Here is a 57671-nt window from a genome sequence, read left to right as displayed (position 1 = left end):
TTCTTATGTTTCGAATTATCTTATCCCCGAACTGTTTCGTTTTTCAATACTGTATTTTAGTTTTCTCTTATTGAATTTCTGCATTATACCTGCTCTTTTTAAACCAAATAGCAGAGCCTTGTCGTTGGTCATTTTAATCGGCCTGTTTCTGGGAATCGGATTAATTACCAGTATTACCTATACATACAGTAAGGTTTATATGTTCCCCGATTTTAATAGCACTCAAGATGCCTACAATCACTTCTTTTTTAAAGGGTTTACATATTCTGCATGGCTGATATTAGTCATCACCATCTATGTGGCCCTTAAAAAACTGATTATTAACATCAAGGAAAATGAGCATGCAGGGAATGACCCATATAACCGCACTAAGTTAGAAGCTGTTTTTGGAGCCGCATTCTGGTTTGTGGGTCTGCTTTTACTAATAGCCACATCATCACCATTCGAGGTTATAGTATGCTGGACACTTGTAATTTGTTCAACAATAGCTTTGGTCATCTTTTCTTTATACTATCTTATCCCTCAGGTCAGAGAATCTGGAAAGCGCTTTTGGAATTATTTCTGGAAAATATTTTTCATTACCATTGCATCTTGCCTTCCACTTGCGCTTATAGCATTAATGTTTAGCAACCATGGCGAAATGGCAGGAGTTGTAATAGCCTTCCATATACCTACCCAACTCATTATAAGTGCACCATTATCCTGGTATATTTATAAAAAAAGGAACGATTCCAATATAGAGCTTAACAGTTTGAAAACTGAACTTGGAAAATCCGATGCAAGTTTAAGTTTTCTGCGGTCTCAAATTAATCCGCACTTTTTGTTTAATGCACTTAACACATTATATGGAACTGCTTTGCAAGAAAAAGCAGAACGTACTGGCGAGGGCATTCAGAAATTGGGTGATATGATGCGGTTTATGCTTCAGGAGAACCTTCAGGATAAAATTTCCCTGACCAGAGATGTGGATTACCTTAATAATTATATTGCTTTACAAAAGTTAAGAACTTCACGTTCAGCTTCAATTTCAATTGAAACACAAATTGAAGAGCAGCTAAACAATCAACAAATCGCCCCAATGCTACTCATACCCTTTGTAGAAAACGCCTTTAAGCATGGAGTTAGTTTACAGCATCCATCGCATATAAAAATCACATTGCAAACCAAAGAGAATACGCTGTATTTTGATGTAAATAACAGCATTCATATTAAACCTGATAATGACCCCGAGAAACTTAAAAGTGGCATTGGCTTACAAAATGTAAAACAAAGGCTCGCATTGCTATATCCTCGCAAGCATGAATTAATTATCAGGGAAAGTGCCAATGAGTTCTTTATTCATTTAACACTACAATTATAATAATTACTAGAGGTAAACTTATTCAAGATATCTTATATTGTGCCAACAAAAGCTTCTACTACTAGATAACAAACGATATTAAAAGATGCTGGCAATAGCAATTGATGACGAACCGATAGCACTTGATATAATAGAGTCACACGCTTCTAAAGTTCCGTTTATTGAACTCAAAGCTACATTTGTAAATGCTTTTGAGGCTATTTCTTATCTGCAAAACAATAAAATCGATCTAATTTTTCTAGACATAAAAATGCCCGACATTAGTGGCATTGATTTTTTAAATAGCCTAACGAATCCTCCAATGGTTATTTTTACAACCGCATATTCTGAGCATGCAGTTAAGGGTTTTGAACTAGATGCTGTTGATTATTTATTAAAACCATTTTCACTTGCCCGCTTTTTAAAAGGTTGTAACAAAGCGCAGGAGTTCTATAACCTTAGAAATAAGACAGAAAATGAGGAACAACCTGCTGCCATTTTTATTAAAGATGGTTACGAACAAATAAAAGTACAAATTGAAGATATACTATATATAGAGGCTTCGGGTAACTACACCCTTATACACCTTGTAAACAGTCCACTTCTTAGTACCAGAATCCCAATAAGTGAAATGCTCTTATTGCTTCCGACAAAATCATTCATTAGAACACACCGCGCTTTTATAGTTTCAAAAGACAAAATCACTAAGTTTGATCGCACTCAAATCTGGATTGGTGAGCAAATTATCCCAATCGGGGTAACTTATAATCAATGTTTAAGGGAATTACATTAAATTTATCTTACAATAGTTAGTCAACTTGTCCTAACAACTACTATCATTGTATTTATTTTTTAAGAGCCTCAATATTTATTAACTTAATATATGTTTAAATTATCTTTTAAACAACAAGTGTTAACAGGATTTGCTGTATCCTTGTTATTTGTTTTGGTATCAGCAATTACATCCTATCTTAGTATTGATAAGCTAAATCAAGATACAAAATGGCAAAGCCACACTTATGATGCCATCAATCTGGTAAAAGACATCGAATTCCAGGTCTTAAACTCAGAAACCAGCATTAGGGGATTTGTTTTGTCTGGCGACAAACAATATCTTAAGCCTTACAATGCCAATGCATCAAAGATCCTTCCTACAATAGCAGAATTAAAGAGATTAACAAATGACAACGCTGAGCAACAGATCAGGATTGATTCTCTAAACCAGTACGCACACGCTAAAACCGAAGAAATGAAAGGGGTTCTTAGCGCGTATGAGTCAAATGGAAAAGAAGCTGCTGCATCGCGTGCAATGGCAGGACTAGGCCAGCTTTATAAAACTCAAATCTTAAAAACAGGCAACAAAATAATTGAAACTGAGCTTAAACTCCTTGCCAAAAGAAAAGCCACCATTGTAAATAGCAGCAAGCAAAGCGAAGGGGTGGTTATGATAAGTGCGATAATCATTTTTGGTTTAATCTTGTTTCTATTCTCATATATCAGAAGAACTTTTGACCAGCAAAAACTAACAGAAAATCAAATCAGAGATTCCAATGTAGAACTGGAACGAATTTCGGCTGAAAACGAACAAAAAAACTGGTTGCTATCTGGCGCAACAGCTGTAAACCAGGCTATGCGTGGAGAACAGGGGGCTGATGAGCTATGCACAAAAATAATAACTTCAATATGTAATTACATAAATGCACCGGTGGGTTCAATATTTCTGGTTAATCGTTCTAAAAAAACCATCAAATTTATTGGTGGCTATGCATTTGAAACCGCAAAAGGAAGTTTAAAAGAATATCAGTTTGGTGAAGGACTGGTCGGGCAGACAGCTCTTGAGCAGCAATCCAAACTGCTTAACAACATTCCTTCAGACTATATAAAGATTCGATCAGGATTAGGCAGCACTCTTCCAAGCCATATATTTCTGCTTCCAATATTATTTGAAAATGAAACACTGGCTGTAATAGAGTTAGGTTTAAATAAAGAGCCAGAGCCATCTACATTATTATTTTTAAATACAATTGCAGAAAGCATCGGTGTAGGAATAAACAGTGCAGTAGCACGCGTAAAGTTAAGAGCCCTGTTTGAACAAACTCAGCAACAGGCCGAAGAATTGGAAAGTCAGCAAGAAGAACTTCGCACAACAAACGAAGAACTGGTATTTAAATCAGAACAGTTACAGGCATCAGAAGAAGAACTTAGGGTGCAGCAAGAGGAACTTCGCCAAACAAATGCCGAACTGGAAGAAAAAGCCCAGCTACTTGAGGAACGTAATATCCTGGTAAATCAGGCGCGTGAGGCAATGAGTTTAAAAGCAGAAGAGTTGGAAGTCTCAAGTAAGTACAAATCTGAGTTTTTAGCCAACATGAGTCATGAGTTAAGAACTCCTTTGAATAGCATATTGATTCTGGCAAGAATATTAAAAGAGAACAGACCCGAGAATTTAAACGAAGATCAAATTAAATATGCTGGTGTTATACACAACGCAGGCTCCGATCTGTTAACGCTTATTAACGACATTCTTGATCTTTCAAAAATTGAGTCAGGAAAAATAGATCTGACAATAGAACACATCCAGCCTAGAGCCATTCAACAAGACATGGACGCATTGTTTAATGAACTTGCCAGAAGCAAGAAAATTAATTTCAAAACTACTCTTGGACAAAACTTACCCGAGTCTATACTCACAGACCAGGCAAGGCTTGAACAAATTGTAAAGAACCTTCTTTCAAATGCCTTTAAATTCACTCCGGAGCACGGAGAGATATCCTTAAATATAAGCAATGCGGCAAAAGAAACCGGGTTTTATTCTGAACAGTTAAGAAACGTCAATAAAAAGGTAATAGCCATAGTAGTACAGGATTCTGGAATTGGGATACCGGAAGATAAGCAGAAGCTAATCTTTGAAGCATTCCAGCAAGCAGATGGATCTACTAGTAGAAAATATGGTGGTACAGGTCTGGGCTTATCTATTAGCAAGGAACTTGCCTACATACTTGGTGGCGAAATTCAGGTAATAAGTGAGCCTGGCTTAGGAAGTACCTTTACTCTTTTTATACCTGAGGAAAATACTACAAATAGCCCAAAAGAGGTAATTGACAAGATAACTGAAGAGGCTAAAATTGTTCCTTTAATTCCTGAACCTGTACTACTCCCGGTTAAGAACGGTACAGTCCAAACATTACTAATAGTAGAAGATGACGTCGTCTTTGCAGACGTACTGAATGACTATGCTATAGAAAAGGGATTTAAACCCCTTCTTGCACATAGTGGAGATGTTGGATTGGAAATGGCCATATCTGAGCTTCCGGATGCAATTGTTCTGGATATTATGCTGCCTGTTATGGACGGATGGACGATACTTAAAAAGCTAAAAGAAAATCCAAAAACAAAACATATCCCTGTACACATGATGTCGGCAGGTAATGAAAAGGAAAGCAAAGCAAAAAAAGAAGGCGCAATAGGCTTCCTTAAAAAACCTATTGAAAAGGATAGGCTTGATGAGGCGTTTGAACTATTGAGTTCTGCTTATATAAAATATAATTTTAATACCGTTTTAGTAATTGAGGACCAAGAACTACATAGTAAAGTTTTAACCCAACAACTTACCGATAAGGGTGTTGATGTAAAACAAGCCTTTACTGGTAAAGAGGCATTAGAGTTTCTGGAAAAACACACATTTGATTGTATTATCCTTGACCTAAAACTCCCTGATATCTCAGGATTTGATCTATTAGATATGATTAAATCCAAGCCGGGCCTTGTTCATGTACCTGTAATTATTAATACAGCGATGGAATTAAGCGATGAAAAAATGGCTCATATCATGAGATATACAGAAGCCATGGTTCTGAAATCAAACAAATCAAATGACAGATTAATTGATGAAGTAAGTCTTTTCATGAACAAGCTTAAACAAAGCGAAAGGTCCACTATTCAAACACAAAATAAGAGTAAGGGCGTATCCACTATTGAAAAAGCGCTAAAAGACAAAACCATTCTAATTACCGACGATGACATGCGTAATATTTTTGCTCTCTCTAGCGCCTTGCAACTCTACGATATGAATATTGTAATTGCAAACAACGGAAGAGAGGCGCTTGAACGATTGGCTGAAAACGAGAATATTGATCTGGTTCTAATGGATATTATGATGCCTGAAATGGACGGATATGAAGCAATGAAAGCGATTAGAAGTGAGAAACGCTTTTCAAAACTTCCTATTATCGCTTTAACTGCAAAAGCCATGAAAAACGACAGGGAGAAATGTATTGAGGCAGGTGCTAATGATTACATATCTAAACCGGTAGATATGGATAAACTGTTATCAATGCTGAGAGTTTGGTTAAGTTAATATGGATCAATCATCAGACACAATAACATACGAACAACTAACGGATCTGGTAGATTTTATCAGAAATGTGCATGGTTTTGACTTTGGGGATTATTCTGCTGCTTCTCTAAAAAGAAGGGTTACCAGAATTTTGCAACTTCAAAGGCTTTCGCTGTTTGACTTGCGCATATTATTAACAAACGACCCGGATTACTTTGAAAACTTTTTGGTTGAGGTTACAGTAAACGTAACTGAAATGTTTAGGGATCCCCTATTTTACAAATCTGTAGTTACGAATGTAATCCCTTATTTAAGATCATATCAAAGGATCAAAATTTGGAACGCCGGATGCTCTACTGGGGAAGAACTTTATTCTTACGCCATACTCTTTTCAGAAGAAAACTTGTACGAGCGATGTTTTTTCTACGGAACGGATATCAATGTAGATGTTTTGGAATATGCCCGGAATGGAATCTATGACTTACAAAAAATGAAGCAATATTCTGAAAACTTCCATAAAACCGGCACAATACATACACTCTCGGATTACTATACGGCAAAATATGATGCGGCAAAGATTAATCATTCTTTAAAGAAAAATGTATTGTTCTCAGTTCATAATTTAGCCTCAGATGGGGTATTCAATGAGTTTCAAATCATATCCTGCAGGAATGTACTTATCTACTTCAATACTGAATTGCAAAAAAGAGTAATTGAATTATTTTACAATAGTTTAGCTAATTTTGGTTTTTTATGTTTAGGATCCAAGGAAACACTAAGAAGTACCGAAATTGGCAGATTTAAAATCATAGACAAGAAAAACAACATTTACCAGAAAATAGGTTAACATTAACACTCAGATAAGATAAAACATGGAGAAGATTAATATATTGATTGTTGATGACAGACCTGAAAACATAATAGCGCTTGAGGCACTATTACAGAGAAATGATATTAATTTAATCAGTACCACAAATCCAAATGAAGCACTTAGAATTTCCTGGGAAATGGATATCGCAATTGCTTTAGTTGATGTTCAAATGCCGGAAATGGATGGGTTTGAACTTGTTGAAATACTAAAAAGTAATCCTCGAACTAAAGACATATTAATCATATTTGTAACAGCAATTTCTAAAGAAACAAAATATGCAGTAAAGGGATTAAACTCCGGTGCTGTCGACTATCTATATAAACCATTAGATCCATTTATTACTTCTGCAAAGGTTGATTCGTTCATACAGCTCATAAGAAATCAACGGGAAATAAAAACAAAAAACAAAGAGTTGGAAGCTTATCAAAAGGAACTGATAAAAGCTAAAGAAGAAGCTGAGCAGGGCAAAAGAATAAAAGAAAACTTTCTTGCCAATATGAGCCACGAAATCCGTACTCCCATAAATGGAATTATCGGCCTTGCCCATCTGTTGGAACGAACCAATTTAACCGAAGAGCAAAGAGAGATGATTTCTCTGCTTGAAATATCATCTAGTTCGCTATTGGGGGTTATTAATGACATATTAGATTTATCAAAAATTGAAGCTGGTAAATTTAAAATTAATAGGACTCCAACTGATATCACAAACGTATGTAATTCAGTTATTAATCTTTTGAGCATAAGAGCAAAAGAGAAAAAACTGAATCTAGAAATGGAATTAGATCCAGAACTACCCACTCATGTACTTGCAGACTCATTGCGCCTAAACCAGATTTTAATGAATCTGATCGGGAATGCGATTAAATTTACATCTCAGGGTAGTGTTACTTTAAGGGTTGAAATCCTGAACAGCAAAGGCAATAATATTCAGATTAAATTTTCTGTAATTGATACGGGCATTGGAATAGCTTCGGAAAATATTGAGAAAATATTCGAGACCTTTGAACAGGCCGATGAGCAAACTACTGTAAAGTTTGGTGGCACAGGACTGGGTTTATCTATAGTAAAAAACCTTGCTAAACTTAAGGGTGGTCATCTTGAAGTATTTAGTGAAGAGAACAGGGGAAGTATGTTCTGTTTTACGAACTGGTATGAAGTTGTAAAAGAAGCACTACCTATTCAGAAAATAGCTAAAGAGAATTTCACTCCTTTTAATAACGTCAAAATTCTAGTAGCTGAAGATAATCCGATCAACAAGTTTCTTATTGTAAAAATATTAAAGGATTGGATGATTGATGCCGATGTTGTAGAAAATGGGAAAGATGCAATAAATAAGCTAAGAGAAAATCACTATGATCTTATCCTTATGGACACCTTTATGCCAGTTTTAAATGGCTTAGACGCAATCAGAATGATTAGGGAAGGATATGCTAAAGGGAAAGAAAATATTCCTATAATTACATTTTCGGCTGCAGTTATGGAAACGGATACTAAAACAGCTATGGATGCCGGGGCAAATGATGTAATAAGTAAGCCCTTTGAACTTGCCACCCTACATGAGAAAATAACCAAATATACTACAGTTACTTATTAAAAGCAGTCATAGTTTTTGCAGGCCCAATAGTTACAAAGCTTTTAATTAACTCTACGCTTGTATCTATCAGTGCTGGTAATTCCGGTTGTTCTTCTTTATAGAAGTTTGAAAGGACGTAGTCGGCTTGCCTACCTTTAGGAAAATCATCGCCAATCCCAAAGCGTAAGCGAGGATATCCTTGTCCGCCGCACAAACCTTCAATACTTCTTAGGCCATTGTGTCCAGCACTACTACCTTGCATCTTTAAACGTAATTTACCAAGTGGTAATGCAAGGTCATCAACAATAACCAGAACATTTTCTAAAGGAATACGCAACTCCTGCATCCAATAATTCACAGCCTTACCACTTAAATTCATAAAAGTGGTTGGCTTTATTACGTGTAGCTTTTTACCTTTAAATGAAACTTCAGAATAATAAGCCAGCCGCAAATTAGAAAAAGTACCGTCAAGCTGTTTAACCAATTCATCAGCTATGTTAAAGCCAATATTATGCCTGGTATAAGCATATTCAGGCCCTATATTCCCTAAACCAACTATTAAGTATTTCATTGCTGCAAAGATAGTAGTTTACATGACATGCATTTTCAGTAATCCTATTTTCACAAAAAAAGCAGCACGAAGGTAATTAGTGCTGCTTTTTTATGTTTAGCTAATTCGAATTATTTCTTGTTAGCTTCTTGCTCTGCTTGTTTTAATGCTCTTGACATACCTACAGAAACGATAGTATCTTCAGGAGTGTTAGTAATAATGTATTCACCTTTTTCAAGATCACGAACACGGAATAAGTTGCCAACTTCTAATTTCGCAATACTAACTTCAACTGTTTGCGGCATATCTTTAGGCAATGCTTTAACACGAAGTTTACGTAATTTTTGAACTAGTTTACCTCCCATTTTAACACCTGGAGAAGTTCCGGTTAATTTAACAGGGATTTCCATTAGAATTTCTTTGTCATCAAATAACTGAAGAAAATCTACGTGTAATAATAAGTCAGTTAACGGGTGAAACTGTAATTCTTTGATAATAGCTTTGATTTTCTTACCACCTAAAGTAATCTCAACAAAGTTAGCTTCTGGTGTGTAAATAGCATCTTTTAATTCAGTTGTTACTACAGCAAAATGTGCTTGTTCTTTACCACCATACAATACTGCAGGAACTTTGCCTTCATAGCGAAGCTCTTTAGCATCGCGTTTCCCTACGTTCTCTCTTGGAGAACCGCTAATTGCGATTGTTTTCATTTTTTTGTTGTTTAAATGTTTCGAAACCCTGATGGTCTCGTTATATAATAGTTATTAAATATTAAACGTTAAAAAGATCACTAATTGATCCATGCTCATTTACATTAGCAATTGCTTTTGCAAATAATGGAGCTGTTGAAAGCACTCTTATTTTCGGGCTATCTTGTTTTAAAGGGATCGTATCCGTTACAATCAATTCAGTTAACATCGAATTTTCAACAGTTTCATACGCTTTACCCGATAATACCGGATGCGTACAAACCGCCCTAACACTTTTTGCACCTTTTTCCATAATTAAAGCTGCCGCTTTAGCTAATGTACCTGCAGTATCGCAAATATCATCAATAAGCACAACATCTAATCCCACTACATCTCCAATTATAGACATAGATTCTATTTCATTAGCACGTTTACGGCGCTTATCGCAAATCACTACCTCAGCATTAAAAAACTTAGCGAAGGTACGTGCGCGATAAGATCCACCCATATCTGGTGAAGCTATGGTTAAATTTTCAAGTCCTAAACTCTTTATGTAAGGAACAAAAATTACTGAACCATCAAGATGATCAACCGGAATATCAAAAAATCCCTGAATCTGAGCTGCATGTAAGTCCATGGTCATGATTCTGTGGATACCCGCAGATTTTAAAAGATTTGCTACTAATTTAGCTCCGATCGCTACCCTTGGCTTATCTTTTCTATCTTGTCTGGCTAATCCGTAATAAGGAACAACCGCAGTTATGTAATGCGCAGATGCTCTTTTTGCAGCATCAATCATTAATAACAGTTCCATTAAATTATCAGAAGGCTGATAGGTAGATTGGATAAGAAATACATCACACCCTCTTACAGTTTCATCATAAGAAGGCTGAAACTCGCCATCGCTAAACTTGCTTAAGGTTACATTACCAAGAGGCTTGCCGTAACTTTCGGCAATTTTATGTGCTAAATCTTTAGTGCCGGTTCCGGCAAAAAGTTTAACTGGGTTAAATTGCAATGGCATTATTGAAAAGTTTCAATACTGGTTAAAAAAAATCGGATTGCGGTTTAATCACAATCCGAATATTGTTTAGTTGTCCGACCTGGATTCGAACCAAGACAAACGGTACCAAAAACCGTTGTACTACCCTTATACTATCGGACAATCTTCCATTAAAAAGGTTGCTTTGAAATGGAATGCAAATCTACGTACATTTTTCAATTTTGCAAGGGGCAAATAAAAAAAATATAAAATAATTTATGTCAAATAGATCCCCCTGCTTATTACTCCCAATAAATCAATCAGTTAATCCAATCACATTTTATTATTTTTTTTCCACTACCTTGAACATTATTTTAAATAATGCCGCCAGAATACAGCATAGACTAAGGAATAAAGCCATGTTTTAATCTAATCGTACATTTTTATAATAACTAATACATACAATATAGTGTATACTATATGAAGTAATTGTCGTAAGCAAGAACGTTAAATTTGTTAAACACAGCTTTAGATTATACGATTATCAATCTTATTCTTTATTTTCGGACGCAATTAATTGCCTTTACATTAGTAACTACTTGATAACGAAATGAATTATTCAAAAATCAATAACATTACCGGCTGGTTCTGTTTTGCCATTGCTACCTTAACCTATATTTTAACACTAGAGCCCTCTGTTAGTTTTTGGGACTGCGGCGAATTCATAGCTTCTGCTCTAAAAATGCAGGTGGTGCATCAACCAGGAGCCCCTTTATTTTTAATGATCCAGAGATTCTTCTCTTTACTTGCTCTTGGCGATGTTACTAAAGTAGCATATTTCATGAACGTGGGTTCTGCAGTTGCAAGTGGTGCTACTATATTGTTTTTGTTCTGGACAATTACTGCCCTAGCCAAAAAAATCTTAATAAAAGACAAAGAAGAGATTTCTAAAGCCAGCTTAATCTCAATTATGGGAGCTGGTGTTGTTGGTGCTCTAGCTTATACCTTTTCTGATAGCTTCTGGTTTTCGGCAGTTGAATCTGAAGTATATGCTTTATCTTCATTATTTACAGCTATAGTTTTCTGGGCTATATTGAAATGGGAAGCACATGCCGACGAACCTCGTGCTGACAGGTGGCTGTTACTTATAGCCTACATTATGGGGCTTTCAATAGGTATACACTTACTAAACCTGCTAACCATACCCGCTATTGCTTTCGTTTATTACTTTAAGAAAACTAAAAAAGCAACCACTTCAGGTATTGTAAAAACAGGTTTAATTGGTATTCTAATTTTAGCATTTATCCAATACGGTATCATTCAGTACCTGGTTTCTTTTGGAGCTTACTTTGACTTGTTTTTTGTAAACACCTTAGGTTTTGGCTTTGGGTCTGGTGTTATTTTCTTTGCAATATTATTGATAGGCGGTATTGTATGGGGTATTAGATATTCTATAAAACATCAAAAGAAAATCCTGAACCTTGCATTATTATCCACAGTATTAATCATATTCGGATATGGATCTTTTGCAATGATCATTATTCGCGCGAAGGCAGATCCTAATCTAAATAATAGTGATCCTGATAATGCTTTCTCTTTTCTAGGATACCTAAACAGGGAACAATATGGTGACAGGCCATTACTATTTGGGCCTAACTATAACTCACAAAAGGTAGATATTAAACAAGGTAAAACCCTTTACAGAAAAGGTGCTGAAAAGTATGAAGTTGCAGGAAGAAAAACTGATTACGAGTATGACAGAACAACACCTTTTCCGAGGATGTATAGTGATGACGCACGACATATAGGCTATTACAAAGACATGATGGGCTTTGATGATGCCCATTTCCCTAACCTTATAGATAATATTGGATTCTTTTTTGGCTATCAGACTGGCCAGATGTACATGAGATACTTTATGTGGAACTTTGTCGGTCGCCAAAATGATGATCAGGGTCAGGGAAGCTTGTACGAAGGCCAATGGTTAAGTGGGATTAAACCCATAGATGCTGCTCGCCTCGGCGACCAAAGTCACCTCCCTCCAACTATAACCGACAATAATGCATACAATAGGTTCTTCTTTTTGCCGCTCATATTGGGGCTGCTTGGAGCAATATGGCATTTCCAACGTAATCAAAAAGATGCGGGTATAATAGCGTTGCTATTCTTCTTTACAGGTATGGCTATTGTATTATATCTTAATCAAAAACCTATGGAGCCAAGGGAGCGGGATTATGCCTATGCCGGATCCTTTTATGCCTTTGCTATATGGATAGGTTTGGGAGCGCTGGCTTTAAAAGAGTGGCTATTTAAGAAGGTCACCCCTGCTACAGGCGCTGTTCTGGCAACAGTTGTTGGATTGTTTGCAGCACCCGTAATTATGGCGGCACAAGGATGGGATGATCATGATCGTTCTACTAAGCTTGTTGCCCATGATATAGCGGTTGATTATTTAGAGTCTTGCGCGCCAAATGCAATTCTATTTACCTATGGTGATAATGATACCTATCCGCTTTGGTACATACAGGAAGTTGAAAATGTTAGACCAGATATCCGTCTAGTAAACCTAAGCTTATTTGATACTGACTGGTATATAAATGGAATGAAGCGCAAGCAAAATGAATCTGAGCCATTGCCGATAAGCATGAAAGAATCTCAATATGTACAAGGCAATAGAGATGTAATGTATTATCAGGATTATAAAATTGCAGGTTCAATTGAACTGAGTAAGATTTTTGAAGTATTAACTTCTGACAATGATGAAGATAAACTCCCCCTAAATGATGGTACTAAAGAAAACTTTATCCCAACCAAAAACTTTAAACTTACTGTAAACCGTGCTGATGTTATTAAAAATGGAGTAGTTAGTGCTGCAGATTCAGCTAAAATTGTTCCAGCTCTTGAATGGAAATTTAATAAGAACTACGTTACTAAAGGCACTTTAGCAATGTTTGACATCCTTGTTCACAATAACTGGAAAAGACCTGTTTATTTTGCTAGCACAGTGCCTTCGGAGCAATATAATGGCCTGGACAACTATTTATATAACGAAGGGCTTGCAATTCGTCTGATGCCTTTAAAAATAGATAGTGCTGCCGGAAAAAGTGACTTGGTAAATACTCCAGTTCTATACAATAACTTGATGAATAAATTCAAATGGGGCAATGTAAAGAATGCTCGTTATCTTGACACACAATCATCAGATGATATCTCTATTTTCACAAGCATGTTTAATAATGCTATTAGCGGCCTTGTTAAAGAAGGAAAAATTGAAGATGCTAAAAAAGTTGCGAACCGTTATTTCGAAGTAATGCCTGATAAGTTCTATGGCATGCGTTCTATGATGGGAGCCTATTTTATGGCTGAAAACCTGTATACTTTGAATGACAACAAAAGAGCTAATGCGCTTATCGAAAGATCTGCAGATTATATACAAAAGGAACTTACTTATCTTGCCGATGTATCTAAGAGCAAAAACAAATTTATTGGCGGGCAGAATGTACAACTAGGTATGTCGTTTCTAAATCAAATGGCAAAAATCACTGAGGCAAACAAGGAAACTAAATTAAGTCAGAGTTTGACAAAACAATTCAGTGAATTAGAAGGAAGGTTTTCACAGTATTTTGCACAACAATAATAGGTAAGCTCGTATTCTGCTCTCCGGCTGCACTAAAAGAATCATATAGTTAAATTCGTAATAACAGAAAACGACCCAAAAATTTGCGAGGGTACTGAAAAAGCCCTTTACAAAAATGGGGCAGTTCACGATTTGTGAACTGCCCCATTTTCTTTAAGTTGTAAGCAGCTTTCCTGACTAAAATTTTCTATAGCCAAATCTAAGGGTGTCAAATTTAATTATTCCATACCTTTATTTATCTCACTTATTTTCGAGCCACTTTTTCAGTAGCCTGAAATTTTATCGAGGCCTTTTTCTGTTATGTTTATCAATAATCTTTTAAATTTTGGAAAGGAGTTTGGCGCTCATTCCTGATTTGTTTTTGTTCGGTAGGCAGTGCGTTTTCTGCGAACCAGCCTAGCGTTCATTTGGCTCTTTTTCTAAGCCAATTTAATGCAGCCGGAGAGCGGAATGCGAGTTTACGCTTCTACAACAACTCCCATTGCGCAGAATTTATCAATCCTGGTGGCAATCATTTTCTCAGTTTTTTCCTTAGTAAGTATTTTCAAATCATCAAGAATCTGTTTTTTTATAGTTCCCGCCATTTGCTCCGGATTTTGATGTGCACCACCAAGAGGTTCTTTTATAATTCCATCAATAAGTTTGTTTTTGAACATATCATCAGAAGTCAGCTTCAAACATTCCGCTGCTCTTTCTTTATAGTCCCAGCTTCTCCATAAAATTGAAGAACAAGATTCCGGAGAAATCACAGAATACCAGGTATGCTCTAACATATATACTTTATCTCCAATACCAATACCCAAAGCACCTCCGGATGCGCCTTCACCAACAACAAAACAAAGAATAGGCACTTTTAGTACTGACATTTCTAATAAGTTTCTAGCAATTGCCTCTCCCTGACCACGTTCTTCGGCTTCAAGCCCAGGATACGCACCCATAGTATCAATGAAGGATATAACGGGCTTATTAAACTTCTCGGCCAGTCTCATTAAGCGAAGTGCTTTTCTGTAGCCCTCAGGATTAGCCATTCCGAAATTACGGTACTGACGTTCTTTTGTGTTTTTACCTTTCTGATGACCAATAATCATTACTGTTTGACCATCGATGGTAGCAAAACCACCAATAATTGCTTTGTCGTCTCCTACAGTCCTGTCGCCATGCATTTCAATAAAATCATCGCAGATCATGCTGATGTAATCTAAAGTCTGAGGCCTTTCCGGATGACGGGACATTTGAACTTTTTGCCAGCCCGTTAAATGGCTGTAGAGCGTCTTCTGCGTTTGTTCCAATTTTTCTTCAAGCTCTGCTAAGGTAGCAGACATGTCTACTTTTGTCTTATCAGCAACCTGTTTAACCTTTTCAATTTGCTGAACAAGCTCAGCTAAAGGTTTTTCAAAATCAAATGATGTTTTTATCTGTTCCATAAGCGGGCTGTAAAAATAGGTATTTTATTTTACCTGTTCAACTCCTTTTTATTGTAGATACAAGTTTACGGTAAGTTTATAATCAGGTCAACCTTTATATTATAAATCTGCACCTACATGTTTAATAACCTTTGGATCAGTAATTAGAAAATTAGCCAGCCCTCCGATGATCAAAGAAGTACCGGCAAGAAGCATCGCATTAATCGCTTCCTTACCAAAAATCAAATGATAAAGAAAATTTAACCCCCCAGTAGCCGCTATAATCTGTGGGATAACAATAAACATATTAAAGATCCCCATATACATACCCATTTTTTTTTCATGTATCGCACTTGAAAGCATCGCATAAGGCATAGAAAGTATACTACCCCACGAAATTCCAATTAATATAAAGGAATAAATCAGGCGCTCTGGATCGCCAATAAAGTACATCGAGATAAACCCAATCCCCCCTGCCAACAAACTAATCATATGGATGTATTTTCTATTGATATCTCGCTTTGCAGCATATAGCGTTAAGATTAGGGCGAAAGCCATTGAAGATAAACCATACATCCCCATATAAGAGCCAACAAGATCAGCCGCATTGTTATATGCCTTACTGGCATCGGTAAACAGTGCTTTTGATGCTGCATCATTCATATTATAGGCTTGTTCCAAAGGCAATGGTGCTTTAAAGACATGATCTGTTAATGCCGGTGTAGCCAAACTCCACATGGCAAAAAAAGCGAACCAGCTAAAGAACTGTATTACCCCAAGAAGTGCCATAGTTCTTGGCATGTTGGATATACTTTGAAAAATCTCCTTAACTCCGTTTAAAAGTCCCTTACTCTCATGGTTTGATTTCTTTAGTTCTTCAAGATCTTCCGGAGGATATTCTGAGGTCGTAAAAATGGTATATAATATAGATAAGAGAAATACGGCGCCGCCTATGGCAAATGCTATTTTAATTGAAAGAGGAACTATGCCAGGATCAGCAATGTTTGATACACCTAATTTATTTACCAACCATGGCAAATTACTGGCTATCCATGTGCCCACACCGATAATTAAAGTTTGCATTACGAACCCGTAAGACCGTTGAGATTCAGGCAACTTATCGGCTACAAGCGCTCTAAAAGGCTCCATACTTATATTTATGGATGCATCCAGGACCCACAAACAGCCTGCAGCAACCCAAAGTACAGGTGAGTGCGGCAAAAAGAATAATGTTAAGGTACTTAAAATGGCTCCTATTAGAAAGAAGGGTTTCCTGCGACCCCAGGTTGGATGCCATGTCCTGTCACTTAAATAACCAATTATTGGCTGGACAAGTAAACCTGTTAGTGGCGCAGCTACCCAAAGCATTGGAATTTCGCCTTCGCTTGCCCCCAGTGTTTGGAAAATTCTCGACATGAACCCACCTTGTAATGCAAATCCAAATTGTATTCCCAAAAATCCAAAGCTCATATTGAAGATATTCCAAAAGGATAATCTTGGTTTAGCTAGTTTAACGCTACTCTTTTCCATATTAAAATTCAATCATTTGTGCAGATGAAGACATGACTTTAACCCTTTCATACCAATGTTCCATTATAAGAAATCACCTTTTCACCTTTGGGAATATTATATGATTCATTGAATATAAGTACTTCAAGGCTTTGTTCTGAATTATTGGTGATGATAACTTGACCTGTAGTTATCTTTATTTTTAATTGTACTCCTCTAAAACCAATAGTAAAGGAAAAAGAGTCCCACAGTTTGGGTAAAAACGGGCTAAACTTTAGCTGATTGTTTCTTACACGCATTCCGGCGAATCCTTCAACAATGCTCATCCATGTACCGGCCATAGAAGTAATATGAAGACCGTCTTCAGTATCATTATTATAATCATCCAGATCCAGGCGCGCAGTGCGCAGGTAAAATTCATAAGCTCGTTGCTCATCGTTAAGTTTTGCAGCTAATATGCTATGCACGCAGGGCGAAAGGGAGCTTTCATGAACGGTTCGGCTTTCATAAAAATCGAAGTTTTTTCTTAAAGTTTCCAATTCATAATCCTCTTCAAAGAAATACATTCCCTGCAGCACATCCGCCTGCTTAATGAAGCCTGATCGCAATATTCTGTCCCAGCTCCATTTTTGATTTAGAGGTCGTTCCTCAGCAGGCAAGTCTTTAACCAGAATCTGTTCCTTATCCATAAAACCATCCTGTTGTAAAAATATTCCTGTATTTTCATCATAAGGATAATACATATTGGCAACTATTTTTGTCCAGTCAGCAAACTCCCGATTCGCATTCAGATTTGTTTTTAATATTACACTCTGGTACTGCTCAGGATATTTTTCCTTCACTATCTCAGCAGCGTCGACAGTATATTTTAGGCACCAAGCTGCTAACGTATTGGTATACCAATTGTTATTAACATTATTCTCGTATTCGTTTGGCCCGGTTACCCCCAGCATTACATACTTATTCTTTTCTGTACTCCAATTAACCCTTTGTTTCCAAAAACGAGCAATGCCAATCAAAACTTCTAATCCATATTCACTTAAGTAACTTTCATCACCGGTATAACGGACATAGTTAAATATGGCAAAAGCTATGGCTCCATTTCTATGAATTTCTTCGAAAGTTATCTCCCATTCATTGTGGCACTCTTCTCCGTTCATAGTTACCATCGGATATAGGGCGGCCCCATCTTTAAAACCAAGCTTTGATGCATTTTCAATTGCCTTTTGAAGATGTTTATAGCGATATACCAATAAGTTTTTAGCTACTTCCTGAGGAGCTGTTGATAAATAGAAAGGAATACAATAGGCTTCAGTATCCCAATAAGTTGAGCCACCATACTTTTCCCCGGTAAACCCTTTAGGTCCGATATTTAACCTTGCATCTTTACCCGTATAAGTTTGATTTAATTGAAATATGTTAAATCTAATTGCTTGCTGTGCAGCAGCATCGCCAGCAATGACAATATCGCTTTCCTGCCATTTAACTGCCCACGCATCTGAATGTTCTTTCAACAACTGTTCAAAACCCTTGGCAGAAGTTTGATCGATTACTTGTTTTGATCTTTCAATTAGCACCTGCTTCTGGTGATTCTCGGAAGTTAGATTGGATACAATTTTATAAACATCAATCACATCACCTTGCTTAACATTTATCTTAACTGTTTGGCCAACGTATTTTTCACTCACAACTGGACTTAAGCTTACACTTTCATTATTTATCAGTATGGTTGATCTTGCACCCGTACAAACATCAAAATCAGTCTTTTTTGTTTTTAGCAATAAATAATCGGTATTCTTATCCTGCTCTTTACTTACCTCATTCCAGAACTTTTCATCATAATTGGAGTCTTCATTCTTTACATCTCCATCAATAAAAGAAGTAACAGATAATACAACGTTTTCAAAGTTTAGTGGCACCAATTGATAATGTAATGCCCCCACTTCATCATCTACAATACTGCAAAATCGTTTGGCAACAACTTTAACAGCCTGCCCATTTTTATTTTCAGCAATAAATGAGCGTGTAAGATACCCCTCCTTCATATTTAATACACGTTTGAAGTCTGTAACCTTACAGTTATTGAGGTCAAGGGTCTCATCCCCAATCCTAATATCAACACCTACCCAGTTTGTGGCATTAAGAACTTTAGCAAAATATTCAGGATAGCCATTTTTCCACCACCCTACACGGGTTTTATCTGGATAATAGATTCCAGCTACATAATTTCCCTGAAGGCTTTCTCCTGAATAAGCTTCCTCAAAATTAGCACGCTGTCCCATCCGACCATTGCCGATGCTAAAAATGCTTTCTGATATTTTATTTAAATGTGGATCAAAGCCCTCCTCTATAATGTTCCATTCATCTGGTTTTATATAATTCTTCATCGTCTATTCTTCTCTGGTAGTTAATGTTAATTGGCCTTATGCATTTTCAAATTAATTATTCCTTAAGGCAAGGATTTTTCCGAGTGTAATCTCTGACAAGTCTTTTGCTATTAAATGCGTTTCTTTTAGATGTTCTTCATCACCTATTCCAATAACTTTCATATTTGCAGCAAGTGCAGCCATTACTCCGGCCTGCGCATCTTCAAACACAACACAGTTTTCAGGTTCCGTATTTAACATTTCTGCCGCTTTCAAAAAAACTTCTGGATCCGGTTTGGAGCTTGTTACTGAATTACCATCTACAATTGCATCAAAGAAATGTGCGAGATTGGTGCGCTGCAAAATAATAGAAGAGTTTTTGCTTGCCGATCCTAAAGCGATTTTTATACCAGATGATTTTAATTCGGTCAATAATGCTAAAGAACCAGGCAGCACCTCATCTGTTGTCATTTTATTGATCATAGCTACATACCACGAATTTTTGAGACTTGCTAATTTTTCTTTTTCTTCAGCAGATTTCTGCATACCACCCCAATTCAAAATCATTTCTAATGAACGCATTCTGTTTACTCCTTTTAATTGCTCATTTTGCAATTGAGTAAAATCAAAGTCCAATGAATTGGCCAGCTGTTTCCACGCTTTATAATGATAAACTGCTGTATCTACCAATACTCCATCAAGATCAAATATGCAGGCTATTTGTTGTGTATTTTGCATCTAATTTAATTCTAAAACAAGGGTTGTTTTTGCAGGTACTGAAATGGTTTTAATACTATTTAGTTTTTCTTTTGTAAGGATGTTAGTGGCAGAAGTTACTTTTGAAAGGCGCTGCACAAAACGAGAGGTGTTTAACTCTTTTACTTTATCTTCTGTGTTAACTACAATCATTACATCCTTTTTGCCGTCTACAGTATATCTGAAATAAGTATATAATCCATCTTCAGGTACAAATTGCATTAACTTTCCTGTTTGCAATGCCATACTCTCCTTTCTATAGTTGGCAAGAATACTGATATGATTCCATGCTTCATTTTCCCGAACCGTACGACCATTCTTTGTAAATTTATCAGTTTTGTCTCCCTCCCATCCACCTGGAAAATCAGAGCGCACCAATCCATCAGGGTTAGAAAAGTTTTTCATTAGGATTTCTGTGCCATAATAGATTTGAGGTATTCCGCGCATGGTTAATAAAATGGACATGCCTGTTTTGAATTTGTTTAGGTCTTCTCCAACCATAGAATAAAACCTGCTCATATCATGATTGTCAAGGAAGACTACATTCTGGTCTGCATCCTTATAAAGGAAGTCTTGAGCAATGGTGGTGTAAAGCCTAAAGATCCCATCAGTCCATCCCGACTTTCCATTCAAGGCTTCATAAATTGCATTTTTGATAACAGCGTCGGTTATTCCCGGCAGTTCGGTATCAAAACCTGGCCTCACGGTGCTTCCACCAGTAAAAAAAGCTTGAGATGCAACAGAATTCACAAGCGTTTCACCAAAAATAGATAAGGTCGGGAATTCGGCCTTTAGTTTTATAGCCCAATCTCTCATATATTCAGGTTCATTATACGGATAAGTATCTAATCTTAGTCCATCAATACCTGCATATTCAATCCACCAGATGTGATTTTGAGTAATGTAATTTTGAACATATGGGTTTTTCTGATTGAAATCTGGCATTGAAGGCACGAACCACCCGTCCAGCATTTTTTTCTTATCTGTTTCTGAAGCATGCGGATCCATTACAGGCTCATCACGATAGCTGGTTTGTGTATAAGCCGGCCATTGATTAACCCAATCTTTCATTGGCATATCATTATAGAACCAATGACCGGTTCCCATATGGTTATGAACAACATCCTTAATTACCTTTAGTCCTTTTTCATGCGCTTTATTAACATATGTTTTGTAAAGTTCTAAGGTGCCATAGCGTGGATCAATTTTGTAATGATCTGTAGCAGCATAGCCATGGTACGAAGCCAGTGGCATATCATTTTCGATTTCCGGTGTCATCCAGATGGTGGTAATACCGAGGTCTTTTAAATAATCGAATTTACCAATTAATCCTTGCAGGTCACCACCATGACGGTAATACATCGAATCGCGATTCAACTTAGTTTCGCGCATGCCCTTTATTACATCATTAGATTTATCACCATTTGCAAAACGGTCCGGCATTAACAGATAAATAAGATCTTTACTTGTTACTCCCTGAATTCGGGACGAAGATTGTTCTTTGTTTTTAAGTTCGTAAACATATTGCAGCTTCTTTTTGCCATTTTTATTAAATACAATCGGGAATTTACCTGCCTTAGCTTCCGCAGATATTTCAAGATCAAGGAAAAGATAATTTGGGTTTTCAACTTTATGAATTTCTGCAAGTTTCACTCCCGGATAGTTTATCTCTGCCTCTAAAGCAGCTATCTCATTGCCATGTATAAGAAGCTGCAATTTAGGATTGTGCATTCCAACCCACCAAAACATAGGTTCAACACGTTCTAGCTTTTGTGCATTAACTCTTGTTGCCAATAGAGCAAGAAACAATAGAATAAATGATTTTCTCATTTTTTAAGATTAATCGGTTATAAACAAATACGAGATTAGGTAATATATACCCCGCAAAAGATTGAGCAATGCGGGGTAATATTTATATATGAAAGTTAGTTTTTAACCAGAGTATACTTCAAATTGCTCACATCGAATGTGACGGTATAACTACCTGCTGAAGTAACTTTAATATTGCCACCATTAAAAATTGCAGTTCCACCACTACCGCCATAGTTCACATCCCATTTATGATCCTGTCTGAATTTCATTTCTCCGATTTTTAAATCAGCGGTAACTGTCCATACGCCATGGGCATAGGCCATATCTGTATCTCCATCCCATCCTTTTGGTGTGGCATCTCCAATAAGTGCAAACACTATTGGAGTAATTTCTATTTGATTTTTGTTTAAATCAACAAAAAGCTGAAATGCACCTGCACCAGGAGCTTTAAAATTATCACCTGCAGTCGGACTTATTTTACCCCCACCCGCATCTCCATAAGCAATATCCCATTTTTTAGCTGGCGTAATTTTAAATTCAAGATTACCCGGAGTAAATCCAATTACTCCTTTAAATTCACCATTTCCGGTAGGCGAAATTAGGCTGTCTGCTGTTTGTGGATTCCAACCCTGATATGCTCCTGGAACATAAATCCATGTAGTTAATGGGAACGGTCTGGCACTAAGTGTTAATGCATTACTGTAAACCGGCGCTACAGCACTGGAAATTGACGACTTAATCCTCATTTCTAGCTCTGAATTTTCAGTAAATGGTAAGTTCAGTGCCAGTAACAAATTATTAAAATCCACACCCTTAAATACTTTAGAGAGTGCATTTGCTTCTAATGCAATTTCTTTAGGCGTTTTAAAGTCTGTTCCTTTAACTGCCATTTGAAGTACATTTGTAATGCCCGCCTGATATCCGAACGAAGCATTAGTTAAGTCAAGTGTAATTACATCTGTATTTAGCATAGCCTTATCCAGTACTAATGTAGATACAGATGACTTTAAAGTTCCAGGGGTACCCGAGGATGCAACTATCTTCGTTTCCTCTTTTTTACAAGACCAAAGCCCTATGGTGATTAAACCTAAAGCAATGGATTTTATGATTAATGATTTCATATCAATAATTTCTTCTTTATGTGTTAAATTAATAACCTGCGTTTTGGACTAAATTTGTATTAGCAATAAGATCTGCAGATGGTATCGGAAACAAATTCCTTGTATCAGATACCCCAGTACCAGCTTTAGCACCGCCTTTAAATGGCCATACATACGAGCCATTTGTATATTTACCATAACGGATTAGATCTGTTCGACGAAATCCTTCCCAATACAACTCTCTGGCTCTTTCATCCAGGAAAAAAGGAATTGATAAAGAGGCCACATTTCCGGAAGTGTTGCCATAAGCACGTTCACGTAAGTTATTCACATAAGTAAGTGCCTGAGCTGCATTACCGCCAGAGCCTCCTCTGGTAACAGCTTCGCTATAAATTAAGTATTGTTCAGCCAGGCGGAATAATGGAAAATCAAGAGAAGAAAATTTGCCTTCAATAGAAGGAGCGGGAACCCCTGCTGAGTTTACATTTCTAAATTTGGTAACTCTTAAACCATCAGAGAAAACACCCATTTCATCGTTAGCAAGCTTTGTTCCAAAGAACATCGCTCTTTTATCGGTGTTACCGCTGTAATCTCCAAAAATCAGAGGAAGGGGATTCTTAGTACGATTGCCTGCCCACCCACCGGTCGGCACACCAAAATCGGCTGGTTTCATATCTCCATTGATAGCTGCGTTGATAAGATATGTTGTACCTCCATCATTCTGAGTATGAATGCCATCATAGTTAATGGTTAGAATTAATTCATTTTTACTTGTAATGTTATTATCTGTTAGAAATAGGTTTTTATAAGTACTGGCAAGAGAATAACCACCATTAATGACTTTACTCGAATAGGTAATAGCTTCTGTGTATTTTGCCGTGCTTGTGTATACTTCTGCATTTAGATATAGCCTTGCCAATAGAGCCCAATCAGCACCTTTATCAGCTCTGCCGTATTCATTCGTCTGGGCATCAGCAAGATCGGATTCAATTGCTTTTAGTTCTGATTCAACATAATTAAACAAGTCTGTACGCTTGATTTGTTTAGGTGGAACTTTACCAATAACATCGTTTTCAGTTATAAACGGAGGATTCCCAAAACCATCTAATAATACCCAATACTGAAATGCTCTTAAGAATCGGGCTTCGGCGCGGTATCTCTGAATAGCCGTAGCATCAGCCCCTGAAATACCTCTTGATGAAAGTTTCTCTGGTGTACTTTCACGAAGGAATTCATTACAAACAGTAATCTGATAAATACTGCGTGAATATAACCCTCTTAAAAATGTAGTTTCTGAAGTCCAGGTCATCTGATTCAAATCAGGTATTCCAGTATCATTCCAAGAACAAATTGCCTCATCTGAAGTTAGCTCCTGCGACATCCAGAACAGTCTTAAGAAATCGGTAAAACCAGGATTTAGTCCACCTATATCACTTTCGGCAGTCGCACCACTTGAATGGGTTAAGGCATAACTTGCATACAATTTCACCAATTCTTGCTTATAACCTGCCGGCGTTGAATAAACGCTGGACGCTATTTGATCATTGGTAGGTGTTAAGTTCAAATCACTCTTCTTACATGAAGAAACAGACAGCCATAAAATGCTGGAAACTGTTAATACTTTATATAAATTTTTCATTCTATTTCTTTAATTAAAAACCAACATTAAAACCTAAAGTATATGTTCTTGGTCGTGGATACAGGTTATAATCAATCCCTAAAATTGATTCCGGATCTAAACCTTTATACTTTGTAACTACGAATACGTTCTGACAATTTGCTGATATACGTAAAGTGATGTTATTACTTTTAGATATTCTTCCTGCATCAAAAGCAATCCCGGCATTATCCATCTTTAAAAAGGATGCGTTTTTTATATAATAATCACTTAGATACTGGTTATTAGTAAAATTTGTATTATAGATATCCGAAGTGGCATTGTTTATTAAACCTGTAGGGCTTAGGATATTTCTTTTAACACCGAAGTTTGAAGAAACATTATCATAAATGTAATTGCCCAGATTAGCTCTTAAAACTGTGCTCAAAGTCCATTTTTTGTAATTGAAAGAAGTATTAAAACCAAATGTAAATTTAGGATCAGGTGCTTTGTAGAAATACTGGTCACCTGTATTAATAATTCCATCTCCATTTAAATCTGCATAAACACCTTCAAGTGGTTTATCATTTGAATCATAAACTTGCTTATACACATAAAAGGAACCCGGGATCTGGTTGATCGCATTATATTTTAGGTTTATTCCTGTACCACCAGTGATACCTCCCGCATCAATTATAAACTTAGGATCGGGGTTTAGGGAAAGATTGGTTACCTTTCTTTTATTGTAGGCAGCATTTACTCCAAAATCCCAGTTGGTATTTTCACCCTTGATTACCGAAAAGTTCAAATTAACCTCTGCTCCTCTTACATCCATATTACCAACATTGGTTAACAACCTGTTGTTAAAATTGGTTCCAGAAGGAATATCAACAGTCGATAATAGATCTTTTGTTTTTTTATAATAAACATCAATCCCACCATAAATGCGGCCATCAAAGAAACCGTAATCTAAACCAGCGTTATAGGTTGTAGTGGTTTCCCATCTTAAATCAGGATCGTAAGCTGCTGGTGTATAATAGTCGTAAAGCGTATCTCCAATCTGGTATTGCCCTTGCCCGGTATTTGAATAGTACTTTGACAAATAATTGTAGTTACCAATTCCATCCTTATTTCCAGTTTCACCATAACTTAATCTCAATTTCAAGTCAGACAAGACTTTACTGTCTTTAAGAAAATCCTCGCCAATTATTCTCCAGGTAAAACCTACTGAAGGAAAATAACCCCAGCGATTTTCCTCTGCAAACCTAGAGGAACCATCTGCACGCATAGTTGCTGATAGAATATATTTATCTGCAAGGGTATATACAAACCTGCCGTAGTATGAAAGTAATTTTTCACGCTCTATTGCAAACGGGAAAGTTGGGGTTGATATAACTTCTCCGGTTCCTTTGTAGCTGGCAAAGTTATAAGTAGTAGAAGAGTTGTCATAGTATCCATAACCTGCAGTTACATCGAATTTGCTTTTAATACTTTCAACGTATTTGGCATAATTTAAATAGAACTCAGAAACTTTATTTCTTTGGGTACCTACTGATCGGGTAAATGAGCCTTGTGTGGCTGCACTTTGAGCTGCATATATTGGCACACGAACGGTTCCATAACCTTTTGAAACATCATAACCTAAATTAAGATTAGCATGTAGCGCAGGTAAAAAATGAAAAGAGTAATCGAATTGCGCGTTACCAAAGCTTCTCTCAGTTTTTCCATTATTATCTCTTAATCTGATCAGTCCAACTGGATTTCTTGGCGCATTAGGATTAGGAACATCACCCTGAATCCATTCAAAATAGTTACCGTATTTGTTCTCTGCATAAACTGATTGGGTAGGATCAAATTGGATAGCATTTTGTATCGCATCCTGATTTGCAAAATGAGCTTCTGTTAATGATCCCTTTAAATTCAGATCAATTTTCAAGTGGTCGCCAAATAGTTTTGGTGAAATTCCGAACCCACCGGTAGCGCGTTTTAATCTGTCAGTGATTAACAATCCTTTTTGATCTAAATAACCTCCAGAAACCCTATATGGCACTCCATGGAAAGCTCCCGAAAGACTTAAATTATTATCTGTTGTGAATGAATTATTATAGATTTCATCTTGCCAATCTGTATTGGAATTACCTAGTAAAGCTTTGAATGTATGATCAGGATTGTCATCATATTTAACATCTGGATTATCATTAACAACGGTCCTTATCTGGTCAGCAGAGAGTACGCCCACTTTTTTGGCAATAGTTGCATACGAATTATTTGTGCTGAAATTAATTACCGGCGTACCAGCAGAACCCTTTTTAGTAGTGATCAAAACTACGCCATTAGATGCCCTTGATCCATAAATTGCGGTTGCATTGGCATCTTTCAATACAGTAAAGCTTTCAATCTCATTTGGATTTATTAACGCGAGTGGACTTGGAGCATTGCCAATGGTATTGCCACTTAATGGCACCCCATCAATTACAATAAGAGGATCGTTGCTTGCATTAAGAGATGCTCCCCCTCTAATCCTGATAACACTTCCAGCACCGGGTGCTCCACCATTTGAGGTAATGTTTACACCCGAAACCTTGCCTTGAATTAATTGCTCGGGGGTAGTAATTGCTCCTTTCTGGAAATCTTTGGCACTAACAGTGCTAATTGATCCTGTTAAATTTTTCTTCTCCGAAGTACCATAACCAATTACAACCACCTCACTAAGATTCTGTGCGTCTGGTTTTAAATTAAAATCTACGCTGGTGTTTCCGCTGATGGTAACCTGTTGGTTAAGGGTCTCGTATCCTATATAGGTAACCGTAACAGTTACAACACCATTTTTTAATCCACCTAATTGAAAAATTCCGGTTGCCGGAGTGGTAGTACTTTTATTTAAACTTTTGATTTGTATTGATGCTCCTGGCAAAGGTAATCCAGTCTCATCGAGTACTTTTCCAGTTAGTGAACTGGTTTGTGCATTTGCTGTAAAAACAGCAAGCGTTAAAAGCACCAGAAGACAGTGCTTCGTAAGGTAAAATACTTTCATATTTGGGCTCGTTTTTTAGTGTAATATTTGGTTAATGTTAACAGTATGTAACAGTTATGGTAAATTTACAAGCGGACTTGATAAATCAAAATTTTATATCATATTTTTTTTTAACACAATATTTTATACTTCAAAACAAGAAAAATAGCTTTATAAATTTGTAAGTCAATTTTACATAAATCAACCTAAATAAACAATAACAGTTTGATTATAAATATCTTATAAAGTTAAATAAAGCTATTTAGTGTACATTTTACACTTATGTATTTTTGATCATTTATTCGGGAACGTTACCGGGAACGTTCCCGAAGTTTTCAACATATTTTATGTCGGCTCCTTAAGATTTGGATTGAAATTCTGCGTGAAATCGGAAAATCGCCAGTTTTTTTTGAAAAAAAACAGCAAAATAGACCCTAAAAAACGGCCCAGTTTTTTCATTAAAAAATATTGCTTTTTGTAAGTGGGATCTCCCCTCTTTTGATTCAGGTTCGGCCTCAGATTTCGGTCGATCTTCTCTTGATTAGTTTTGAATTAAGGACGATCTTCTCGTTTGGATTTACCGACGATGGATCTTCGAGCATTTTAAATAGAAGCAAAGCCGCCTCAATACCAATTTTTGTGGCCGGCTGTGTAACTGTTGTTAATGAAGGATTCAATAAAGGTGCAATCTCCAAACTGGAAAAGCCTATTACTTTAAGCTGCTCAGGGACAGAAATTTTTAAATCATAACAAGCATAATAGGTTGCAAACGCAAGGCGCTCAACGGAAGTAAAAATGCCATCGGGTTTTAACTCAGTAAGTACCTTCTTCAAAATCACATTATTTTTTGGGTAGCTATTTGTACAATCGATTACAAGGCTTTCATCGTAAGGTATCTTATATTTTACTAATGCATCTATATATCCCTGCATCCGAAATTTACCGATAGAAAGGTTCTTATTAATAACCAGATAAGCTATACGGGTACATCCTTGCTTAATCAAATGCTGGGTAGCAGAAAAACTGCTGTCATAGTCATTAGTGATTACTCTGGGCGTAATAATATCTTCGTAAACACGGTCAAAGAAAACAAGAGGTAAACGTTTTTGCGTAAGTTCATTCAAATAATTATGGTCATTGGCCTCACCCGACACAGACATTATAATTCCGTCTGCTCTCCCGTTATGTAAATGCCTGATAAAAGATACTTCTTTTTGATAATCATCATCTGTAGCATAGATCAGAATGTGGTAACCTTTTTCCCGTGCTATGCGTTCTATTCCATGTATAGCTTGAGAGAAAAAATTATTTGCCATCTCGGGAACAATTACTGCAATGGTTCTGCTTCGCTGCTCTCTTAGATTGCTGGCATGATGATTAGGCTGATAATTCAGCTCTTTTGCCATTGTTAATATACGCTCTTTAGTCTCTTTACTAATATCGCTATTATCTCTAAAAGCTCTTGAAACTGTTGAAGTTGATAAATTTAGTGCCTTAGCTAATTGCTTTATATTAACGTTATCCATCCAATTTTAATGATTTATATAGAATCACTAATTCACAGTAAATATAGATGAAAATCTAAACTCATAGTACTAACGTAATTAAATAATATAACGTTTATACCATGTCTATATATTTATGGTACATTAGCTGAATATCATAGGGGTATAGAGAATACTTAAGAAGAGGGAGAACAATTCATGACGAAAAAGGTCAAGTTTACCAATGCCAATAGATCTGCATTTTATGCTACTGTACGTTCAAGAGTTGATGCTTATTTTAACGAAAACAATGTTTCTACCTATGCAAATGGACAAATGTGGTTTAAGGCGTGTTTTTTTCTTACAGGTCTTGTAGCCAGTTATTTATTAATCCTTACCGCAAGTTTAAGCCTCCCTATTATGCTTTTGCTAGCAATTATACTCGGTATGTTTGGTGCATTTGTAGGATTTAATGTTTGTCATGATGCTATTCACAAAGCACTTTCACCTCATTTGGCAGTTAATAAAATTTTCAGTTTCGTATTTAATCTTATTGGTGCAAGCCCATATGTCTGGAATATTTGCCACAATATTGTACATCATACCTACACCAATATTGCAGGACATGATGAAGACATCGATGTGGCGCCTGGCTTAATTCGTTTTTCGGATGGTGAAACGGTTAATAGAGTTCAGCGCTATCAACATTTTTATGCCTTTGTACTCTACAGCTTTGCTATGCTGTCTTGGGTATTTAGAAAGGACTATAAAAAATTCTTTCAAAAAAAGATCGGTGAGCACGTTTTAACGCACCCAAAAATTGAATATTTTAAACTCTTTTTTTATAAAGGAATCTATTATTTCCTATTTATAGGCTTACCTTTAATAATACTTGACATCACTTGGTGGCAATTTCTTATTGGATTTTTAGCAATGCAATTTTCACAGGGACTTGTATTAGGCCTTGTTTTTCAATTAGCGCATGTGGTTGAAGGCACAAGCTTTCCAAATCCCGATACCCATGGCAATATAGAAGAAGCCTGGGCTGAACATCAAATGAGAACAACAGCTAATTTTGCCATCGACAGTAAGTTGACTGGATTTTTATGCGGAGGATTAAACAGACAAATAGAACATCATCTTTTTCCTAAAATATGTCACATACATTATCCAGCCATTGGTGGGATTGTTAAGGAAACTGCAGCAGAATTCGGGCTACCATATATTGAAAGCTCCACCTTTACCGCAGCATTGGTATCCCATTATAAAACCCTACGCAAGCTGGGAAAAGAAACTTATGCAGAAAATAAGTACATTAATAAATCTTCCTGTTTATTTACCAGAAAAGTATCTGCAGCATACTTATAGTATCTATTCTTATTTTAGTTTGAGGTGGAAAAAATCGTCATTCTGAGCTCTTAAAAAGCTGCGAAACAAAATAAGTTCAAAATGACGATGAGTGTGTACTAAAATAGTAACTACACCTTATATAGTTATTTCTTTATTATACTCTGTTCCAAAGCGATCTTTAACTACTACTTTGACTCTTTTTACCGAAGGTTTAAAATGAGCGATAAATAAGTGACCTGTTTGGTTTGGCTCAACAAATTTTCTCGGATTAGGCAATTCAGGACCTTTGTAAAGTTGGATAGCCATTGGATCAAGTCCCAATTGCTGTTCCATTATGCCCACAGGTTCATCATCAAGAAAATAATTTACGGTCCATTGAGAATCCCAGTTCCAAACATTCGCAATCAATCGCACCTGATCTGTAAGTTTGTCTACATACAGTCGCATTTGCTCACTTCTATCTTGTCCTGTGGATTTATAATACCATTTTAACTGATTACCATCAACATTGTATACACCATATCCCCGGGGTGTTCCATCCCCACAAATTGGACCAGTCCACCATGCTCCGCACACCGCCCCATGATTATGTTCAAAAATTCCATCGGAAATGTTATTAGCATTGACATGGGTGTGGCCAGACATAATGTGTACATTATTATATCCTTTCAGGAGCGCATAAAAATCAGCATTGTTTTTTACCTGATTATAAACCGGTATGTGAAGATTGATAATTAACAAACTGTCTTTAGACACTAGTTTAAGATCCTTTTCTAACCAGGCCAGCTGATCCTCTGTAATGAAGCCATCATATTGTCTCTCAATACCCAAATACCGCACATCGTCCAACACAACGTAATGTGCCCTTCCCCGGTTGAATGAGTAATATGTTGGACCATACATTTCTTTGAAGGTCTTATCTGAAGTTTCATCTCCTCCCATACGGTAATCCATATCATGATTTCCTAAGGCCTGAAAAAAGGGGATGTTCATCTGGTTCACCGCTTCATTGTAATCTTTGAACAGTGTAAGGTCATCCCATACCAGGTCGCCCACACCTATACCATGAACTAAGGTATCCTTTGGAAGTGATGCAATCAGCTGCTGAACATCAGGCACAGTAGTATTCATCATCTGCGCCACATCCTTCTTATTCTTAACCTGTGGATCTGCCCAAATGATAAAAGTATGTTTATCATCTTTTACCTTTAGCGGTTGCAACACAAAATCATATTCATTTTTGCTGCCCAACTGCTCATATTGTCTGGCAACATTATAATCAGTTTTAAATTCATATCCTGAAGGGGTACTCATAAAGATACTGCCAGCTCTTTCATGAGGTGTAATTAAATAATTTCCACTTGAATCTGTAAGCACCACCGAAAATCCATCGGAGACAGCAACATTAGCAATTCCCTTCTTTCCCGAGGTCACTTTACCACTTATAGTTTTGTTCCGCTTTAAATTATCAAAAGCGCTTGATTTTAGTGTAATAAAGGCACAGCCTGTAATTAAGCCAAAGCTTTGTATAAAGGATCTTCTATTCATCTTCTATTTCAATTATTATAATTCAATTGGCTATTTATTTGATTACTGTGGATGGAAAACCCTCAGGATTTTCTTCCGAGGGACCTGGAAACACTCCTTCAATTTCGCTAAGTACTGAAGTCTTGGTTAACTCTATTGCTACCTGACGTCTTGCTTTCATCCATTTTCCTAATGCAACATCATAAATACCACCTAACTTATTAAAGTAGCCTTTATCGGCCTCAGTATAAATAAAGTTCATAGTATTAGTGCCGCTGAGATAAAAAGGAGTAGATTTCAGATTGTCTGATAAAACGTCTACCTTATCATAAAGATCAGTATTTGCTATACGATAGCCCAATCCTGTTTCTGCATTGTATAAACTTCCCCCGGAACCGATAAATACAACATCTACAGGGTCAGTACTCACGTCGACGACCGTACCTTCAAAAATGGCAAAGCCCGAAGCATTGCCGCTATTTGCAAATAAGCCAGTGGTTTTTAGTCCAAAACCATCACCATCACTTTTGGTATAATCAAATGCTCTGATCCATTTACTACTACTCATAGAGGTAGACCCAGATCCATTGATCATTTTACCGGCTCCGCCTACATAAAAGAACTCCCCCTTGTTTACAGTTCCTGAGGTAAGATTGAATTTAAATGTTCTTGCGTTTCCGGTTGTAGCACGACTGCCCGTAGCCCAGCCCAAAGTTGGAAAGCCCGTTGGATTGGTTGCGCCTGCATTATTCGTAACCACTACGCAATAAGGTGTTAATGAAAAGTCAATGAATTTGGTAGCCTTAAACTGCATATACTCATAATTCCCATCCCCCCCTTTAACATCAGCCATATAACCTGTGATAATTACTGGTGCAACTTCTGGTACAGGACTTAATGCCTTAACATCTTTTAAGGTGCGTATCCGATGTTCTGGTGTAAGTTTTCCGTCTACATCCTGCTTGTTAAAAACAATGCCATAATAAACAGCATTAAAATTAAGATTCCCCGCATTGGCAAATGTTGCTGTAGCCTCTGTATGTAAAGTAATATTATCAAAACCATCATTAATAGGTCTATCTCCGGCATATGTTGCAGTACTTTCTACTGCCGGATCAAAACTCGCCTTAACAATAGCCACAAATGTACTTTCGTAGTCATTCGGATTTTCTTTGATTTTGCTACTCGCTACCCTGTTTTTAGGAATCGGCCTTCCTGAAGCAATTTTTGTGATTGCACCAGGATCTACTCCTGTAACTTGCAATATCCCGTCCGAGCGCTTAAGTACACCGCCTTCTATATTTATCTGAACCGAATCCCCCGGAGTATAATCCGTGGCCGCTGATCCTATGGGTATAGAAATACCCCTTACTAAGCCTAAGCGTCTGTATTGTTCTATAACTAAAAGTCCCGAAGGCAGGTTATGTCCGGAGTGATCAGAGATCACAATACCTTCTACACTTGTTGATCCGAACATATTATCTTTGTTAAGGGTTATGTCTGCCCCCTTATAAAGATTTCTAAGATCATATATTGGAAAGTAAGAACTTATTGTTCCGCCCGGATAATTTTCCTTTTCGCACCCAAACCAAACCAGCGCTACCGCAAGTAAAATGATGCTGTTAAATATTGTTTTTTTCATGTGAATATCTTTGATTTTTTAACTGGTCTATGGTTTCTGCCACCATACATTGGTAAATATTTCGTCTTGTCCTTGTGCAGCTACTGCAGCCTGATAATTGGTTGGATTGGCCGATTGCACATAAACGGGATAAGTCATTCTGGCCGGCATTATGCCTCCATTTTTTAGACCCGGCCCCTTAGGCAATATTGGGTGACCTGTACGACGATATTCAAACCATTGCTGCATATCTACCAAGAACAAAGCATAATATTTTTGGACATGGATCTGCTCCATTTTTTCATCTTCTGATAGACTAGCATTCCAGTTTATGTCAGCATCATTCACATACTTTTTAAAAACAACTGTTGATGGGTCTGCAACAAATGCCGGTACCCAATAATTAATTGCACTGGCTATTCCTTTATTATAATAGGTCTCGGCAGAGCCGCTGATCCATCCTTTCAATGCAGCTTCCGACAGGATAAATTGTAGTTCAGCGAAGTTCATTATTATACCTCCCAATGAAGATTGTTGCAATGACCTTGCGCCTGCAGCCTTACCACCTACCTCCTGATCACTAGAATAAAAATAAGAGCGTTTAATGGCACCCGTTCCAACAGAATAACCACTTGGCACACCCGACATGCCAGAGCCCGTAGGGTTAATTCCCAAGCGGCAAACACTATTATCGCCATAGGTAGAAATATCAACACGTGGGTCTTGCCAATCGCGAAGCCTGTTAATAAAGAAGCTGCACATAGCAGGCGTTCTGAAATCTTGAACCCTTATGCCATTCACATAGGGATTTACATACGGGCCTACCCCCGCTTCACCAGTCCACTTCAGTACAGCAGACTCGTTATTACTACCCATAATTGGATATTTAGCTGCGTTAGTATCCACAATCTCCTTTATCTTAGCAATGCTGGTAGTTGTAACCTCGGCTTTTCCTGAGACACGCAGCAACAGCCTTAGATATAATGAATTCCCAAACTTGCGCCATTTGTCGATGTTTCCGTTATATACTGGATCGCTTAATTTTTCAATTGCAGTATTTTTAGCAAGCAAAGTATTGGCTTCTTCCAGTTTGTTAAACAGGTCCAGATAAATATCCTTTTGTTTATCGAAAGCAGGCTCAACAACACCATTCCTACCCTCTCCTGCTTGCGTATAAGGCACATCACCATAGGTATCTGTAAGCATGGAAAATACCCATGCCTGACAAATAAGTGAAATACCCTGGTAAGATGAATTCAAATTTTCCGGCTGACCTGCCAGATTGTATATGTCTTTAAAGTTGTTTACTTGAATGTACCAACTGTTCCACAGATAATCAGACCAGGTACGTCTAAATTCATATCTCATTACGGTAGCATCTCCATCACTTATACTCACGGTAACCTGCATTAACTCATTAGTAAAATTACGGTTGCGTATCATGTTTGCACTTAAAGTGCTCACAAGTGATGGTGCAAGAAGTTTTTCAGGTGTGGTATTGATGATATTAATGGGGTCCGTATTTATCCCTTCAAAGTCTTTATCGCATGAAGAAAGTGTAATAGCCGATAGCAATAAGCCTCCAAAAACTTTATATATGATCTTTTTCATTTTTAATAATTAAATTCCAACAACTAAATTAAATCCGAAAGTTCTGGTTGATGGGAATTGTCCAATCTCAAAACCGGTGACAATGTCTGATCCGCTAAGAGTACCAAACTCTGGATCAAACATGGGCCATGGTGACCAAATAAATAGGTTCCGACCATAAACACCCAATGTTACTGACGACAGCCCTGTATTTACCAGCCATTTCGGATGAAACGAATAGTTAAGGCTGGCTTCTCTGAATTTAATAAAATCGGTACTGAAGGTACTGCCCTCTGCATTCTCTGAACCCATATGCGAACGATAATAATCATCAATATCATAGGCGATTACATCATTTGGACGATAAGTCCCGTCAGGATTCTGAATCACCCCTTTACCAATAATACCACTATATCTCCCCGGAAGGGTACTAGCCAATTTACCCTGCTCCACCATTTTGTAATTCAGCAAAGAGTGCCCTACTGCGCCCACCTGAGCGTCAAATAGTACGTTTAAGCTAAATCGTTTATAATTAAAATTATTGCCAAAACTAAATTTAAACTTAGGTGTCGTATTTCCAATATAAACTACATCAGAGGTTATCTTTGCATTACCTGTTGCCGGATCATATACAATCTGTCCGTCCGGCGAACGCTCATATCCTCTTCCATACAGATCACCCATACTTCCTCCAACCTTTGCAACAATTTGTCCTCCTGCAATCGGCCCTGTTCTAAGAATAATTGAGCTATCAGGTAAAGAAACAATCTTATTCTTATTCGCAGCAAAAGTCATATAAGTACTCCAGGTGAACCCACTCTGCAGTCGTACCGGAATAGCATTAAGAGCTACTTCAATACCAGAGTTATTGATTTGTCCGGCGTTGATAATAGCAGTATTGTACCCAGAAGCACGATCTACTATACGGGTTAAAATCTGATTTTTAGTGTTGCCTGCATAATAAGCGACATCTAATCCCAAACGATCACCAAAGAACCTTAAATCTGTTCCAAATTCATAAGTAGTTGTTTTTAATGGTTTCAAATTCGGATTAGGCAACGTGGATGGGTTTACCAACGCACTATCAGGATAAGTACCATTTGATGCCAACGAATAGGCGTAAGAAGTTCGGTAAGGCGTAGTACCGCCGCTACCCACTTTCGAAACTGAGGCTCTTAACTTCGCTAAACTAACGGCTTTAGGCAATTTAAAATAGTCGGACAAAGAAAAGCTTAAGCTCGCTGAAGGATAGAAAAATCCGACATTATCAGTTCTGTTTGGCGTAGCAAGCACACTACTCCAATCCTTTCGACCCGTGATATCCAAATAAAGGTAGTTTTTATAGCTTGTCGACAATACTCCATAAAAACTATTAATTCTATACCTGCTAGTATCTGGAATTGAAACTAATGGATACAAGTTATTCTCAAGTGTATATTCACCAGGTATTTTAAGACCATCAGCTCTAAGATCTGCTTTGTTATACTTATTTCTTAATTGGCTACCACCCACAGTTGCTACCATCTTTACATCTTTACTGATACTTTTATCGTACTTCAGTAAAAAATCTATATTGGTTTCCTGGCCATAAATTTTCTGCTCACGATAAGATCCTGTTGGAAGCCTGCTTCCTGCATCATATGGGCGTTCCTGTGCACGGCGTTCCGATGCTAAGTCCATCGTGGTACGTAATAAAAGACTTAATTCATTTGTAAATTGATAACTCGCCTGCACATTCCCTGTTAAACCATTTCGGCCGCTTCTATTGATGAATTCATGTGATACCGCATAAGGGTTTTCTGGATATGAACTAAAGGGATATTCTATTAACTTATTTTCACTGCCATTAACCCAGTAGTTCTTTAACCAGTTTAAGTCAGCACTCGGTTGCCAGAAAATAAACCAGTACATTAACGATTGGTTTCCATAACCATTGCCGGGCAAATTATCACTAAACCTATTGTTATAATTGACCTTGGCAGATATATTAAGTTTGGGCGTAATCTTTGAGTTCAACGACAAGGCAACTGAAGTGCGCTCCATACCAGTTTCAGGAACAATCCATGTATTGTTCTGATTCGTAATAGATAGCCTGGCAGTAGTATTTTTATAGGCACCGTCCAACGTCAAAGAATTGGTTAAATTGGTACCTGTCTGGAAAAACTCACGTATCTGATTTTTGTACGGAACCCAAGGTGTTCTAACTAATCCCTGGGTTTGAGTAACCGGATCATATTGATAGAACATCTGACCATCAAAGCGCGGTCCATACGCAGAACTTGTACCGCTTGTACTTGCGCCATCCGGGCTCGCTCCATAAGAATAATGAGCCGCACCGTCAAGTCCCTGTCCATATTCGTATTGCAGATCAGGCCAACGATTTGGTGATTCTACTGAGCCGTTAGAAGTAAATTTAATCCCTAGTCTTTTTTTCTTATTATTTCCAGATTTTGTAGTAATAATGATAGCACCATTTGCACCCCGCTGACCATACAAGGCCGCCGCACCTGGACCTTTTAACACCGTTACACTCTCTATGTCTTCGGGGTTAATGTCATTTACACTACTTCCGTAATCGGCAGGCATGTTATCACTTCCAGTCCCGTAAACAGCGTCAGATGCATTTGCTGTTCGTCTGCCCCCACTATTGTTAATTACAACTCCATCAAGTACAATTAAGGCCTCATTATCTCCGGTAAGGTTATTTTCTCCACGAAGAATAATTTTATTAGAGCCCGCCGGACCGCCGTTTGACCTCACCAGATTTAATCCGGCAACCTTACCCGACAAAGCATCACTCCAGTTGGAGGAAACAGCATCTGTCAATTGATTACTGTCAATCTTGGTAACTGCATAACCTAAAGATTTCTCCTCTCTTTTGATTCCTAAAGCCGTAACTACAACTTCCGACAAATCATTTGAAGATGGCTTTAATGTCGCATTTAATGTAACAGGCACATTAGCTTTAACTGCAACATTCTGTGCTACATATTTTTCGTAAGAAATAAAGCTTATTTCAATCGTATAAATACCAGGAACAACGTTTAAAGCATATTTACCATCATCTGTCGTCTGTCCAGCTACTCCAGTACCGACTATTCGTATAATGGCCCCCGGAAGTGCAGCACCCAATTCATCAATTACCTTACCTATTAACTTTCCATTAGTTGGAGGCTTAGGGACAATAAGGATATTGTTGACATTGGATTGCTTGAAAGTAAAGGATGTACCATTTAAAAGTACGTTTAAAGTTTCCTTAACAGAACGACTGGCCTTATTGATCCTCACAATGCGTTGATCATTTAATTGCGTATTGCTATAATTTATAGATAGTCCACTTAATTTCTCTACTTGCAAGAAAGCATCCTTTAGTGTAATTCCTTGAGCTTCGAAGGAAATAGTCCTATCTATATTTGTTTGTGCCTGGGCTTTAAATATGCTGAACGATAATTGCAAAAGCACCAGTATGGTCAACAACCATAACTTTTTCATATATTTACTTTGTTTATACTTATTTATTCTTGAGTTTAAATTTTGACTTGAATGCCTGGAATTGTTACCAGCAATTCCGGGCTATCTTAACTATACTTCAGGTAGATCTAATTCATAGTTTTTCCTCCTTTTTGATTAGCACTATATATATAAATGTTTCCGTTTTTCTTAATATAAGTTAGGCCAGACAATACCATTAACTCGTCCATAACATTATTCAAAGGCATGTTTTTAAACTTCGCAGTTACCCTGCTATTTCCAATGCCAGAATCAATAAACTCAATCCTAACACCATAGCGATGCTCCAACGATGCCATAACTTCATGTATTGGTACATCATAAAAAACAAAATGATTTTTGATCCATGCACTTACATCCGTTGCATTTGCAGCATCAAAAGTATAAAGTCCAGTTATTGTGTTAATTTCAATCTGCTCATTGGGGGTCAGATATTTAATTAAATGGTTTTTTCCTCCAATGGTATTCATCACACCTACTTTCCCAGTATTTACCGTTACAATTACTTTATGATCTGAAGCAAATGCCCTGATATTAAAAGAAGTCCCTAACACCACCGTTGCAATTTCGCCACTTTGTATAACAAAAGGCTTTTTATGGTGCTTTACATCAAAAAATGCTTCGCCATCCAACGAAACCGATCGCTTATTGCCACTAAAATTCTTTCTATATTTTATTTTACTGCCACCTGCAAGATAAATCACAGAGCTATCTGGCAAAAGTATCTTAGACTGCTGACCTTCAGGATTGATGACCTCAGTATACTCTACCGCCATACTTTCTTTATAAGACGCGTGTTTGTACCACCATAAAGACAGGCATCCGATAATTAATATCGATGCGGCATAAGCTAACCAATGTGTTTTGGAGCCAATATTACCTTTAGCTTCCTTTTGAATGTGTGCATTAACACGTTGCCAGCTAACTGGCTCTATGTTATCGGCTTTTTTAAAGTAGGATTTTGATGCTTCCAGGATTTGCATGGTTTCCCTGAATTGCTCCTGATTATTTGGATGCAGCTCAAGCCATTCATGTAATTCGGTTAATTCCTCATCGCTGATCGTCTTTTCAAAATATGCAATTATTAACTGGTCGCTATTGTCTTCCATTATATCCGTCTCTACAATAAAAGACAGATTTTGAGCACACCATTACGTAGCGAAGTGTATTAAACTTATGTTAATAAATGATTAACCATTAGAAGTAAGGTTAGTAGAATCCTTTAACATTCTTCTTAACTCTTTTATAGATTGGTATAGAGTAGTTTCAACCGTTCTTATGGAAATACCCAGTACCTCTGAAATTTTCCTTTTATCAATCTGATCAATGCGACTCATCAACAGGATCTCCCTTTGTCTTTCCGGTAAAGTATCAATCAAACGTAATATCCTGCTTACTGACTCCGCGCCAGACAGTATACGAAACGGGGTATGAGTATCCTCAAAAAGGTCATTTTGAAAGGATATGTCTTCGATGGAATCAACCGGGTCTTTCTTCTTCTGACTGTAATTTATGGAGAGGTTTCTTGCTGAAATAAAAAGATAATTTTTAATGTTCAGGATAGAGTTCTCACCTCGTCCATCCCAAATTTTAATGAACAAATCGGCAATAATTTCTTCTGCTGCTTCATAATCCTTTGTATAAACAGCACAAAACTGACATAGCGGTTTATAATACCGATTAAAAAGGGTTTCAAGGGCTAACGGATCGTTTTTTTTCAAAAGATCTGTCAATCCTTCATCTGTAAGTTCTAGATACATCCCTAATTTTCATTTTTCAACAAAATTAAAGATGTAATGTTAGCCCAATGTTAAATAATCACTACACTCCATCTGTTACTAAAGTAAATTTGGGTAGTCAGAAATGATACCATCAACATTTAAAAGTTTTAGCTTGCTAATGTCTTCTTTAGTGTTGGCCGTCCATGGAATGATTTTGACATTTGCATCGTGACATTTCTGCACAAGATTTTTATCCACTAATTTATACTCTGGACTCAGGATAAAAGGTTTAAATCCAAGATCCGCAATATTTTCTTCAAAGGTTTTCTTATTACTGATCAGAAATGAGGTCCTTATTCTTGGATATTTTTGATGCAAAATCTGCAGGGTTCTCTTATCAAAAGATTGGATAACTACATAGGGAGATATTCCCTTATTTTCTATTACATCCATCAACAGTTTTACGAATTTCTCGGGTTCAGGGTTCGATACATTATCACCCATTGGACTGCATTTAGTCTCGATATTATAGAACATCTGCTTTTTATCTTTTGAATATTGTTGAACAGAGTCTATCAGATCTGTCAGGCGCGGGATATACGATTTGATCTTTTTTTGTTCAGGAAACCCCTTGAGAGGTTTTGTTCCCAAATCAAATGTTTTTAACAGATCATAATCCATTTGATATATGACATATTTTTTTGAATCTGTCGAAGGTATATCTTTACCTTCAGGTGTTAGCATAAATCCAGGACTTAAATAATCGTCGTGAGTTACCACAACCTCACCATCTTTAGTTATATGAGTATCCATTTCTAAAGTAGTAACCCCAATATCTATAGCATTACGCATTGCAATAATTGTATTCTCAGGCATTAATCCCCTCCCGCCTCTATGAGCTTCGGTGCTAAATGAAGGAAATTCGGAAATCTTCTTAGAGCTGTTATTTTTCATGATTTTGCATCCAAGCAAGCACAACAAGGCCAAGGAGCTCATATAAATTGCATTCTTCATTTTGTATATTTTAAATTGGTAAATACCGAAGCAAATCTATCAATAAAGCAATTAAGCCCTTGTTAAGTATTCATTAAGCCAGTCTTTATAGCTAGTCTGTTACATATTGAGGTTAAATGTCATTCAATAAATACTGTTTCACCAGATTTTTAAAATCCAGAATCTGATTTTCTATCCATTGGGTGTCTCTTCCTAATTCTTCAGCCATTAAGCTAGCCACCTCTGGAGCAAGCAATAACGCGCCTTTTGCATCAAGAAATAACAACCGCATTCTACGAGAAAGCACATCCTCTATAGAGCGCGCCATCTCATTCCTTACCATCCAGATCACTTCTGCTTTTAGGTAATCGTATCCCTTATATACAGGAACATTTAACTTAGGCTCATCTATCATCAGCTTCCTTATTCCCTCGGCATCTGCGCCATAAATCCCTAAGGCGCCTTCATCAACTCCTGGCATGTACCCATGAATCTTAACGCCTTCAGTGATACAACGAGCCGCAGGCAATTTACCAAGCTCAATAATCCTATTTACCACATCCATAGCCATTCTGCGATAAGTAGTCCATTTACCCCCAGTTATGGTAACAAGTCCTGATTTACTGATTATAAGCTTATGACTTCTGGATATTTCTTTAGTACTATTTGTGTTTTTTCCAGGAGCAGCTAAAGGACGTAATCCTGCAAATGTTGCCAGCACATCAGACCGAGACGGCACCTTTGTAAGGTATTTACCTGCTGTACTTAATATAAAGTCAATCTCCCCATCCAATGGCTTAGGCTCCAAACTATGCTCATCCAATGGGGTATCTGTAGTCCCTACAAGTACTTTCCCATGCCATGGAACAGCAAACAAAACACGCCCATCCGATGTTTTTGGAATCATTAAAGCACTATTACCTTGCAGAAATGACTTGTCCAACACCACATGCGCACCTTGACTTGGCCGCACTATTGGCATACCAGAAGGTATATCCATCTTTAAAATCTCATCAACAAAAACACCTGTGGCATTCACAACCACTTTAGCTTTTAAAGAATAAGATTTTCCACTTTCAAGATCAGTAAATGAAACACCACTAACCAATGCTCCCTCTTTTACCAAACCAGTCACCTTCATGTAATTGAGCGTTACGCCACCATACTCAGCGGTAGTCTGAGCCAAATTTAAAGCTAACCTTGCATCATCAAACTGACCGTCGCTATAACTAATACCACCAATTAATCCATCGCGCTTTAAACCAGGAATTGCCTGCAAAACCTTGTCAACAGATAGAAATGATGATTTTTTAAACCCACTTTTACCAGCCAGCAAATCATAGAATTTCAGTCCAATTAGATATTTGTATTTAGAAAGCCATGAATAACATGGTATGATAAAATCCTGATCCTTCACTAAATGAGCAGCATTCTTTAAAAGCAAGCCGCGTTCATGCAGGGCCTCATAAACCAGGGCAATATCACCTTGAGCCAAGTACCTCACACCGCCATGAACCAACTTCGTACTTCTGCTTGATGTTCCCTTTGCAAAATCAGATTGCTCTAAAAGCAAAGTACTATATCCTCTGGACGCTGCATCCAGAGCAGTACCTAATCCCGTTGCACCCCCACCTATAATTATAACATCCCAATCACTTTTCTGATCAATACGTTCAATAAATGCTGCTCTATTAAAAATCATTTCGTTTATTTTCTATTTAAGCCGCTATTATTTCACAAACTTTCGTTTATAAGAATAAAAACAACAAAACGAAACTAAACATAATTATTTTATAATAAAAACAAAATGATTAAAAAATTTAGACAACTATTTTTATTGCTTCACTAACTTTACAGTTGAAAAATATCATTATATTAATAGCTCTTTATATTTTAGCTCTAATGATTAACATTGCAGAAAGACACCAATATATTTTAAATAAGATTCAGGTAAACGGATCCCTCGATGTTCAAAGCTTATGCAAAGAACTCGATGTTTCATCTGTTACGATACGGAAGGATTTGAAACTACTCGAAGATAAAAACCTTCTTTTTAGAACCCATGGAGGAGCAACCTTGAACAATCCATATACAGTAGATAAGCCTGTAAATGAAAAAGAACATCTTCAATCTGCAGAAAAAATCAGGATCGGAACACGCGCTGCCGAACTCATCGAAGACAACGATTCTATCATTATTGCATCCGGCACAACCGTTCTTGCATTAGCAAGATGCATTAAACCTAAAGGTTCGTTAACAGTAATTACCTCAGCATTAAATGTTGCTCTTGAGCTTGTTCATCATTCAAACATAGAAGTAATTCAGCTGGGTGGATTACTAAGAAAAAGTTCATCATCCGTTACAGGTCCCTATTCTGATAATGTATTAGGAAATGTATTTTGCAGCAAATTGTTTTTAGGTGTTGATGGAATTGACCTGGAGTTTGGCCTAACCACAACAAATGCTTTTGAGGCTCACTTAAACCGACAAATGATAGATTCATCTCAAAAAATAATTGTCCTTGCTGATTCAACCAAATTCGGGAAACGTGGCTTCGGCAGAATATGTGGGATCGAAGAAGTAGATCATATCATTACTGATAGCGGTGTGTCTGAGCATACCATAAAATCAATTGAGAGTATGGGAATTAAAATATCAATAATTTAAAACACCTAATTTAAAGTTCACGATAGGTTAATATTGCTGATGTACATTTACTATATACATCAGCAATATGAACAGCGTTTTCAAATTCTTTATCCCGCGCGACAAAAAATTCCAACCTTTATTTGAACAATCAGGCAAAAATCTGATCAGCATTTCCGAGACACTTTTGCTCGCACTTAGCACTAATGACCTCGATCAGCGAAATAAGCACATCAAAAAAATTGAACAGCTAGAGCGCAATGGAAATAAAATAAGGCATGCAGTTTTCCTTGGGTTAAGCAAAAGCATGATCACCCCATTCAGCAGGGAAGATATTCATACTCTGATTAGTGCACTTTATGATATTGCAGATCATATCAGAGCTGCTGCCATCAGTATAGAAATGTTCAATATTCTTCAGCTTGATAAAACAATGATCAAGCTCGCTAACCTGCTTACAGAAATGTGCAGAGATCTTGATAGTGCCCTTAAAGAGTTAAGGAGTTTCAAGAATAAAACCATTATATCAGATGTTTGCTTGAGGATATATAAAGGAGAAAGTAAAGCAGATCAGCTATGCAATCTTGCGGTCGCAGGTCTGTTTAAAACCGAATCCAATCCGATAGAACTTATCAAACAGAAAGAGTTGCTGCAAACATTGGAAATGGCCACCGACAAGTGTGACGATGCAGCTAATGCTCTTGAAGCTATTCTCGTAAAAAATTCATAACCGCTATCTTGCTACCATCTCCATTCACCAGCAATCTTTAGAGGAACTTCCAGATTATTCTGTTTTAAGAATTCTTTTAATTCATCGTCAGTCTGTTTTTTAACGGGTAATACAGGAGTATTTGCTAGGCCATACACCAGCATAGTACTAAAACGTACCGTATTTTTCAATTGCTGCTCATCAACTAACTTAAAAACGTCTCCATCCGAATGATAGAAAGGTCCTGAATTATTAGGCAAATCCCCTCCAGTCCCTCCACCTATAGGAATTCCTTGCAGCATAAAAGGCTGATGATCACTATGCAGCCAGGCACCAGAATAAAATAAGTTTTTAAATCCGGTATCAATCTTTGTAATCTGATTACCCCATGAGGAAAATAGATCTTTCATCTCCGCTCTGCTGGCAGCAAATCCTTTCGGGTTATTGGTCATGTCGTAATTCAACATAAATTTTATCTGATCAAGCGTATTTAAGTGCCTTGCAGCCTCAACATAAGCTTTAGAGCCCAGCAATCCTTGTTCCTCTCCCATAAATAGCACAAACTCAATTGTCCTTTTATTTTCTAGTTTTAATGCTTTATACGTTCTGGCCATGTCTATCACCGCAAAAGAACCTATGCCATTGTCAATTGCCCCTGTCGCCAAATCCCAACTATCAAGATGACCACCAACAACAATTTTCTCTCCCAATGTGTCTGTACCTTTCAAAGTAGCTATTACATTTCTGGCTTTAATTGCACCAGAGAAATTAGTCATATTTACGCTTGCAAATTGCTTCCGAATTTTAAGCTTCTCCTTAATACGCATTCCATTTTCGAAACCGATGCAAACGGCCGGTATCGGAATTAGTTTTCCAGTTACAGAAGCTGTACCTGTAAGCAACACTCCCCCTTTTACGCCATTTATAATGATTATTCCTGCAGCACCGTACTTTGTTGCAATAGCCGTTTTCTCCGAACGATGAAGCGAGGGTGTACCTTCAGGAGATCCAGGAAGCACCCCTAAAAATACTAATGCTATTTTTCCCTTTACATGTCCGGAATCCAGTTTATAATCTTCTTCAAGACCATTGCCTAAATCAACCAGTTCTGCCTTTACATTTGCCTTTACAGGCGAATGAGCAAGGGTTACAGAGGTTATTGCAGTCAGACTATCTTCCGAATCACCAACTTTAGTTTCATTGGCTAGGCGGCTCCAGCTTTCTACCTCAAATCCTTGGAATTTCACATCATAGCCATAAGATTTCAACAATTTATAGGCATATTCTTCGGCCTTTGCGCCGTTAGCAGATCCTGTTAACCTATGCCCTATTGATTCGGTGGCATTTTTTAAATTTATATATGCCTTAGACCCACTCTGAACTTCTGTATTAATTTTATCAAAAGCAGATCCAAAATCATCCTGTGCCTGAACTTTAATAAAGGCGCAAAAAACAAGTAAAAAGAGAGAAATTCTCATAGAGGATATTTATAATTTATGATAATATCATAACAGAAAAAAACGAATATTATTTCTTACGCTCGGTAGTATATCTCACAAGCTGTTCCAGTCCGGTCCGTGCCTCACCAGGTTCAAAGCTATGTAGAATATCGAAAGCTTCCTGTTGATATTGTATCATTTTCTGATTGGCATAATGCACGCCGTCTTTTGCATTTACGAAATCGATGATCTCCTGAATTTTCACAGGATCATCCTGATGGTTTTTTACAAGACTAACGATTCGTTTTTTTTCGGCCTTTTCAGCCCTGTTTAAGGCATAGATTAAAGGTAGTGTTACCTTTTTCTCCTTGATGTCTATTCCCAATGGCTTCCCAACATCATCAGTCCCAAAATCAAAGGTATCATCCTTAATCTGAAAAGCTATCCCGACCTTCTCGCCAAATAACCTCATCTTTTCTATGGTCTCATCATCTGCACCAGCAGAGGCAGCTCCACATGCACAACACGAAGCAATTAATGACGCGGTCTTCTGTCTGATTACATCAAAATACAACGCCTCACTGATATCCATACGCCTTACCTTCTCAATCTGCAGCAACTCACCCTCACTCATCTGTTTTACCGCCTCAGAAACTATTTGCAGCAATCGGAATTCACCATTATTTACTGATAGCAATAAACCCTTAGCCAGCAAATAATCCCCCACCAAAACAGCTATTTTATTTTTCCATAGTGCGTTAATAGAAAAGAACCCTCTTCTTTCATAAGCGTTATCAACTACATCATCATGAACAAGTGTGGCAGTATGAAGTAACTCTACCAATGCCGCCCCACGATGCGTAGATTCGATAATGCCACCACAAAGTTTTGCAGCAAAAAAAACGAACATCGGACGGATTTGCTTACCCTTTCTTTTTACAATATAATGGGTAATACGGTCTAATAATGGAGCATCGCTATGCATCGAGTCTTTGAATTTTTCTTCGAAGACATCAATATCTTTTGCTATTGGTAATTTTATCTGATCTATTCCAGGCATTCAGGTAAAAAATGTGTGTGCAAACATAAATTAAATTCCTTTAAAACCGTACTTTTAGTAAAAAGTTTAAGGTGAAAATAACATTAATAGTACTATCCTCTCTGTTAGCCCTTGCAATTGTGATCTATCTGTTAGGTCCAAAACCTCAGCATCCACTTTATCCAATAAATCTCCCCCCAATTCCCCCAGTCAATAAACTCGAAGATTATGTTAAAAGTATAGAAAGTCGACATAAAATAAAACCAAATAATGAAGCCGAAATTGTTTGGGCAAACAGCACTGTCAAGCAGCAAACCGAGTATGCAGTAGTTTATTTACATGGTTATTCTGCCTCAAAAGAAGAAGGAAATCCGGTCCATATAAATCTTGCAAAAAAAATAAAAGCAAATCTTTACCTCTCCCGACTAGCAGACCATGGAGTAGACACTGTTTCAGCAATGGAATACGCAACTGCCGATCGTTTATGGGAAAGTGCCAAACAGGCGCTTGAAATAGGGAAAAGATTGGGTAAAAAAGTAATTCTTGTTGGCACCTCTACTGGTGGTACACTGGCATTAAAACTTGCAGCCACTTATCCGGATATTTATAGCGTTATTCTAATTTCACCTAATGTGGCAATTAACGATAAGCTGGCTTTTCTTGCCAATAATCCATGGGGATTAGAGATGTCGAGATTAGTAATTGGCGGGAAAGAAAAAATAGTAGAGGGGAAGTCTGAAGAATATAAAAAGTACTGGTATACCAAATATCGTCTGGAATCTGTGGTACAACTGGAAGAACTGGTTGAAACAAGCATGACCGAAGAAACTTTTAACAAGATTAAACAACCACTACTACTTTTATACTATTATAAAAATGAGCAGGAACAGGATCCTGTTGTTAAGGTCGACGCGATGTTAAAAATGTATGATGAATTAGGAACGCCAGCGAGCTTAAAATCGAAGGTAGCTATCCCTAATGGAGGCAGTCATGTTCTTGGCTCTCATATTACATCTAAAGATATTGAAGGCGTTCAGAAGGCTATTGACAATTTCATTGCAAATACCTTGAAGATCAAAACAAACTAAAGCCTCAGTCTTTCATAGCTTTAGATGGACAGGCAAAATCTGTACGTTTCAACCCTGTAGATTTAATGGCTCCGTATCCCCCTGCAATATCCACAACATGATCAACCCCTCTCGCTTTTAGTATAGATGCCGCTATCATGGAACGATAGCCGCCGGCACAATGAATATAATAAGTTTGCTTTGTATCAATTTCTTTTGTCCATTCATTAATATAATCCAAAGGACGGGCTAACGTATTTTCTAAATGCTCCGCTTCATATTCTCCTGGCTTCCTTACATCAAGGGCATTCACATCAGGATCCTCATTTACGATATCTTCAAATGCTTCAGCAGAAATAGAGGTAATGGTATCTATGTCCTTACCACTTGCTTCCCACGCGGTAATCCCGCCTTTAAGGTATCCAATAGTATTATCATAACCTACACGAGATAAGCGTGTAATGGCTTCTTCTTCTTTTCCTTCCTCAACAATCAGCAATAAAGCTTGTTTCAGATCTGTAATTAAAGCACCTACCCAAGGAGCAAATTGCCCGTTGAGGCCAATATTTACCGACGAAGGGATAAATCCCCTAGCAAATACCTGTGGATCTCTCGTATCTAGAATCACAGCTCCCGCATGATTAACCATAGCCTCAAATTCATCTGGGTTTAAAGGATTAAAACCCTTTTCATAAACATCATCAAAACTCTCGTAACCATGCTTATTCATCTCAGCATTCTTGGCAAAATACTGGGGCGGCGGTAAAATACCATCGGTCACTTCTTTTATAAATTGCTGTTTTGTTTTTGCCTTAAGGGCATAGTTCACCTCCTTTTGATGCCCCAGAGTATCAAAAGTCTCCTTACTCATGTTCTTGCCACAAGCAGAACCAGCACCGTGCGCGGGGTAAACCAACACATCATCTGGTAAGGTTAGTATTTTATTCTGCAATGAATCATATAACGTGGCTGCCATATCCTCAACTGTTAAGGAACCTTGCTGAGCCAGATCCGGCCTGCCTACATCACCAATAAACAACGTATCACCTGTAAAAACACAATAGGCCTTACCCTGCTTATCTGTCAGCAAATAAGTTGTAGATTCCGGAGTATGCCCGGGTGTATGCAAGGCAGTAATGGTTAAATCCCCAACTTTAAACTGCTCACCATCTTTGGCAATATGGGATTTAAAAGATGTTTTAGCAGTAGGTCCGTATACAATATCAGCACCAGATTTCTCTGCTAAATCTATGTGTCCCGACACAAAATCTGCATGAAAATGTGTTTCAAAAATATACTTAATCTTTGCTTTATCTTTCTCGGCCTTCTTTAAATATGGCCCAACTTCACGCAAAGGATCAATTATAGCAGCCTCGCCATTACTCTCAATATAGTAAGCCGCTTCTGCCAAACAACCTGTATAGATCTGTTCAATATTCATATACAAATTTAACATTATAATCTTTCAGCATAAAACCTACGCCGCAAATTTACTTTAAACAGTTAATTCCCCTCTTAAAGATTTTTCTAATAAGTGTACCAATTCACTTTTTTCCAGGCCCTGCCCCATAAGGTACATTAATTTAGTAGTGGTAGCCTCAAATGTCATATCATAACCGCTCACCACTCCCATCTGTTCTAGCTTTTTACTCGTTTGATACATGCCGAGCTCAACTGAACCACGCTGACATTGAGTAATATCTACGATCACCTTACCCTTATTAATTGCTTTTTGCAGGCATTCAATAAACCATTCAGCTGTAGTCGTATTTCCTGAACCAAATGTTTCCAAAATAATAGCATCTACCGGAGAATCGGTTATTGCTTTAACCGCATGATGCGAAATCCCCGGATATAATTTCAAAACACCAATATTTGGATTAAATTTCAAATTCACCTTTAGCGGCTTTTCAGGTTGAGGCAAAATATAGTTCTTGAAAAAAGAAAGTGTTACCCCAGCTTCTGCCAAAATAGGATAATTCGGCGACCGAAAAGCTTCAAATTTTTCAGCGTTGTATTTTATTGACCTGTTGCCTCTGAACAACTGATAATCAAAATAGATACACACTTCAGGAATCATTGCATTCCCATTTGTTTTAGTCGCTGCTATTTCCAGGGCGGTAATTAAATTCTCTTTTGCATCGGTTCTGATTTCTCCAATAGGAAGTTGCGAACCTGTAAGCACCACCGGCTTTCCAAGGTTTTCGAGCATAAAACTTAAAGCAGATGCCGTAAAAGCCATCGTATCTGACCCATGCAAAATCACAAAACCATCAAACTCGTCATATTTATCATAGATCAACTGAGCAATATCCGCCCAGATCTCTGGCGTCATGTTAGAGGAATCCAGAATTGGATCAAAAGAATACACATCAAGATCATAGTTCAACCGCTTTAGCTCAGGAACATTTTGTTGAATTTGCTTAAAATCAAAAGGAATTAGTGTCCCGGTTTTAGGATCGTTAACCATCCCAATTGTACCACCGGTATATATAATTAATATTCTGGTCATTATTAAACTTTAAAAACGCTGATGGAATTGGCTGTTGTTACCGAAGCTATTTCTTCTACACTTGTATTGTAGATTTCTGCTAACTTTTCGGCAACATGAATAAGATAGCTGCTTTCGTTAGGTTTCCCTCTAAAAGGAACAGGTGCCAAATAAGGAGAATCCGTTTCTAAAACAATATTAGCAAGTGGGATATCTTTTAACACCTCGTCAAGTCCCGATTTTTTATAAGTAACCACACCTCCAATACCTAAGTAAAACCCAAGTTCTATGGCATGTTTAGCTTGTTCCAGATTACCTGTAAAGCAATGAAAAATTCCTCTTAGCTTTTCGCCTTTCTCTTGTTCCAGCACTTCAAAAACCTCATCAAAGGCTTCCCGGCAATGAATAACAATGGGCAAATCAAGATCCTTAGCCCAGTTAATCTGCTCTATAAAGGCAATTTTCTGAATATCTAAAGTGGCTTTATCCCAGTAAAGATCAATGCCTATCTCACCAATAGCACAGATCTCCCTATCCACAATACTCTGGCAAATTTCATCCAATACCAGCTCATAATCCTCCTTCACCTCACAGGGATGCAGGCCTGCCATCGCAAAACAATTTTTAGGGTATTTCTTCACCATAGCATCTATGCTTGCAATTGAAGCAATGTCAACGTTGGGCAGAAACAATCGCTCTATATTATTATCGAAGCAACGCCGCATAAGCAACGCTTGTTTCTCCTCGTCCGTTTCGTAGTACAGGTGTGTGTGTGTATCCGTTAAAAGCATGAGCAAAGTTAACAAAAAACCGCAGTAAGCTGATAACAACAAAAAGCGGGTGTATCATCAAAAATGACACACCCGCTTTAATCTTGCTATATGTACAGCTAAAATATTATTTTTTCACTGGAGCTGCAGGAGTTATTGGAGCAATAGTTGCACCCGCCTGAGCTGTTGGTTTTTTAATATCTACAATCTCGATGTCAAAGCAAAGAGGAGAGAAAGGAGTAATTCCAGCTTGTGGCTGACCACCTTCTCCGTAACCTAATGCAGAAGGAATAATTACAGTGATTTTTCCACCTTTACCAATTAATTGATAAGCCTCATCAAATCCTGGGATTGCTGCACCAATAGTAAACGGACGCGGAGCATATTTTGCCATAGCATTGTATTTTCCAGCTGCTTTAGCAATAGATTCAACTGAAGTGTCAAAAATATTGTCTTTACCGTCTGCCTTTTTATTAAGCAATTTACCAGTATAGTTTAACATGATTGTATCTCCTGCAACTGGTTTTTGAGCGCTACCCTGAGCGTTAATTACATACTGTAAACCTGATGCAGTAGTCTGAGTTTTAAGGTTGTTATCAGCAATGAACTTCTTGATCTTACCAGCTTCAGAATCTTTCAATTTAGCAATAGTAGCTTGATAATCTTTTTGGAAGAACTCCTGAGCTTTCTTTTGGAAAGTTGTGTCTGCCTCGCCAGCAGCTTTTTTCAATACTTTTTCTATTTTAACAGTAAACACCATATAGGTGTCTTTTGCGTTTGCCGGTGGTTTTGGCTGCCCAGAGTGTTTAGCCATAGTATCAAGGTTTAGCTTAAATGTTGCGCTATCACCTTCACCGAATAAATAAAGTACATCGTTCATATCGCCATCATAGGCTTTTTTCCCAACAGGAAATACTTGTGGCTGTCCTAAATCAAACGTGCTTACAATTGTCGAATCTTTTTCAGTTTTTTGGATAAAGTTTATCTTAACAATATCACCTTCTTTAATTTTTTCGTTTCCTCCAGATTTGTGTATCTGGTACATCAAACCTCCCGGTCCTTTTTTGTAGTTGTTACAAGCAGCTAACCCTAGTGTTGCTGCGAAAAGAATTACTATACCTTTCTTCATGTGGTTGTTATAAATTATTTTTGGTTTTTATTTATTGTAATAATTGTGTTTTATATTCTATCAATACCGATTTAAATTGCGCTATTGTATCCTCTAAATTTTTATCCGAAAATCCTCCCGCCGCATTCCTATGCCCACCACCATTAAAATATTTCTTACAAATCTCATTAGCAGGAAAATCCCCGGTGGAGCGCAAAGATAATTTAACTTTATCAGTTCTTTCAATAATAAATGCAGCAAGTCTGATCCCGTTTATAGATAAGGCATAGTTTACTATCCCCTCTGTATCTCCTGTAGCTATATTATATTGGTTTAATTCTTCTTTAGTAACAGAAATAATTGCGGTATTAAATTCTCGTAGTATCTCCAACTTGTTACTTATACAATGGCCTAAAAACCTTAACCTGTTTTCAGTAGCATTATCATAAACTAACTGATGGATCTTCCAATGCTCGGCTCCAAGGTCTATCAGATTAGCTGCCATGCGATATACTTCTGATGTTGCCGATGGGAACCTGAAAGAACCTGAATCCGTCATTATACCGGTATAAAGACAGGTAGCAATGTCTTTGTTCATCCTTGCCCCATCTCCAAGTTCATTTACAATAAACTCATAAACCAACTGAGCCGCAGCACATGCACTGATACTCCAATGACGATAATCGTCAAAATCTTCAGGCTCCAGATGATGGTCTATCATTAATTTATAAGCACTTGATGCCCTAACCAACTCACCAAGTTCATTAATTCTGATAAGGCTATTAAAATCAAGACAAAAGATCATTGCAGCTTCGGCAACTAATTCTGCCGAGTGTTCAGGCTGTTCTGTATAAATGATTACATCAGAGTTATTAGGAAGCCAATGCAAAAAGTATGGATAATCAGTAGGTGTGATCACCTTAACATGATGCCCCAATTGAATCAAATAAGCATATAAGCCCAAAGAAGAGCCCATTGCATCACCATCAGGTTTATGATGGGTAGTGATCACTATTTTTTGCGGCGTAGCCAGCAACGACTTTATTTCTGAAATGGATAACATAATTTTCGGTCGCAAAGCTAACGAATTAATATTTAATGATTAATTGAACCTATTATATTTCATCTATAATCCAATTTATTTATAAGATAGAGATGAAATTGTTTTGTTTTATACGGCAGCAAGTATATGTAAATTTCAAACTTTAATATTAACAGTATAAAACGTAATTTTGCAAAAAATTTGAAATAAAAAAATGACAACGAACAGAACTTTTACCATGATCAAGCCTGATGCTGTTGCAAACGGGCATATCGGCGCAATTATTAATGATATAACTACCGCTGGTTTTAAAATCATCGCATTAAAATACACTCAATTAACGCCTGAAACTGCTGGTAAATTTTATGAAGTACATAAAGAACGTCCTTTTTACGCAGATTTAGTAAGCTTTATGTCTTCTGGACCTATCGTTGCAGCTATTTTGGAAAAGGATAATGCAATTGAAGATTTCAGAACACTTATCGGTGCTACCAACCCTGCAGATGCAGCTGAAGGTACTATCCGCAGAAAATATGCAAAATCTATCGATGCAAATGCTGTTCATGGTTCAGATTCAAATGAAAACGCTGCTATAGAAGGCGATTTCTTCTTTACTGCTGCTGAGCGTTTCTAGAAAAATTTCTAATTACCCTGCATGCTCAAAATTTCATTAACATGCAGGGTAATTATCATAAGTTTGTACCTTTCGGGACAAATTTATTAAAATGAAGAAGATCGCTATCGCACTTTTATTACCATTATGCTCAGTTGCAGCCCTTGCCCAGACAAACAAGAAGCCTGCAGTAGCAAAGAAAACAACCACTGCTAAAAGCACCCCAAAACCAATCGCCAAACCTGTATTTAAATCTACACTAGACTCGGCAAGCTATTCTTTTGGAATAAAAATGGCCAGCAACATGAAAAAAGACGGTTTAAACGCTATCAATTACGACTTAATGATGCAGGGTATGAAAGATGCTTTTAACGATAAGCCTTTCGCATTAACAACACAGGGGTCACAATCGGCCGTCAATAATCTATTTGTAGCCTTAAACAAAAAGAAATTCGGACCTGCAATTGCAGAGGGAACAGCATTTCTGGAAAACAACAAGAAACAACCAGGTGTTCAGGTTACAGCAAGCGGATTACAATACCAGGTAATTACAAAAGGCACAGGCATTATGCCCAAAGCTACAGACTCAGTACTTGTACATTATAAAGGAACCCTATTAAACGGAAGACAATTTGATAGTTCATACGATAGAAATGAGCCCATCTCATTCCTGCTTAACGGTGTAATTGCTGGATGGACGGAAGGAGTACAATTAATGCCCGCAGGTTCAAAATATAAATTCTTTATACCGTATAACCTTGCTTATGGCGAGCGTGGTGCCGGTCAGGATATCCCTCCTTACAGCACACTCGTTTTTGAAATTGAGCTTCTAAAGGTAAATGGCCACTAAATCTAAAACCATTATCATAAGATTTTGTTACTTACATTAAAACGTAAAGCTTATGATGACCAAAAGATTTTTCCCACTTGCAATTATTGCATTTCTATCAACCACACTAGCCAGCTGCGAATTAATTCAAGGAATTTTTAAAGCAGGCGTTTGGACCGGAGTAATCGTTGTTGTTCTGGTACTGGCACTAATCATTTGGTTGATCAGCAGGATATTTTAAGTTAAATACAAAAAACACTACAGAAACACAATATCTGTAATCACTTCAGTGCCGGCATGTTCATTTATCTTTTGAATGATGCCGGCTCTAACCATCAGCAATTCATTTTTAACTACAGACGATTCAAGTCTCACAAACAATTTCTTGTGCGTAATGTAAATTTGGGTAGTCCGATTCGCCACAGCTTTACCCATTAGTTCTGGCCAAAAAGCAACCACAGAGGTTTCATCAAACCGTCCTTTTAGCCTGTATACATTCAGTAATTTACCAATACCTTCTTTTAAGGTAATATCATTAGGTTTACGCATGATTTACTGATCCGTTATTTACTTCAAATAATGTTACCGACACGTTTATCTTATTAAACAATGCCAAAACTCGCTCTCTTCCTGTATCCGTTATAAAAATCTGTCCAAAATCCTGATGAGAAACCATTTCCATTAATTTATGCATTCTGCTATCATCAAGTTTATCAAAAATATCGTCTAGCAATAGCAAAGGCTTAAATCCTTTATACTTCTGAAGATAAGCATATTGCGCCAATTTTAATGCAATTAAAAACGATTTTTGTTGCCCTTGCGAGCCAAACTTCTTTAAAGGCATTTCTGTAATGGTAAATATCAGATCGTCTTTATGAATTCCGGTGGTAGTTCTCTCTAAAATCTTATCCTTTTCGATAGACTGTGCAAGCAACTGTTCAAAAGGAGTATCACCTAACTGGCTCTGGTATTGCAAACTTACCTGCTCATTATCATCTGTTAAAAACCGATAGTACTTATCAAAGAGCGGAATAAAATCAAGCATAAATTGTTTCCGCTTGGCAAAAATCTTTACGCCCGACTGAACCAGCTGCTCATTATAAATTTCCAGCAAGGTTGGATCGTAGCTTCTTGTTATTGCTATCTGTTTAAATAGCGCATTGCGATTTAACAGGTGGCGATTGTATAAAATCAGTTCGTCCAGATAGCGCGTATCCGTTTGCGAGATCACATTATCCATAAACCGTCTGCGTTCCTCGCTCCCGTCAGTAATAATATTGGTGTCGTAAGGAGAAATCATCACCAATGGAAACAGTCCAATATGATCAGCTAATTTATCGTACTCTTTTTTATTCCTTTTAAACTGTTTCTTCTGATTTCTTTTAACACCGCAGGTTATTTTCTCGTTCTTTTCTTTACGGTCAAAATCACCCTGTATTAAAAAAAGATCCTCGGCTGTTCTAATCTGCTGACTATCTATTGGATTAAAATAGCCCTTACAAAGACATAAATAGTGTATTGCATCCAGCAAATTAGTTTTACCGGCGCCATTGTTCCCCACAAACGCATTTACTGTTTTGGAAAAACTAATACTAGCATCTGCGTAGTTCTTAAAATTGAGGAGTGTAATATTCTTTAACCACATATTATCTGAAGACAAAGTTACCGTTTAGCTTTGTTAAATCAGGTCGGTACATGCCTATTTATTTACCCACAAACTTTCCCTATTTTGATAGCAGTTTAACATGCCTCAGCAACATATTCAACCATCGGCCGGTTCTAATTAACGCTCAGTTCATTAAACTTTATTTAAATACTCAAAAAAGAGGTTGATACTTTAATGTAAAAATGTATTTTTGCAGTCCTTAATTTTTTTAAATAAAATGTCCACAACAGAAAAAGAAATAAATCAACAGGTAAGAAAGGGTTCTTTTTTACAAGAAAACTCAAAAAGCCTTTTGTTCATTGCAGGTGCTATCATTGTACTAATTGGAATTTACATCTGGTATCAGAATGTTTATTTAAAAAACAGAGCGGAAGAAGCTTCAGCTAAAATGTATAAAGCAGAGCAATTCCTTGGTGTAGACTCATTAGCCAACAAAGCTATAAAGGGCGAAGGTGGTTATCCAGGATTTGAAAAAATAGCTGATGAATATGCGAACACTAAATCGGCTAACCTTGCTAACCTTTATTTAGGCGGCATCTATTTACGTAAAGGTGAATACAAAAAAGCAATTGAATCTTTAGGTAAATACTCGGATACAGGAAGCCCTGTTGCAGATCCTTTAGCTTTAGGTTTACTAGGTGACGCTTACAGCGAACTAAAAGACTACAAGCAAGCCATCACTTATTATAAAAAAGCTGCTGATAAAGCGAGCAACAAATTCACCTCTCCATTGTTCCTTAAAAAACTAGGTTTAGTATATGAGGTTCAAAAAGACTACAAAGGTGCTGCTGATGCTTACAACAAAATTAAAACACAGTATCCACAAAGTCAGGAAGCTCAAATGATAGACGAATATATTGCTCGTGCAGAAGCACAGGTAAAATAAGCTATTATAACATTATAGTAAAAGGCCGGTACAATTG

At 37.3% G+C, this 57671-nt stretch carries 43 protein-coding genes (1 of these 43 running past the window's edge); 14 read left to right on the top strand and 29 right to left on the bottom strand.

What is annotated here, in order from left to right; translation table 11 throughout:
- The 5 genes from AC6CH7_RS21295 to AC6CH7_RS21275 form a co-directional block, all read left to right on the top strand.
- Positions 1-1360, top strand: partial view of a sensor histidine kinase gene (locus AC6CH7_RS21295; protein WP_498264647.1) — the 3' portion only. It extends 143 nt beyond the left edge of the window; only the last 1360 of its 1503 coding nucleotides appear in the window; its start codon lies off the left edge, out of view; the stop codon is at positions 1358-1360.
- 85 nt (positions 1361-1445) lie between these two features.
- Positions 1446-2132, top strand: a complete 687-nt coding sequence (locus AC6CH7_RS21290; RefSeq protein WP_498264646.1) for a LytR/AlgR family response regulator transcription factor — start codon at positions 1446-1448, stop codon at positions 2130-2132.
- Positions 2133-2222: 90 nt separating this feature from the next.
- On the top strand, positions 2223-5696 hold the full coding sequence (locus AC6CH7_RS21285) for a response regulator (RefSeq protein ID WP_498264645.1): 3474 nt from the start codon (positions 2223-2225) through the stop codon (positions 5694-5696).
- Between the two features lies 1 nt (position 5697).
- The gene (locus tag AC6CH7_RS21280) at positions 5698-6522 is read left to right on the top strand and encodes a CheR family methyltransferase (RefSeq protein WP_498264644.1); all 825 of its coding nucleotides are present in this window, start codon (positions 5698-5700) and stop codon (positions 6520-6522) included.
- A gap of 25 nt (positions 6523-6547) precedes the next feature.
- Positions 6548-8140: a hybrid sensor histidine kinase/response regulator gene (locus AC6CH7_RS21275; protein ID WP_498264643.1), complete on the top strand. Its 1593-nt coding sequence runs from the start codon at positions 6548-6550 to the stop codon at positions 8138-8140.
- Here the strand turns inward: AC6CH7_RS21275 and pth are convergent.
- The 3 genes from pth to AC6CH7_RS21260 all read right to left on the bottom strand — a co-directional run bounded on the left by pth (position 8130) and on the right by AC6CH7_RS21260 (position 10382).
- Positions 8130-8690: an aminoacyl-tRNA hydrolase gene (gene pth / locus AC6CH7_RS21270; protein ID WP_498264642.1), complete on the bottom strand. Its 561-nt coding sequence runs from the start codon at positions 8688-8690 to the stop codon at positions 8130-8132. The genes AC6CH7_RS21275 and pth overlap by 11 nt on opposite strands.
- 110 nt (positions 8691-8800) lie before the next feature.
- Positions 8801-9379, bottom strand: coding sequence for a 50S ribosomal protein L25/general stress protein Ctc (locus tag AC6CH7_RS21265; RefSeq protein ID WP_498264641.1), 579 nt, complete (start codon positions 9377-9379; stop codon positions 8801-8803).
- 61 nt (positions 9380-9440) lie between these two features.
- The gene (locus tag AC6CH7_RS21260) at positions 9441-10382 is read right to left on the bottom strand and encodes a ribose-phosphate pyrophosphokinase (protein WP_172661532.1); all 942 of its coding nucleotides are present in this window, start codon (positions 10380-10382) and stop codon (positions 9441-9443) included.
- A 568-nt stretch (positions 10383-10950) separates the two neighbouring features.
- Between AC6CH7_RS21260 and AC6CH7_RS21255 the strand changes: the two genes are divergently transcribed.
- The gene (locus tag AC6CH7_RS21255) at positions 10951-13977 is read left to right on the top strand and encodes a glycosyltransferase family 117 protein (protein ID WP_498264640.1); all 3027 of its coding nucleotides are present in this window, start codon (positions 10951-10953) and stop codon (positions 13975-13977) included.
- Between the two features lie 458 nt (positions 13978-14435).
- Here the strand turns inward: AC6CH7_RS21255 and AC6CH7_RS21250 are convergent, their stop codons facing one another.
- The 9 genes from AC6CH7_RS21250 to AC6CH7_RS21210 all read right to left on the bottom strand — a co-directional run bounded on the left by AC6CH7_RS21250 (position 14436) and on the right by AC6CH7_RS21210 (position 29059).
- Positions 14436-15401 (bottom strand): acetyl-CoA carboxylase carboxyltransferase subunit alpha, encoded by a 966-nt coding sequence (locus AC6CH7_RS21250; protein ID WP_498264639.1) that lies wholly within the window; start codon positions 15399-15401, stop codon positions 14436-14438.
- Positions 15402-15500: 99 nt separating this feature from the next.
- The gene (locus AC6CH7_RS21245; RefSeq protein ID WP_498264638.1) at positions 15501-16910 is read right to left on the bottom strand and encodes an MFS transporter; all 1410 of its coding nucleotides are present in this window, start codon (positions 16908-16910) and stop codon (positions 15501-15503) included.
- A gap of 47 nt (positions 16911-16957) precedes the next feature.
- Positions 16958-19276 carry a glycoside hydrolase family 65 protein gene (locus AC6CH7_RS21240; protein WP_498264637.1) on the bottom strand — a complete coding sequence of 773 codons (2319 nt, stop codon included), beginning with the start codon at positions 19274-19276 and terminating at the stop codon, positions 16958-16960.
- A gap of 51 nt (positions 19277-19327) precedes the next feature.
- Positions 19328-19993 (bottom strand): beta-phosphoglucomutase, encoded by a 666-nt coding sequence (gene pgmB, locus AC6CH7_RS21235; RefSeq protein WP_498264636.1) that lies wholly within the window; start codon positions 19991-19993, stop codon positions 19328-19330.
- Positions 19994-21841, bottom strand: coding sequence for a glycoside hydrolase family 13 protein (locus AC6CH7_RS21230; protein WP_498264635.1), 1848 nt, complete (start codon positions 21839-21841; stop codon positions 19994-19996).
- A 95-nt stretch (positions 21842-21936) separates the two neighbouring features.
- Entirely contained in the window at positions 21937-22944 is a 1008-nt protein-coding gene (locus tag AC6CH7_RS21225) for a SusE domain-containing protein (protein WP_498264634.1), read from the bottom strand.
- A gap of 28 nt (positions 22945-22972) precedes the next feature.
- On the bottom strand, positions 22973-24562 hold the full coding sequence (locus AC6CH7_RS21220) for a RagB/SusD family nutrient uptake outer membrane protein (protein WP_498264633.1): 1590 nt from the start codon (positions 24560-24562) through the stop codon (positions 22973-22975).
- 13 nt (positions 24563-24575) lie between these two features.
- Complete coding sequence (locus tag AC6CH7_RS21215; protein ID WP_498264632.1) at positions 24576-27554, bottom strand: SusC/RagA family TonB-linked outer membrane protein; 2979 nt, start codon at positions 27552-27554, stop codon at positions 24576-24578.
- A 494-nt stretch (positions 27555-28048) separates the two neighbouring features.
- Positions 28049-29059, bottom strand: a complete 1011-nt coding sequence (locus AC6CH7_RS21210; protein ID WP_498264631.1) for a LacI family DNA-binding transcriptional regulator — start codon at positions 29057-29059, stop codon at positions 28049-28051.
- A 378-nt stretch (positions 29060-29437) separates the two neighbouring features.
- Here AC6CH7_RS21210 and AC6CH7_RS21205 point away from each other — a divergent pair, with 378 nt between their 5' ends.
- A complete protein-coding gene (locus AC6CH7_RS21205) occupies positions 29438-30385 on the top strand; it encodes a fatty acid desaturase family protein (protein WP_498264630.1) in 948 nt (315 codons plus the stop codon).
- 117 nt (positions 30386-30502) lie between these two features.
- Here AC6CH7_RS21205 and AC6CH7_RS21200 read toward each other — a convergent pair whose 3' ends face one another.
- The 8 genes from AC6CH7_RS21200 to AC6CH7_RS21165 all read right to left on the bottom strand — a co-directional run bounded on the left by AC6CH7_RS21200 (position 30503) and on the right by AC6CH7_RS21165 (position 43031).
- Positions 30503-31915, bottom strand: coding sequence for a calcineurin-like phosphoesterase C-terminal domain-containing protein (locus AC6CH7_RS21200; RefSeq protein WP_498264629.1), 1413 nt, complete (start codon positions 31913-31915; stop codon positions 30503-30505).
- 34 nt (positions 31916-31949) lie between these two features.
- A complete protein-coding gene (locus tag AC6CH7_RS21195) occupies positions 31950-33536 on the bottom strand; it encodes a DUF5689 domain-containing protein (protein ID WP_498264628.1) in 1587 nt (528 codons plus the stop codon).
- A gap of 27 nt (positions 33537-33563) precedes the next feature.
- Positions 33564-35126: a SusD/RagB family nutrient-binding outer membrane lipoprotein gene (locus AC6CH7_RS21190; protein WP_498264627.1), complete on the bottom strand. Its 1563-nt coding sequence runs from the start codon at positions 35124-35126 to the stop codon at positions 33564-33566.
- A gap of 9 nt (positions 35127-35135) precedes the next feature.
- A complete protein-coding gene (locus AC6CH7_RS21185) occupies positions 35136-38597 on the bottom strand; it encodes a SusC/RagA family TonB-linked outer membrane protein (RefSeq protein WP_498264626.1) in 3462 nt (1153 codons plus the stop codon).
- 107 nt (positions 38598-38704) lie between these two features.
- Complete coding sequence (locus AC6CH7_RS21180) at positions 38705-39724, bottom strand: FecR family protein (RefSeq protein ID WP_498264625.1); 1020 nt, start codon at positions 39722-39724, stop codon at positions 38705-38707.
- Positions 39725-39805: 81 nt separating this feature from the next.
- Positions 39806-40375 carry an RNA polymerase sigma factor gene (locus AC6CH7_RS21175; protein WP_498264624.1) on the bottom strand — a complete coding sequence of 190 codons (570 nt, stop codon included), beginning with the start codon at positions 40373-40375 and terminating at the stop codon, positions 39806-39808.
- 78 nt (positions 40376-40453) lie between these two features.
- The gene (locus AC6CH7_RS21170; RefSeq protein WP_498264623.1) at positions 40454-41290 is read right to left on the bottom strand and encodes a glycerophosphodiester phosphodiesterase family protein; all 837 of its coding nucleotides are present in this window, start codon (positions 41288-41290) and stop codon (positions 40454-40456) included.
- Positions 41291-41462: 172 nt separating this feature from the next.
- Positions 41463-43031, bottom strand: a complete 1569-nt coding sequence (locus AC6CH7_RS21165; RefSeq protein WP_498264622.1) for a glycerol-3-phosphate dehydrogenase/oxidase — start codon at positions 43029-43031, stop codon at positions 41463-41465.
- A gap of 200 nt (positions 43032-43231) precedes the next feature.
- Here AC6CH7_RS21165 and AC6CH7_RS21160 point away from each other — a divergent pair, with 200 nt between their 5' ends.
- Both AC6CH7_RS21160 and AC6CH7_RS21155 read left to right on the top strand, forming a co-directional pair.
- Positions 43232-43996, top strand: a complete 765-nt coding sequence (locus AC6CH7_RS21160) for a DeoR/GlpR family DNA-binding transcription regulator (RefSeq protein ID WP_294872199.1) — start codon at positions 43232-43234, stop codon at positions 43994-43996.
- 67 nt (positions 43997-44063) lie between these two features.
- Positions 44064-44705, top strand: a complete 642-nt coding sequence (locus AC6CH7_RS21155; RefSeq protein WP_498264621.1) for a DUF47 domain-containing protein — start codon at positions 44064-44066, stop codon at positions 44703-44705.
- A gap of 11 nt (positions 44706-44716) precedes the next feature.
- Here AC6CH7_RS21155 and AC6CH7_RS21150 read toward each other — a convergent pair whose 3' ends face one another.
- Both AC6CH7_RS21150 and AC6CH7_RS21145 read right to left on the bottom strand, forming a co-directional pair.
- Entirely contained in the window at positions 44717-46162 is a 1446-nt protein-coding gene (locus tag AC6CH7_RS21150; RefSeq protein WP_498264620.1) for a M28 family peptidase, read from the bottom strand.
- 49 nt (positions 46163-46211) lie between these two features.
- Positions 46212-47183: a polyprenyl synthetase family protein gene (locus AC6CH7_RS21145; RefSeq protein ID WP_294872192.1), complete on the bottom strand. Its 972-nt coding sequence runs from the start codon at positions 47181-47183 to the stop codon at positions 46212-46214.
- 71 nt (positions 47184-47254) lie between these two features.
- Between AC6CH7_RS21145 and AC6CH7_RS21140 the strand changes: the two genes are divergently transcribed.
- Complete coding sequence (locus AC6CH7_RS21140) at positions 47255-48250, top strand: alpha/beta hydrolase (protein WP_498264619.1); 996 nt, start codon at positions 47255-47257, stop codon at positions 48248-48250.
- Between the two features lie 4 nt (positions 48251-48254).
- Here the strand turns inward: AC6CH7_RS21140 and AC6CH7_RS21135 are convergent, their stop codons facing one another.
- The 5 genes from AC6CH7_RS21135 to AC6CH7_RS21115 all read right to left on the bottom strand — a co-directional run bounded on the left by AC6CH7_RS21135 (position 48255) and on the right by AC6CH7_RS21115 (position 53661).
- A complete protein-coding gene (locus AC6CH7_RS21135; RefSeq protein WP_498264618.1) occupies positions 48255-49670 on the bottom strand; it encodes an MBL fold metallo-hydrolase in 1416 nt (471 codons plus the stop codon).
- A gap of 54 nt (positions 49671-49724) precedes the next feature.
- Complete coding sequence (locus AC6CH7_RS21130; protein WP_498264617.1) at positions 49725-50741, bottom strand: asparaginase; 1017 nt, start codon at positions 50739-50741, stop codon at positions 49725-49727.
- A gap of 2 nt (positions 50742-50743) precedes the next feature.
- A complete protein-coding gene (locus AC6CH7_RS21125) occupies positions 50744-51511 on the bottom strand; it encodes a TatD family hydrolase (RefSeq protein WP_498264616.1) in 768 nt (255 codons plus the stop codon).
- Between the two features lie 106 nt (positions 51512-51617).
- The gene (locus tag AC6CH7_RS21120; RefSeq protein WP_498264615.1) at positions 51618-52619 is read right to left on the bottom strand and encodes an FKBP-type peptidyl-prolyl cis-trans isomerase; all 1002 of its coding nucleotides are present in this window, start codon (positions 52617-52619) and stop codon (positions 51618-51620) included.
- 31 nt (positions 52620-52650) lie between these two features.
- On the bottom strand, positions 52651-53661 hold the full coding sequence (locus tag AC6CH7_RS21115) for a DHH family phosphoesterase (RefSeq protein WP_498264614.1): 1011 nt from the start codon (positions 53659-53661) through the stop codon (positions 52651-52653).
- 193 nt (positions 53662-53854) lie between these two features.
- Between AC6CH7_RS21115 and AC6CH7_RS21110 the strand changes: the two genes are divergently transcribed.
- The 3 genes from AC6CH7_RS21110 to AC6CH7_RS21100 all read left to right on the top strand — a co-directional run bounded on the left by AC6CH7_RS21110 (position 53855) and on the right by AC6CH7_RS21100 (position 55323).
- On the top strand, positions 53855-54274 hold the full coding sequence (locus AC6CH7_RS21110; protein WP_498264613.1) for a nucleoside-diphosphate kinase: 420 nt from the start codon (positions 53855-53857) through the stop codon (positions 54272-54274).
- 91 nt (positions 54275-54365) lie between these two features.
- Positions 54366-55103 carry a BamJ family beta-barrel-assembly machinery protein gene (gene bamJ, locus AC6CH7_RS21105; RefSeq protein ID WP_498264612.1) on the top strand — a complete coding sequence of 246 codons (738 nt, stop codon included), beginning with the start codon at positions 54366-54368 and terminating at the stop codon, positions 55101-55103.
- A 52-nt stretch (positions 55104-55155) separates the two neighbouring features.
- The gene (locus AC6CH7_RS21100; RefSeq protein WP_172661564.1) at positions 55156-55323 is read left to right on the top strand and encodes a hypothetical protein; all 168 of its coding nucleotides are present in this window, start codon (positions 55156-55158) and stop codon (positions 55321-55323) included.
- A gap of 17 nt (positions 55324-55340) precedes the next feature.
- Here AC6CH7_RS21100 and AC6CH7_RS21095 read toward each other — a convergent pair whose 3' ends face one another.
- Both AC6CH7_RS21095 and recF read right to left on the bottom strand, forming a co-directional pair.
- The gene (locus AC6CH7_RS21095; protein WP_498264611.1) at positions 55341-55631 is read right to left on the bottom strand and encodes a DciA family protein; all 291 of its coding nucleotides are present in this window, start codon (positions 55629-55631) and stop codon (positions 55341-55343) included.
- On the bottom strand, positions 55624-56727 hold the full coding sequence (gene recF / locus AC6CH7_RS21090) for a DNA replication/repair protein RecF (RefSeq protein WP_498264742.1): 1104 nt from the start codon (positions 56725-56727) through the stop codon (positions 55624-55626). Before recF ends, AC6CH7_RS21095 begins: the two co-directional genes overlap by 8 nt.
- 238 nt (positions 56728-56965) lie before the next feature.
- On the opposite strand from recF, the gene AC6CH7_RS21085 reads away from it, so the two are divergent.
- Positions 56966-57634 carry a tetratricopeptide repeat protein gene (locus AC6CH7_RS21085; protein ID WP_498264610.1) on the top strand — a complete coding sequence of 223 codons (669 nt, stop codon included), beginning with the start codon at positions 56966-56968 and terminating at the stop codon, positions 57632-57634.
- Positions 57635-57671 lie beyond the last annotated feature (37 nt).

This window comes from Pedobacter sp. GQ55 (assembly GCF_059758925.1).
This window is presented reverse-complemented; position numbering and strand designations above follow the sequence as displayed.

Coding starts and splice junctions, on each gene's coding strand:
- AC6CH7_RS21290 (WP_498264646.1), top strand. CDS start 1,446: ATGCTGGCAATAGCAATTGATGACGAACCGATAGCACTTGATATAATA.
- AC6CH7_RS21285 (WP_498264645.1), top strand. CDS start 2,223: ATGTTTAAATTATCTTTTAAACAACAAGTGTTAACAGGATTTGCTGTA.
- AC6CH7_RS21280 (WP_498264644.1), top strand. CDS start 5,698: ATGGATCAATCATCAGACACAATAACATACGAACAACTAACGGATCTG.
- AC6CH7_RS21275 (WP_498264643.1), top strand. CDS start 6,548: ATGGAGAAGATTAATATATTGATTGTTGATGACAGACCTGAAAACATA.
- pth (WP_498264642.1), bottom strand. CDS start 8,690: ATGAAATACTTAATAGTTGGTTTAGGGAATATAGGGCCTGAATATGCT.
- AC6CH7_RS21265 (WP_498264641.1), bottom strand. CDS start 9,379: ATGAAAACAATCGCAATTAGCGGTTCTCCAAGAGAGAACGTAGGGAAA.
- AC6CH7_RS21260 (WP_172661532.1), bottom strand. CDS start 10,382: ATGCCATTGCAATTTAACCCAGTTAAACTTTTTGCCGGAACCGGCACT.
- AC6CH7_RS21255 (WP_498264640.1), top strand. CDS start 10,951: ATGAATTATTCAAAAATCAATAACATTACCGGCTGGTTCTGTTTTGCC.
- AC6CH7_RS21250 (WP_498264639.1), bottom strand. CDS start 15,401: ATGGAACAGATAAAAACATCATTTGATTTTGAAAAACCTTTAGCTGAG.
- AC6CH7_RS21245 (WP_498264638.1), bottom strand. CDS start 16,910: ATGGAAAAGAGTAGCGTTAAACTAGCTAAACCAAGATTATCCTTTTGG.
- AC6CH7_RS21240 (WP_498264637.1), bottom strand. CDS start 19,276: ATGAAGAATTATATAAAACCAGATGAATGGAACATTATAGAGGAGGGC.
- pgmB (WP_498264636.1), bottom strand. CDS start 19,993: ATGCAAAATACACAACAAATAGCCTGCATATTTGATCTTGATGGAGTA.
- AC6CH7_RS21230 (WP_498264635.1), bottom strand. CDS start 21,841: ATGAGAAAATCATTTATTCTATTGTTTCTTGCTCTATTGGCAACAAGA.
- AC6CH7_RS21225 (WP_498264634.1), bottom strand. CDS start 22,944: ATGAAATCATTAATCATAAAATCCATTGCTTTAGGTTTAATCACCATA.
- AC6CH7_RS21220 (WP_498264633.1), bottom strand. CDS start 24,562: ATGAAAAATTTATATAAAGTATTAACAGTTTCCAGCATTTTATGGCTG.
- AC6CH7_RS21215 (WP_498264632.1), bottom strand. CDS start 27,554: ATGAAAGTATTTTACCTTACGAAGCACTGTCTTCTGGTGCTTTTAACG.
- AC6CH7_RS21210 (WP_498264631.1), bottom strand. CDS start 29,059: ATGGATAACGTTAATATAAAGCAATTAGCTAAGGCACTAAATTTATCA.
- AC6CH7_RS21205 (WP_498264630.1), top strand. CDS start 29,438: ATGCTTTTGCTAGCAATTATACTCGGTATGTTTGGTGCATTTGTAGGA.
- AC6CH7_RS21200 (WP_498264629.1), bottom strand. CDS start 31,915: ATGAATAGAAGATCCTTTATACAAAGCTTTGGCTTAATTACAGGCTGT.
- AC6CH7_RS21195 (WP_498264628.1), bottom strand. CDS start 33,536: ATGAAAAAAACAATATTTAACAGCATCATTTTACTTGCGGTAGCGCTG.
- AC6CH7_RS21190 (WP_498264627.1), bottom strand. CDS start 35,126: ATGAAAAAGATCATATATAAAGTTTTTGGAGGCTTATTGCTATCGGCT.
- AC6CH7_RS21185 (WP_498264626.1), bottom strand. CDS start 38,597: ATGAAAAAGTTATGGTTGTTGACCATACTGGTGCTTTTGCAATTATCG.
- AC6CH7_RS21180 (WP_498264625.1), bottom strand. CDS start 39,724: ATGGAAGACAATAGCGACCAGTTAATAATTGCATATTTTGAAAAGACG.
- AC6CH7_RS21175 (WP_498264624.1), bottom strand. CDS start 40,375: ATGTATCTAGAACTTACAGATGAAGGATTGACAGATCTTTTGAAAAAA.
- AC6CH7_RS21170 (WP_498264623.1), bottom strand. CDS start 41,290: ATGAAAAATAACAGCTCTAAGAAGATTTCCGAATTTCCTTCATTTAGC.
- AC6CH7_RS21165 (WP_498264622.1), bottom strand. CDS start 43,031: ATGATTTTTAATAGAGCAGCATTTATTGAACGTATTGATCAGAAAAGT.
- AC6CH7_RS21160 (WP_294872199.1), top strand. CDS start 43,232: ATGATTAACATTGCAGAAAGACACCAATATATTTTAAATAAGATTCAG.
- AC6CH7_RS21155 (WP_498264621.1), top strand. CDS start 44,064: ATGAACAGCGTTTTCAAATTCTTTATCCCGCGCGACAAAAAATTCCAA.
- AC6CH7_RS21150 (WP_498264620.1), bottom strand. CDS start 46,162: ATGAGAATTTCTCTCTTTTTACTTGTTTTTTGCGCCTTTATTAAAGTT.
- AC6CH7_RS21145 (WP_294872192.1), bottom strand. CDS start 47,183: ATGCCTGGAATAGATCAGATAAAATTACCAATAGCAAAAGATATTGAT.
- AC6CH7_RS21135 (WP_498264618.1), bottom strand. CDS start 49,670: ATGAATATTGAACAGATCTATACAGGTTGTTTGGCAGAAGCGGCTTAC.
- AC6CH7_RS21130 (WP_498264617.1), bottom strand. CDS start 50,741: ATGACCAGAATATTAATTATATATACCGGTGGTACAATTGGGATGGTT.
- AC6CH7_RS21125 (WP_498264616.1), bottom strand. CDS start 51,511: ATGCTTTTAACGGATACACACACACACCTGTACTACGAAACGGACGAG.
- AC6CH7_RS21120 (WP_498264615.1), bottom strand. CDS start 52,619: ATGAAGAAAGGTATAGTAATTCTTTTCGCAGCAACACTAGGGTTAGCT.
- AC6CH7_RS21115 (WP_498264614.1), bottom strand. CDS start 53,661: ATGTTATCCATTTCAGAAATAAAGTCGTTGCTGGCTACGCCGCAAAAA.
- AC6CH7_RS21110 (WP_498264613.1), top strand. CDS start 53,855: ATGACAACGAACAGAACTTTTACCATGATCAAGCCTGATGCTGTTGCA.
- bamJ (WP_498264612.1), top strand. CDS start 54,366: ATGAAGAAGATCGCTATCGCACTTTTATTACCATTATGCTCAGTTGCA.
- AC6CH7_RS21100 (WP_172661564.1), top strand. CDS start 55,156: ATGATGACCAAAAGATTTTTCCCACTTGCAATTATTGCATTTCTATCA.
- AC6CH7_RS21095 (WP_498264611.1), bottom strand. CDS start 55,631: ATGCGTAAACCTAATGATATTACCTTAAAAGAAGGTATTGGTAAATTA.
- recF (WP_498264742.1), bottom strand. CDS start 56,727: ATGTGGTTAAAGAATATTACACTCCTCAATTTTAAGAACTACGCAGAT.
- AC6CH7_RS21085 (WP_498264610.1), top strand. CDS start 56,966: ATGTCCACAACAGAAAAAGAAATAAATCAACAGGTAAGAAAGGGTTCT.